The sequence below is a fragment of the Enterococcus pseudoavium NBRC 100491 genome (assembly GCF_001544295.1).
GTDB classification, from domain to species: Bacteria; Bacillota; Bacilli; order Lactobacillales; family Enterococcaceae; genus Enterococcus_A; species Enterococcus_A pseudoavium.
Map to the genome: position 1 here is coordinate 57672 of NZ_BCQF01000004.1, position 57671 is coordinate 115342.

At 39.7% G+C, this 57671-nt stretch carries 54 protein-coding genes, 1 tRNA gene and 1 other annotated feature (2 of these 56 cut by a window edge); of the genes, 14 read left to right on the forward strand and 41 right to left on the reverse strand.

Going from position 1 to position 57671, the window contains the following annotated elements; all coding sequences use genetic code 11:
- Together feoB and EP1_RS03185 are read right to left on the reverse strand one after the other, a co-directional pair.
- Positions 1-738: the start of a ferrous iron transport protein B gene (gene feoB, locus EP1_RS03180; RefSeq protein ID WP_067623322.1), read on the reverse strand. 1425 nt of this gene lie to the left of the window's left edge; 738 of the gene's 2163 nt are visible here — the first part of the coding sequence; it begins with the start codon at positions 736-738; its stop codon lies beyond the left edge, outside the window.
- Positions 739-1209: a FeoA family protein gene (locus EP1_RS03185; protein ID WP_067623325.1), complete on the reverse strand. Its 471-nt coding sequence runs from the start codon at positions 1207-1209 to the stop codon at positions 739-741.
- Between the two features lie 405 nt (positions 1210-1614).
- Between EP1_RS03185 and nrdH the strand changes: the two genes are divergently transcribed.
- The 3 genes from nrdH to nrdF all read left to right on the forward strand — a co-directional run bounded on the left by nrdH (position 1615) and on the right by nrdF (position 5203).
- Positions 1615-1833 (forward strand): glutaredoxin-like protein NrdH, encoded by a 219-nt coding sequence (gene nrdH, locus EP1_RS03190; RefSeq protein WP_067623328.1) that lies wholly within the window; start codon positions 1615-1617, stop codon positions 1831-1833.
- Positions 1834-1995: 162 nt separating this feature from the next.
- Complete coding sequence (nrdE, locus tag EP1_RS03195) at positions 1996-4155, forward strand: class 1b ribonucleoside-diphosphate reductase subunit alpha (protein WP_067623331.1); 2160 nt, start codon at positions 1996-1998, stop codon at positions 4153-4155.
- Positions 4156-4237: 82 nt separating this feature from the next.
- On the forward strand, positions 4238-5203 hold the full coding sequence (gene nrdF, locus EP1_RS03200; protein ID WP_067623333.1) for a class 1b ribonucleoside-diphosphate reductase subunit beta: 966 nt from the start codon (positions 4238-4240) through the stop codon (positions 5201-5203).
- Positions 5204-5246: 43 nt separating this feature from the next.
- Here the strand turns inward: nrdF and EP1_RS03205 are convergent, their stop codons facing one another.
- The 19 genes from EP1_RS03205 to rplU form a co-directional block, all read right to left on the reverse strand.
- Positions 5247-5951: an MgtC/SapB family protein gene (locus EP1_RS03205; protein ID WP_067623336.1), complete on the reverse strand. Its 705-nt coding sequence runs from the start codon at positions 5949-5951 to the stop codon at positions 5247-5249.
- Between the two features lie 70 nt (positions 5952-6021).
- Positions 6022-6729, reverse strand: a complete 708-nt coding sequence (locus EP1_RS03210) for a pseudouridine synthase (protein WP_067623337.1) — start codon at positions 6727-6729, stop codon at positions 6022-6024.
- Between the two features lie 111 nt (positions 6730-6840).
- Complete coding sequence (nagB, locus tag EP1_RS03215) at positions 6841-7542, reverse strand: glucosamine-6-phosphate deaminase (RefSeq protein ID WP_067623338.1); 702 nt, start codon at positions 7540-7542, stop codon at positions 6841-6843.
- 303 nt (positions 7543-7845) lie between these two features.
- On the reverse strand, positions 7846-8985 hold the full coding sequence (locus EP1_RS03220) for a mannitol-1-phosphate 5-dehydrogenase (protein WP_067623339.1): 1140 nt from the start codon (positions 8983-8985) through the stop codon (positions 7846-7848).
- 1 nt (position 8986) lies between these two features.
- Positions 8987-9424: a PTS mannitol transporter subunit IIA gene (locus EP1_RS03225; RefSeq protein ID WP_067623342.1), complete on the reverse strand. Its 438-nt coding sequence runs from the start codon at positions 9422-9424 to the stop codon at positions 8987-8989.
- Positions 9425-9449: 25 nt separating this feature from the next.
- Positions 9450-11501 carry a BglG family transcription antiterminator gene (locus EP1_RS03230; RefSeq protein ID WP_067623344.1) on the reverse strand — a complete coding sequence of 684 codons (2052 nt, stop codon included), beginning with the start codon at positions 11499-11501 and terminating at the stop codon, positions 9450-9452.
- Between the two features lie 87 nt (positions 11502-11588).
- On the reverse strand, positions 11589-13346 hold the full coding sequence (locus EP1_RS03235) for a PTS mannitol transporter subunit IIBC (RefSeq protein ID WP_067623346.1): 1758 nt from the start codon (positions 13344-13346) through the stop codon (positions 11589-11591).
- A gap of 159 nt (positions 13347-13505) precedes the next feature.
- Positions 13506-13877, reverse strand: coding sequence for a DUF956 family protein (locus EP1_RS03240; RefSeq protein WP_067623349.1), 372 nt, complete (start codon positions 13875-13877; stop codon positions 13506-13508).
- 106 nt (positions 13878-13983) lie between these two features.
- On the reverse strand, positions 13984-14895 hold the full coding sequence (locus EP1_RS03245) for a PTS system mannose/fructose/sorbose family transporter subunit IID (RefSeq protein ID WP_067623351.1): 912 nt from the start codon (positions 14893-14895) through the stop codon (positions 13984-13986).
- 21 nt (positions 14896-14916) lie between these two features.
- Positions 14917-15720: a PTS mannose/fructose/sorbose transporter subunit IIC gene (locus EP1_RS03250; RefSeq protein ID WP_067623352.1), complete on the reverse strand. Its 804-nt coding sequence runs from the start codon at positions 15718-15720 to the stop codon at positions 14917-14919.
- Between the two features lie 33 nt (positions 15721-15753).
- A complete protein-coding gene (locus tag EP1_RS03255; protein ID WP_067623355.1) occupies positions 15754-16743 on the reverse strand; it encodes a mannose/fructose/sorbose PTS transporter subunit IIA in 990 nt (329 codons plus the stop codon).
- Between the two features lie 74 nt (positions 16744-16817).
- Positions 16818-17318, reverse strand: a complete 501-nt coding sequence (locus tag EP1_RS03260; RefSeq protein ID WP_067623358.1) for a PTS sugar transporter subunit IIB — start codon at positions 17316-17318, stop codon at positions 16818-16820.
- Positions 17319-17518: 200 nt separating this feature from the next.
- Complete coding sequence (locus EP1_RS03265) at positions 17519-20296, reverse strand: sigma-54-dependent transcriptional regulator (RefSeq protein ID WP_067623361.1); 2778 nt, start codon at positions 20294-20296, stop codon at positions 17519-17521.
- 301 nt (positions 20297-20597) lie between these two features.
- The gene (locus EP1_RS03270; RefSeq protein WP_067623364.1) at positions 20598-22037 is read right to left on the reverse strand and encodes a TrkH family potassium uptake protein; all 1440 of its coding nucleotides are present in this window, start codon (positions 22035-22037) and stop codon (positions 20598-20600) included.
- A 6-nt stretch (positions 22038-22043) separates the two neighbouring features.
- Positions 22044-23417 (reverse strand): Trk system potassium transporter TrkA, encoded by a 1374-nt coding sequence (gene trkA / locus EP1_RS03275; RefSeq protein ID WP_067623367.1) that lies wholly within the window; start codon positions 23415-23417, stop codon positions 22044-22046.
- A 138-nt stretch (positions 23418-23555) separates the two neighbouring features.
- Positions 23556-24749, reverse strand: a complete 1194-nt coding sequence (gene queG, locus EP1_RS03280; RefSeq protein ID WP_067623370.1) for a tRNA epoxyqueuosine(34) reductase QueG — start codon at positions 24747-24749, stop codon at positions 23556-23558.
- A gap of 189 nt (positions 24750-24938) precedes the next feature.
- Positions 24939-25232, reverse strand: a complete 294-nt coding sequence (gene rpmA / locus EP1_RS03285) for a 50S ribosomal protein L27 (protein WP_010779981.1) — start codon at positions 25230-25232, stop codon at positions 24939-24941.
- A 12-nt stretch (positions 25233-25244) separates the two neighbouring features.
- Positions 25245-25595, reverse strand: coding sequence for a ribosomal-processing cysteine protease Prp (locus tag EP1_RS03290; protein ID WP_067623373.1), 351 nt, complete (start codon positions 25593-25595; stop codon positions 25245-25247).
- A gap of 17 nt (positions 25596-25612) precedes the next feature.
- A complete protein-coding gene (gene rplU / locus EP1_RS03295) occupies positions 25613-25921 on the reverse strand; it encodes a 50S ribosomal protein L21 (protein WP_010740661.1) in 309 nt (102 codons plus the stop codon).
- A 20-nt stretch (positions 25922-25941) separates the two neighbouring features.
- Positions 25942-26012: a sequence feature (ribosomal protein L21 leader region), on the reverse strand.
- A 126-nt stretch (positions 26013-26138) separates the two neighbouring features.
- On the opposite strand from rplU, the gene EP1_RS03300 reads away from it, so the two are divergent.
- From EP1_RS03300 to EP1_RS03315, 4 genes are all read left to right on the forward strand, one after another.
- A complete protein-coding gene (locus EP1_RS03300) occupies positions 26139-26786 on the forward strand; it encodes a uracil-DNA glycosylase (RefSeq protein ID WP_067623376.1) in 648 nt (215 codons plus the stop codon).
- Positions 26786-27454, forward strand: a complete 669-nt coding sequence (locus EP1_RS03305; RefSeq protein WP_067623379.1) for an O-methyltransferase — start codon at positions 26786-26788, stop codon at positions 27452-27454. Before EP1_RS03300 ends, EP1_RS03305 begins: the two co-directional genes overlap by 1 nt.
- Before the next feature lie 106 nt (positions 27455-27560).
- Positions 27561-28400: an alpha/beta hydrolase gene (locus EP1_RS03310; protein ID WP_067623382.1), complete on the forward strand. Its 840-nt coding sequence runs from the start codon at positions 27561-27563 to the stop codon at positions 28398-28400.
- Positions 28401-28461: 61 nt separating this feature from the next.
- Positions 28462-28535 (forward strand) — tRNA-Arg (locus EP1_RS03315).
- Between the two features lie 187 nt (positions 28536-28722).
- Here EP1_RS03315 and EP1_RS03320 read toward each other — a convergent pair.
- Positions 28723-29676, reverse strand: a complete 954-nt coding sequence (locus EP1_RS03320; RefSeq protein ID WP_067623385.1) for a zinc-binding dehydrogenase — start codon at positions 29674-29676, stop codon at positions 28723-28725.
- Positions 29677-29806: 130 nt separating this feature from the next.
- Between EP1_RS03320 and EP1_RS03325 the strand changes: the two genes are divergently transcribed.
- Positions 29807-30172 carry an ACT domain-containing protein gene (locus tag EP1_RS03325; RefSeq protein WP_067623388.1) on the forward strand — a complete coding sequence of 122 codons (366 nt, stop codon included), beginning with the start codon at positions 29807-29809 and terminating at the stop codon, positions 30170-30172.
- A 334-nt stretch (positions 30173-30506) separates the two neighbouring features.
- On the opposite strand, the gene EP1_RS03330 is transcribed toward EP1_RS03325, so the two are convergent.
- Positions 30507-31010 (reverse strand): signal peptidase I, encoded by a 504-nt coding sequence (locus tag EP1_RS03330; RefSeq protein ID WP_174519735.1) that lies wholly within the window; start codon positions 31008-31010, stop codon positions 30507-30509.
- Between the two features lie 338 nt (positions 31011-31348).
- Here EP1_RS03330 and EP1_RS03335 point away from each other — a divergent pair, with 338 nt between their 5' ends.
- The gene (locus tag EP1_RS03335; protein ID WP_245630580.1) at positions 31349-32890 is read left to right on the forward strand and encodes an MFS transporter; all 1542 of its coding nucleotides are present in this window, start codon (positions 31349-31351) and stop codon (positions 32888-32890) included.
- A gap of 72 nt (positions 32891-32962) precedes the next feature.
- On the opposite strand, the gene lplA is transcribed toward EP1_RS03335, so the two are convergent.
- From lplA to EP1_RS03355, 4 genes are all read right to left on the reverse strand, one after another.
- Complete coding sequence (gene lplA, locus EP1_RS03340; RefSeq protein ID WP_067623393.1) at positions 32963-33970, reverse strand: lipoate--protein ligase; 1008 nt, start codon at positions 33968-33970, stop codon at positions 32963-32965.
- An 18-nt stretch (positions 33971-33988) separates the two neighbouring features.
- Positions 33989-34726, reverse strand: a complete 738-nt coding sequence (locus tag EP1_RS03345) for an MBL fold metallo-hydrolase (protein WP_067623396.1) — start codon at positions 34724-34726, stop codon at positions 33989-33991.
- Positions 34723-35496, reverse strand: coding sequence for a DUF975 family protein (locus EP1_RS03350; protein WP_067623400.1), 774 nt, complete (start codon positions 35494-35496; stop codon positions 34723-34725). The genes EP1_RS03345 and EP1_RS03350 overlap by 4 nt, the downstream gene beginning before the upstream one ends.
- Before the next feature lie 62 nt (positions 35497-35558).
- Positions 35559-36638 (reverse strand): M42 family metallopeptidase, encoded by a 1080-nt coding sequence (locus tag EP1_RS03355; protein WP_067623403.1) that lies wholly within the window; start codon positions 36636-36638, stop codon positions 35559-35561.
- 176 nt (positions 36639-36814) lie between these two features.
- Here EP1_RS03355 and EP1_RS03360 point away from each other — a divergent pair, with 176 nt between their 5' ends.
- On the forward strand, positions 36815-37225 hold the full coding sequence (locus EP1_RS03360; RefSeq protein WP_067623406.1) for an NUDIX domain-containing protein: 411 nt from the start codon (positions 36815-36817) through the stop codon (positions 37223-37225).
- A gap of 126 nt (positions 37226-37351) precedes the next feature.
- Here EP1_RS03360 and EP1_RS03365 read toward each other — a convergent pair whose 3' ends face one another.
- From EP1_RS03365 to EP1_RS03375, 3 genes are read right to left on the reverse strand one after another with little or no spacing between them, the layout of a single operon-like run.
- Positions 37352-38524, reverse strand: a complete 1173-nt coding sequence (locus EP1_RS03365; RefSeq protein ID WP_083507478.1) for an ABC transporter permease — start codon at positions 38522-38524, stop codon at positions 37352-37354.
- Positions 38511-39647: an ABC transporter permease gene (locus tag EP1_RS03370; protein WP_067623409.1), complete on the reverse strand. Its 1137-nt coding sequence runs from the start codon at positions 39645-39647 to the stop codon at positions 38511-38513. Before EP1_RS03370 ends, EP1_RS03365 begins: the two co-directional genes overlap by 14 nt.
- Before the next feature lie 10 nt (positions 39648-39657).
- Positions 39658-40590 (reverse strand): ABC transporter ATP-binding protein, encoded by a 933-nt coding sequence (locus EP1_RS03375; RefSeq protein WP_067623412.1) that lies wholly within the window; start codon positions 40588-40590, stop codon positions 39658-39660.
- Between the two features lie 206 nt (positions 40591-40796).
- Between EP1_RS03375 and EP1_RS03380 the strand changes: the two genes are divergently transcribed.
- A complete protein-coding gene (locus EP1_RS03380; protein ID WP_067623415.1) occupies positions 40797-41900 on the forward strand; it encodes a sensor histidine kinase in 1104 nt (367 codons plus the stop codon).
- 80 nt (positions 41901-41980) lie between these two features.
- On the forward strand, positions 41981-42607 hold the full coding sequence (locus EP1_RS03385; protein WP_067623418.1) for a response regulator transcription factor: 627 nt from the start codon (positions 41981-41983) through the stop codon (positions 42605-42607).
- Positions 42608-42639: 32 nt separating this feature from the next.
- Here the strand turns inward: EP1_RS03385 and dltD are convergent, their stop codons facing one another.
- The 7 genes from dltD to EP1_RS03420 form a co-directional block, all read right to left on the reverse strand.
- A complete protein-coding gene (gene dltD / locus EP1_RS03390) occupies positions 42640-43905 on the reverse strand; it encodes a D-alanyl-lipoteichoic acid biosynthesis protein DltD (protein ID WP_067623421.1) in 1266 nt (421 codons plus the stop codon).
- Positions 43902-44138: a D-alanine--poly(phosphoribitol) ligase subunit DltC gene (gene dltC, locus EP1_RS03395; protein WP_067623425.1), complete on the reverse strand. Its 237-nt coding sequence runs from the start codon at positions 44136-44138 to the stop codon at positions 43902-43904. The genes dltD and dltC overlap by 4 nt, the downstream gene beginning before the upstream one ends.
- 179 nt (positions 44139-44317) lie before the next feature.
- On the reverse strand, positions 44318-45532 hold the full coding sequence (dltB, locus tag EP1_RS03400; RefSeq protein ID WP_067623428.1) for a D-alanyl-lipoteichoic acid biosynthesis protein DltB: 1215 nt from the start codon (positions 45530-45532) through the stop codon (positions 44318-44320).
- Complete coding sequence (gene dltA / locus EP1_RS03405; RefSeq protein ID WP_067623431.1) at positions 45532-47043, reverse strand: D-alanine--poly(phosphoribitol) ligase subunit DltA; 1512 nt, start codon at positions 47041-47043, stop codon at positions 45532-45534. Before dltA ends, dltB begins: the two co-directional genes overlap by 1 nt.
- Positions 47044-47082: 39 nt before the next feature.
- Complete coding sequence (locus EP1_RS03410; protein WP_067623433.1) at positions 47083-47232, reverse strand: teichoic acid D-Ala incorporation-associated protein DltX; 150 nt, start codon at positions 47230-47232, stop codon at positions 47083-47085.
- Positions 47233-47519: 287 nt separating this feature from the next.
- The gene (locus tag EP1_RS03415) at positions 47520-49532 is read right to left on the reverse strand and encodes an FtsX-like permease family protein (RefSeq protein ID WP_067623438.1); all 2013 of its coding nucleotides are present in this window, start codon (positions 49530-49532) and stop codon (positions 47520-47522) included.
- On the reverse strand, positions 49522-50289 hold the full coding sequence (locus EP1_RS03420; RefSeq protein ID WP_067623440.1) for an ABC transporter ATP-binding protein: 768 nt from the start codon (positions 50287-50289) through the stop codon (positions 49522-49524). The genes EP1_RS03415 and EP1_RS03420 overlap by 11 nt, the downstream gene beginning before the upstream one ends.
- Before the next feature lie 365 nt (positions 50290-50654).
- Between EP1_RS03420 and nrdD the strand changes: the two genes are divergently transcribed.
- Together nrdD and nrdG are read left to right on the forward strand one after the other, a co-directional pair.
- Positions 50655-52847 (forward strand): anaerobic ribonucleoside-triphosphate reductase, encoded by a 2193-nt coding sequence (nrdD, locus tag EP1_RS03425; RefSeq protein ID WP_067623441.1) that lies wholly within the window; start codon positions 50655-50657, stop codon positions 52845-52847.
- A gap of 92 nt (positions 52848-52939) precedes the next feature.
- Positions 52940-53542, forward strand: a complete 603-nt coding sequence (nrdG, locus tag EP1_RS03430) for an anaerobic ribonucleoside-triphosphate reductase activating protein (protein ID WP_067623443.1) — start codon at positions 52940-52942, stop codon at positions 53540-53542.
- Here nrdG and dinB read toward each other — a convergent pair.
- The 4 genes from dinB to EP1_RS03450 all read right to left on the reverse strand — a co-directional run.
- Positions 53534-54655 (reverse strand): DNA polymerase IV, encoded by a 1122-nt coding sequence (dinB, locus tag EP1_RS03435; RefSeq protein WP_067623446.1) that lies wholly within the window; start codon positions 54653-54655, stop codon positions 53534-53536. The two genes, nrdG and dinB, sit on opposite strands and share 9 nt — an antisense overlap.
- 145 nt (positions 54656-54800) lie before the next feature.
- Entirely contained in the window at positions 54801-55331 is a 531-nt protein-coding gene (locus EP1_RS03440; RefSeq protein ID WP_067623449.1) for a prevent-host-death protein, read from the reverse strand.
- A 129-nt stretch (positions 55332-55460) separates the two neighbouring features.
- Positions 55461-56531: a DeoR family transcriptional regulator gene (locus EP1_RS03445; RefSeq protein WP_067623452.1), complete on the reverse strand. Its 1071-nt coding sequence runs from the start codon at positions 56529-56531 to the stop codon at positions 55461-55463.
- A 107-nt stretch (positions 56532-56638) separates the two neighbouring features.
- Positions 56639-57671, reverse strand: the 3' end of a protein-coding gene (locus EP1_RS03450) for a heavy metal translocating P-type ATPase (protein ID WP_067623455.1). 1103 nt of this gene lie beyond the right edge of the window; only the last 1033 of its 2136 coding nucleotides appear in the window; its start codon lies beyond the right edge, outside the window — the gene reads right to left on this strand; the stop codon is at positions 56639-56641.

The window sequence follows — 57671 nt, forward strand, 5'->3', positions numbered from 1 at the left end:
AATCACTAAACTTTCAGCATCTTCACCAAAGATTTTTTCAGTGATCTTAATGATCTCCTGTAGTTCTTTTTGCTGAATCTTGCTCAAATCTAAGTCATTTTGTGCCCGTTCATCACGTTCAAATAATTTTAAGCTATACCAACGGCTGTATTTAGCCACCGCTGTGCTGCCTAATACTTCTTCGATTTCACTCAATGCTGCTTCTAAACGTTTATCATAATGGGGAAAATTGATTTCCTCCACATCTTTTTTCACTAGATGCAAAGCTTCATTAACTGCTTTATCCAAACCCCAATTTTTCAAAGCACTTATTCCTACTACTGGAACGCCTAGTGCATAGGCAAGTTTTTCCAAGTTGATTTGCTTGCCACTTTTTTTAATGATATCCATCATATTCACTGCAACGACTACCGGAATCCCCGTTTCAATCAATTGTGTCGTCAAATAAAGATTCCGTTCAAGATTGGTACCGTCAACAATATTGACAATCGCATCTGGCGTACCAGAAAGCAAATAATCCCGTGCTACGACTTCTTCCGGCGAATATGGCGAAAGCGAATAGATTCCCGGTAGATCATCAATGATTACTTCAGAATCCTTTTTATAGATCCCTTCTTTGCGCTCAACTGTAACTCCCGGCCAATTTCCTACAAACTGATTGGTGCCGGTTAAAACATTGAAGGTACTCGTTTTTCCACTATTAGGATTTCCTGCCAAAGCAATATGTATCTTTTCCATCTATTTTGCCTCCTTTGATACGACCACCATCTCTGATTCGTTTTTTCGCAAGCTTAGCTCATATCCGCGAACCCGCAGTTCAATCGGATCACCTAGAGGTGCCAGTTTTACTACTTTGATTTCTGTCCCTTTCGTCAATCCCATATCCATCAAACGCCTTTTAATCGAGCCACTGCCATGAACATTTACGACGACCCCTTGCTCTCCGACTTTTAATTGATCCAATGAGACCCACGCTTCTTGGTCTTCCGTTAGCTCTTTCACAAGTATCTTTTTTAATAAAGATTGTGATAACGCTAAACGGGTATTATGTAACAAAATAATTCCGTTATCACCAGAATGATTTACAACAGCAACTTTCGAACCAACAATCATACCCAAATCTTGTAGCCGGTGTTTTAAATCATTTTCTAAAGCCATTTCTGATATTTGAACGACTCGGTTCAATGAAACATCTGCTAAAGTTGTCATGTACTTCTCCACCTTACTATCAACTTTTAAACACTTTTTCTCACTCTAATTAATAATGAGAATCTTTCTCACTAAGAATAGCTTCATTTATCAACAAAGTCAATAAATGGTCGACAATTTTTATCGATTCCTGAGCAAATTGTTTGACAATCATTGATTTATTTGCAAGATCATTCTATTTTTAGTTATTAAAAAAACTTTTTATGGGTTAAAAAACATCAAAGTCCTACTTTTATAATTTAGTAAAGGGATTCTTCTTTGAGGCTATCTGTTTTCAATGTTTTTCCAAAAAACACAAAACATAGTATACAAAAAAAACAGCACCACAATATATGGTATCAAACAATTGACTTTTCCCCCACATCTTTTATACTAGTAATTGTAGAAATCAAGGGAGGCAGTCTTATGGTAAAAGTCTATTCTAAAAATAATTGTATGCAATGCAAAATGACAAAACGTTATTTAACTGATAATCAAATTTCATTTGAAGAAGTCAATATTGATCATGAACCCGAAGCGCTAAGTTTTCTAAAAGATCAAGGTTTCCAAAGTGTCCCAGTTATTTTTGGTGGTCAACAAGCCATCATCGGTTTCCGACCAGATCAATTGAAAGCCTTAGCGTAATTTAAGCGGTCGTGACGAAAGCTATTTCTAGAGCACCGTTTTTCGAAACTTTGCGATCCATGATTGCAAAGTTTCTTCTTTATTTTATATAGATATTTATTACACGCGTTTCCCCGTTCGGAGCGCTTCATAGGCAGACAGAAAAAGGAAAGATGTGACGAGATGAGTTTAAAAGACTTAGGTGAAGTATCTTACTTCAGACTAAACAACGAAATTAACCGTCCAGTAGATGGACAGATCCCACTAAATAAAGATAAAGAAGCTTTAGCTGCTTTTTTTAAAGAAAACGTTGAACCTAATACCCGTGCTTTTGCTTCGGTCCAAGAAAAAATCGACTATTTAATAGAAGAAGATTTTTTAGAAGCGGATTTTATCGCTAAATATACTCCCGCTTTTATTGAAAAATTATATGCTTATTTAGCGGAACAAAACTTTACCTTCAAATCCTTTATGGCCGCTTATAAATTTTATTCACAATATGCCTTAAAGAATAATGATGGCACGGAATATTTAGAAAGTTATGAAGATCGGGTCGCTTTTAATGCCCTTTATTTTGCTGACGGCGATGAAGAGCTAGCTTTCTCTTTGGCCGACGAAATGATCCATCAACGGTACCAACCAGCCACCCCTTCCTTTTTGAACGCCGGTCGCAAACGCCGTGGGGAGTTAGTTTCGTGTTTCTTGATCCAAGTTACCGATGATATGAACAGCATCGGCCGGTCCATTAACTCCGCCTTGCAATTATCACGCATCGGCGGCGGCGTAGGGATCAATCTTTCAAATTTACGTGAAGCAGGTGCTCCGATCAAAGGCTACGATGGGGCCGCAAGCGGTGTCGTTCCCGTCATGAAATTGTTCGAAGACAGCTTCTCCTACTCTAACCAACTTGGTCAGCGGCAAGGAGCCGGTGTGGTTTACTTAGATGTTTTCCATCCCGATATTGAGATGTTTTTATCCGCCAAGAAAGAAAACGCCGATGAAAAAATCCGCGTTAAGACGCTTTCGCTTGGTATAACCGTCCCAGATAAATTTTATGAGCTGGCTCGTAAAAATGAAGAGATGTATTTGTTCAGTCCTTACGGCATTGAACGTGAATATGGCGTGCCTTACTCTTATGTCGATATCACGAAAGAATATGACAATTTAGTTGCAAATCCCAATATTCGCAAGAAAAAAATTCGGGCACGTGATCTTGAGAATGAAATTTCTAAATTGCAACAAGAATCTGGTTATCCTTATATCATCAATATTGACACTGCTAATCAAACTAATCCAATTGACGGAAAAATCGTGATGAGTAATCTATGTTCCGAAATTTTACAGGTGCAAACACCCTCGATCATCAATGGTCGGCAAGAATACGAGGTCCTAGGTACCGATATCTCATGTAATTTGGGGTCAACCAATATCGTTAACTTGATGGAAAGTCCTGATTTCGGACAATCCGTACGCACGATGGTGCGGGCTTTGACCTTTGTTACCGATGAGTCAGATATCGATGTGGTTCCTTCGATTCAAAACGGCAATAAATTGAACCATACGATTGGTTTAGGTGCGATGGGCCTCCACAGCTTCTTCGCCAAACATCTAATGGAATATGGCTCCGAAGAATCAATTGACTTTACCAATATCTATTTCACTTTATTGAACTATTGGACATTAATGGAAAGTAACGCCTTAGCCAAAGAACGGCAAACGACCTTCCATAATTTTGAAAAATCGGCTTATGCCGATGGTTCGTATTTTGATAAATACACAACCGGCGAATTCGTGCCAAAAACAGCGAAAGTCAAAGAAATCTTCAAAGATATTTTTGTACCGACCTCTGAAGATTGGCAAAACTTGAAAGACGCTGTTCAAAAGGATGGGCTTTATCACCAAAATCGTTTGGCGGTGGCCCCAAATGGTTCGATTTCTTATATCAATGATACAAGTGCCAGCTTGCATCCAATTACTCGTTTGATTGAAGAACGACAAGAAAAGAAAATTGGTAAAATTTATTATCCAGCACCTTATTTGAATAATGAAACTTTGCCTTATTACACTTCTGCCTATGATATGGATATGCGGAAAGTCATCGATGTTTACGCAACCGCTCAACAGCATATCGATCAAGGAATGAGCTTGACCTTGTTTATGCGTTCCGAAATTCCAGAAGGCTTGTACGAATGGAAAAACGAAACCAAACAAACGACACGCGATCTAAATATTTTACGCAACTACGCCTTCTACAAGGGCTGTAAATCAATTTATTATGTGCGGACTTTTACCGATGATGCTGAAGAAATTGGTTCAAATCAATGTGAAAGTTGTGTCATTTAATTACGTTATTCCTCTCAAGCGTTCCTTGAGAGGGATTCGTGTGCAGGAGAAACTATTTTACTAAGAAGCAGGAGGAAAATCCATGGCAGAAACTTATTATGAAGCCATTAACTGGAATGAAATCGAAGACGTCATCGATAAATCAACCTGGGAAAAATTAACAGAACAATTTTGGTTGGATACGCGGATTCCCTTGTCCAACGATTTAGATGATTGGCGCAAACTATCCCCTTTAGAAAAAAATGTGGTCGGACACGTTTTTGGCGGCTTGACTTTGCTAGATACCGTTCAATCTGAAAGTGGTATGGATCAGCTGCGTAATGATGTGCGGACTCCCCATGAAGAAGCTGTACTAAACAATATCCAATTCATGGAATCTGTCCATGCGAAAAGCTATTCATCGATTTTCAGTACGTTGAATACGAAGAGTGAAATCGATGAAATCTTTGAATGGACCAATACCAATCAATATTTACAAAAAAAAGCTGAACGGATCAATGAGATCTACAAAAATGGCACACCGTTAGAAAAGAAAATTGCCAGTGTTTTTTTGGAAACTTTTCTTTTTTATTCCGGTTTCTATACACCCCTTTATTATTTAGGGAATAATAAACTAGCCAATGTTGCCGAAATCATTAAATTGATCATCCGCGACGAATCTGTTCATGGAACTTATATCGGTTATAAATTCCAACGCGGCTTCAATGAACAAACAGTAGAAGAACAAGAACGCTTAAAGGATTGGATGTATGATTTATTATACGAATTGTACGAAAATGAAGAACGCTACACAGAAGAATTGTACGATGAAATCGGCTGGACAGAAGAAGTGAAGACTTTCTTACGTTACAACGCCAATAAGGCTTTAATGAATCTTGGCATGGACCCGCTGTTCCCTGATACCGCAGATGATGTGAATCCGATCGTCATGAACGGCATCTCGACTGGGACCAGCAACCATGACTTCTTCTCACAAGTCGGCAATGGCTACTTGTTAGGCCACGTCGAAGCGATGAAAGATGACGATTATTTAATTGGATTAGACTAAAAGAAAGAGGTGTGACAACTATCTTGTCACACCTCTTTCTTTTTTAAACATTGATCAGTCGAAGCTTGGTAATGTTCTTATACATTGACAGGTCTTCAATCACATCAGTGTAATTCATTCCCCGCGGTAAATCGATCGTATAAACATTGGTGTAAATCCGATAATCATCCATGAAATCCACGTCAAAATCGACATCTTCTACTTCAATTTTTTTACTATCAAAATAATTCATAATAAATTCTTTGGTTGCCTCACGATGAATGTAGCGAATTTCCAGCTTTTTAATCGCATTTATCTTAATAATTCGTTTTACTACAGTTAAAGCCAACATAATCCCCACAAAACTACAAATTGCAATTGTGTAATACCCCATGCCGATTGCGATCCCCAAGCCAGCACCCGCCCAGATCGAAGCCGCCGTGGTCAAGCCTTTGACTGAACGATTACTGACCATGATTGTTCCAGCACCTAGAAAACCGATTCCGCTAACAACTTGCGCGATCAAACGGGCTTCGTCTGCCCGGACGACACCTACAAATTCTGGTTTAGCAGCTGCATAGCGTAGCGCTTGATCTGCGATCTCCACTTGGATCAATGCAATGATCGTGGCCCCCATACAGACCAAGATATGGGTTCGAATCCCCGCCGGTCGATTTTTATATTCTCGTTCAATCCCAATAGCGCCACCCATGATCATGGCTAAAAATAAGCGTAACATAATTTCATAAACAGATAATTTCAAATCCATTTTGTGTACCCACTCCCCATTCTATTTTCACTATGAAATTTCTGTTCTTGCAGTATAAAAAAAGCGTTGTTTAACCTTTTAAGCGATACAGTTCGTCCACTGTTAGCGGCCGATACTTTCCCTTAGTTAAGTCTTCCGGCAAGGTCAATCCACCCATTCGGATTCTTTTTAAATAGGTCACTTCTTTCCCACAAGCTTTGACCATCCGTTTAACTTGGTGGAATTTCCCTTCCTGCAAGATAATCCGAACCTTAGACGTTTCTTCGCTCACTTCATCGATCATCAATTTCGCTGGCAAGGTTAATTCACCCTCCATCATAATTCCTGCGAGGAAGCGTTGTTGATCTTCTTTTGTCATCGTGCCGCTGACTTTCGCAAAGTATTCTTTTTCCACATGTTTCTTCGGTGACAATAATTCGTGTGCCAGTTTACCATCATTGGTAATCAACAATAACCCTTCCGTGTCCTTATCCAATCGTCCGACCGGAAAAAGATCTTTCCGGAAGTCTTTAACTGAAAATAGATCCATCACCGTTTGATCTCGTGGATCTTCCGTTGCACTCACTACGCCGGCTGGTTTATGTAAGAGATAGTAATAGAACTCTTGATAATTCAACCGCTCCCCTTGAAATTCAATCACATCTTTTTCTGGCTCAATCTGCTTTTTATCTGATTTTTCGACTTGTTGATTGACCGTGATCTGGCCCTTTTTAATCAGTTGTTTAACCTCTTTGCGACTGCCTAAACCAACTTCTGCTAAAAATTTATCTAAACGCATGGTTTCCCCTATCCTTTGTTCCGTTTTGCTTCCACTATAGCTAAAGGTTGAAAAAGAAGCAAGCAGACAAAAAAACGCCGAGGAAAATCCCCGACGTTTAAAATCTAATTCTTATAATTTGCTTGCAGCGTCTTCATCGATGATCACAGTTACGTCAGCATGGTTTTGTAAAACACTTGCAGGAACGTCAGTAGTTACTGAACCTTCAATCATACCTTTAATTGCGTCAGCTTTATCTGTACCGAATGCCATCAATAAGATTTTTTTGCTCTTCATGATTGAGCCAATCCCCATTGATAAAGCGCGTGTTGGGACATCTTCAACTTTATCAAAGTTACGTTTGTTCGCTTCGATTGTTGATTCTGTCAATTCAACCACGTGAGTTGTCACATCAAACGGTGTGCCTGGTTCGTTGAAACCGATATGGGCATTGCGACCAATTCCTAACACTTGCAAATCGATTGGATGATCCGCAATTACGCCGTCGTAACGTTTGCATTCAGCTTCCAAATCTTCTGCTTTACCATTTGGTACAAAAGTTTCTTTAAATGGTTTTTCGTTGAATAATTGATCATTCATAAAGTAACGGTAACTTTGAACATCGTCGCCTGCTAGACCAACATATTCATCTAAGTTAACAGAAGTCATCTCTGAAAAATCTAAATCACTAGAAGTCATTTCTTTATATAAAGTTTCAGGGGTGCTACCAGTTGCTAGACCTAATACTTTTGCGCCATTTTCCATTCCATCTTTGATGATTTCAAATGCTTTTTTTCCGCCTTCATTGGCATCTTTCACACGAATTACTTTCATGGGTAAACGCTCCTTTGTTGTTTTGGTATACACCAATTCTAACACCATCTCCAAAATTTTACAATAAAAAAGTCTAGACCAAAAAAATAAAATTCTCATTCCTAATACTTCTTTAATTATCCGCCTTTTTATGACAAGCGTAAAGCCATAAGTCTATCCGCCACTCAAAAATATTCGTACCTGACCTGTAGTCGAATCGGGGATAGATTTAACTCTGTTTCTTGCGGCTAATACTTTTTTAAAGCTACCCATCGCAAAAAGAGGCTATGACAAAAAACTTGTCACAGCCTCAGATCGTAAAGATTATTTTTGATATCTTGCCGCAATTTCTGCGATCAATTCGTCATCTTTTAAGCCAGTCACTTGCTGAATAACCTCTAATACTGCTTTTTCTTTTAGCAAGTCTTGTAACTCAACACTTTGTTCATCGTTTTGGTCATCATAGTTCAAGACCATCGCTACCACATCCACTAAATTCGTATAAGCCAAACCGCGTTCTTTCAGTTCCCGAATTGGCCGAATAAAACGTTCGTCATAACCTAATTTACGGATTGGGGTCCGAGCAACTCGGCTGATGCTGTCTGAAATATATTTATTTTCAAAACGGCTAACTATTTTATCGATATAAGCGAAGTGTTTTTCCTCGTCGAAATTCCATTTATTTATTAATAAGCTACCAGTTTCACCAAGTACCGCGCGTAATTTATCCAACACACGTTGATCAGCGATAGCTTCATCGATCGTCGTATAACCTTCATATGCGCCAGTATAAGCAACCGTCGCATGCCCCGTATTAACTGAGAATAATTTACGTTCAATGTACGGTTCTAAATCTTCGACATATTCGACGCCTTCTAAGCGAAGCTCTTTATTTTTACTTTGGGTCGCATCGATTACCCACTCACTGAAGGGTTCAACCGATACGAATAAAGGATCTTCATGATGTTGGATTGGCACAATCCGGTCAACCGCCGCATTCGGAAAACCAATGTATTGTTCCACGTAGTCCATATCTTCAGCAGATAAAAAAGTTTGAACTTTTTCAAATAAGAACTGACTGCCGCCGATCATATTCTCACAAGCAATTACATCTAGTGGCGTGGTGTTGCCCTCACTACGACGTTTTTGAATCCCTTTTGCGATTAATTCCGCGATGAACGGCAAGATGTTTGGACCAATCGCCGTTGTTACGATATCCGCGTGGCTGACTGAAGCAATCACTGCGTCTGGATTGGTTTGATTATTTAAGCCATCTACGTTTGACACATGAATTTCTTTTTGACTTTCATCCGCTAATTGAATCGTGTATGCATTCCGTTCATTTAACGCGTTGATGATTGTTTCATTGATATCGACAAAATCGATCGCAAAACCATTTTCCGCTAAAATTTCTCCAATAAATCCTCGTCCAATATTTCCTGCACCAAAATGTGTTGCTTGCATCTTATTCTACCTCCTGAAGATAACCAATAATTTCTTCTTTTGTTTTTGCATCTGCTAATTTTACGACATTTTCAACATCTGAACAAAAAATCGCGATTTTTTGTAGGATATCTAAATGCTCGTCACCGATCCCCGCAATTCCAAATAAAACCATCGCAACGTCTTCGGTATCATCTTTACCAAAGTGGACGCCAGTTGGAACTTGGATCACTGAAATCCCACTCTTTTTAACATAGCGTTTTGCTTCATCCGTACCGTGAGGAATCGCGATAAAGTTTCCCATGTAGACAGAGACTAATTTGTTTCGTTCGATCATTGCATCGACATACTCTGGTTCGACACAACCGGCTTCAACTAATAATTGTCCGCTGGCACGAATGGCTTCTTCTTTAGTGGCGTATTCTTGATCTAATAAAATCATTTCTGGTTGTAATTCCATGATCATTTCCTCCTATAAACTTTGACTAGTTTTCCCGAATCTCTTTAACAAACAACGAACTCAACAACTGATAAATAATTTCTTTGTTGCCGAATTTGTAAATTTCCGTGTTCAAATCACTTTCAATCACAGAGCTGCTGATCTTACCTAATAAACTTTGCTGACTTTCTGGCATGGGATCAGGGGCAAGTAGTAACAGTACCCGAGTTAATTCAATGCTTTTTTTATCCATTCCTTGAATCAGAAATTTCTGATCCAAATCATAAATCGTAAACAGCGGTTCTTTGACATGTTTATCCGCGCAATGGAACAAAGCAAAATTAGTTTTCGGAACCCCGATTGGTGCCACCAAATAGCGCTTGATGACTTTTTCCGTCACCAACTGTGCATCTGAAACGATCGTTCCTTGCAAGGGTTCAATAATTTCTGCAAGTGTTTGCTCAATCGTTTCTTGTGCTTGGATCGCTTTAACGTCAAAGTTTTGCAATAAGTTATTCGCAACGCGCATCGTTTCGTAAATTTCACCAAAAGCTTCGCTAGGTTCTTGCAGCGGTTCAACAGTTGTTTCAATCGTTTTATCCGGATGTAACGTTTTGATATATTCTTTGATCTCCGTAATTTCATCCTCTAATAGTAACGGGGAAATCACTTTATATGGCAACTGAAATCCCGGTAAAAAGACTGTCGCTAAAATCAAATCATAACTTTTATAATCCAGTTGATTCATTTCCGATATTTTGGCGACTTGGACTTGTTCAATCTCCGTCAAGTATTTATGAATGCGACTCTCTAAGATCCTGGCCGTTCCGATTCCACTGGAACACAAGACGAGCGCTGATAAGGCTCGCCCACCGGGATGACGCTCTAGTGAAGTGGCAAAGTGGATCACAACATACCCTAACTCATCCGCAGTAAAGTGATGATCAGGAAACACTACTGCCAAATTTTTGACGATTGCTGCAGCTAACGTTTGATACTTCTCACGAATTTTTTGCAATAAAGGATTATTGGCACTTTGCAGCACTGTCAGGTTCCGTTCCAAAGCTGCCGAGATATGAGCCGATAAGTCAGTAAAGAGCTGTTCATCCTTACGAAAATCAAGCTCCGTCGCTTCTGAGACTAGCCGGATTAACTCTTTGATCTTGTAAGAAAGCTCTACATCAAAACTATCAATAAAAATATTTTGCGGTTTCTTGTAGTTGACCCCTTCTAATTGAAAGGCAAAGAACCGAACTTCTTGCGGCGGGATTGCTTTTTTTAAAGTAGTCGCAACTTTGATCATAATTTGGCTAGCGATCTGCATACTTTCAGGCTTTGCTTTATTTTCTTGCTCTACTTCGACAAAGCGATCTTGTTTCATACGATCAATCGATAGCGCCAATAAAATCAAAACTCGCTGCAATTGATTGTCCGTTACTTGTTCAAAAGCCTGTTGAGAGATTTGTTCAAAAATCCTACGTGCCAATAATAAACTTGATTGACTTAATAACTTCAAAAAAAAGTTATCCGTCGTCATTTCCGGCTCATCTAACGAATCAATAAACTGAAAAAAATCAAATTCACTCACACCGTTATAAATCAAATTACCCAATAGCTGACGCCGCTGTTTTTCACGGCCGACAATTTGAATTCCGCGACCTTTCAAGCGTTGCAATTCTAAACGATAATCAATCAGACTTTTTTCAATCACAGCTAAATCAGAAGTAATTGTGGCCGGACTGACTTTAAAATCAATCGCCAAGCCCTCCACCGTCTCCACTTCATCCAGCAAAAGCAATGAACAAACGATCGCACTTTGCCGTTGAACATTGTCGGTAAATTGTTCCGCCTGTTTTTCCTCTAATTGTTGCCGTAAATTTTCTAGGTTGACCGTTTCACCAACAATCCGGTAGCCTGCCCCGCGTGGTTTGATGATCTGAATATCTTGCGACTTGATGGTTTTTTCAATACTTGATATTTCGCGATAAACGGTCCGTTTGCTGACTTGTAAAATATCTTGTAATTCCTCCGACGTGATGCCGTTAGGATAATCTAATAAAAGGGAAAGGATCTTTTTTTCACGAATCGAAAAATACACAATATCTCCTCCAATAATTCAAAAGGGTAAAAGCAGTGAGAATCCTCACTGCTTTAAGAGTAATACGATTCTGTAAAAAAGACTACTTTATTTCCTTAAGTTTTGTACGACTTTATCATATTTTTCTGATGCGACTAAATCGGTCAGCGGCACATGCTTAGCACTTGGTGCTTGCTGCTCCGCCTTGATTGTTTCGTCATCTTTAGTAATGATCAAAGCAGTGGTTTCATCTTTCAAATCGTTGATTGCTACGACACTCACTGGGTAATTTAGACCATTCTCTTTCAATAATTTTTTTAAGATAGTCGCGCCCATATTGGCCGAGCCTTTCGTTTGATCATAACCGAAGACGATGTGAGCAACCGTTGAATAATCAGCGATGCCTTGAACCACATCATCAGTCAGTAGCTTTTTTGCGCTTTCACCAGTTGGTTCAGCCGATAAATTCTCAACAATTTCATCGTAACGTGGTGAATTCATAAAGTTTTCGACTTGGACAAAAGTTGCATTTGGTGCTTTTTGTGCAGCCCGTTCATGCAATTCTTCTTGGGTGACAATCAAAGCATTCGGATCATCCGTCAAGTTGTTAATCGCTGAATTTGAAACTGGTAAAGATAAACCAGCTTTTTTAACTTTGTCCCGTAAGACAGAGGCACCCATCGCGCTTGAACCCATCCCTGCATCACAGGCAAAGATGATTTTATTGATATTACCAAACATTTCTTGATTGTCAGCTTTTACTGCGCTTTGACCTTTACTTTGAGCTTTCGCATCTGCTACTGCAGCTTGTGTAGCTGCTAAGTCTTCTTCTTCGCTATTATCTGCTTTAATAATAATCATAGCCACTAAGAATGAAACTAGACAGCCTACAATAATTCCGGCTAAGTTAGCAAGCAAGCTATCCGGTGGTGTCATCGCTAAAATGGCGATGATTGAACCAGGTGAAGCAGCAGCTCGTAAACCAGCACCTAATAATTGGAAAGTAAATGTTCCAGCAACCCCACCAGCCATAACAGCTAGGAATAAAAGAGGTTTCATCATTACGTATGGGAAGTAAATTTCATGAATCCCACCTAAGAATTGGATAATGATTGCACCTGGTGCAGAAGATTTTGCTGCCCCTTTGCCAAAGAAGGTAAAGGCTAATAAGACACCCAAACCAGGTCCAGGGTTTGCTTCTAGTAAGAATAGAACAGATTTTCCTGCTTCAGCTGCTTGTTCAATTCCAAGTGGTGTTAAAATTCCGTGGTTAATTGCATTGTTTAAGAACAGGATCTTAGCTGGTTCAATAAAGATATTAGCTAATGGTAATAAATGCATGTTGATAATTGATTCAACACCTGCGGCCATTAAATTCGTTAGTGACTCAACAACTGGTCCAATCGCATAGAAACCTAAAACTGCCAGTGCAAAACCAATCAAACCAGATGAGAAGTTATTGACTAACATTTCAAAGCCCGCTTTGATCTTGTCTTGGAAAGCCTCATCAAATTTCTTGATACACCAACCACCTAGAGGACCCATCATCATAGCGCCAATAAACATTGGGACTTCTGATCCGACGATAACACCCATTGCTGCGATTGCCCCAACGACTGCTCCACGTTGTCCGTGCACCATGCTACCACCTGTATAAGCGATCAATAATGGCAATAAGTAAGAAAGCATTGGTCCGACTAATGTAGCAAGTGCTTCATTTGGGATATAACCATCTGGGATAAACAAGGCCGTGATAACACCCCAAGCGATAAAGCCTCCGATATTCGGCATAACCATCCCTGACAAATGACTTCCGAGACGCTGGACTCTTGCTTTAAGTCCACCTTTTTGTCCAGTAGCTTCCATTTCCTTTTCCTCCTTAGAAATAATATAAATGATTTCGTTTACATTCTTATCATATAGCTACGAGTATCCGCTTTCAAGAAATAGAAGATAGAGCTTTGGCACAGAAGTTTGTGCCAAAATTAAAAAGCCATTCAGCAATATGCCAAACGACTTTTCCAATTACTTTTTAAATTTATTTTGCAGGCCACGTTTGAGAACATCAAAAAAGCCTAATGATTGAACCATATGATCTGGATCAACATATTCTCGAATAGCTCGTAAAACTTTTTTAGGTTCTTTAGAAGCAAAAGAATACGTTCCACTTTTTTTTGTTTGAATTGCGTAACGGGGAATCCATTTTCCTTTAAATACGACCGAAGCCACTACATAATCAACCTCTTCCCAAGGAATTTGAACGAATTTGCGAGCATCACGATTGTTGAAAAATTCAAATCCCTTGTCACCAATCATGATTTTTCCATAATCAGCAATTCCTAAGTATGAGGTAGCATCGATTGTCAAATCGACCTTTGTATTGATTGATTGAACCATTAGACCTACTCCATTTCTCTATATGTATCTGTTCATTATATCCATTATAGCTTGATTAAGCAAAAAATGCTCGGGCAAGCCCGAGCATTTTTAAAGATTGACTTTCTTACATAATACCTAATACGTGTAAGCCAACACCGACTACGAACAAACCAAGGATGATAACGATTGGAGAAACTTTTTTCTTCAATAACCACATGCAAAGTAATGTTAATAGTAATGCAGCAAGACCAGGAATCAATTGATCTAAGTTATCTTGTAAAGTCGTAACTTTTGAGCTATCTAATGAAAGACCTGAAGCTTGTTGAGCCAAGGCTTCTTTAACTCCTTGCGCACCATCTGGTAATTTATCCCATTCGATATAAGCACCTTTATCCAATTTAACAGTCGAAACAACTGGTGTAAATTTCACATTTACCCAACGTTGGACTAAGGCACCTAGTACGAACATACCTAGGATAGACGCACCTTTAGTAACTTTTTGTAATAATCCACCTGAAAGGTCATCAGTGATTTTAGAACCAGCACGGTAGCCGAATTCTTGTGTATACCACATGAATGCCCAACGAATAATATTCCAAGCAAGGAAGAAAATGATTGGTCCCATGATGTTTCCAGCCATAGCTAGAGAAGCTCCTAAGGCACCTAACATCGGACGTACAGTAAACCAGAAGACTGGGTCACCAACACCGGCTAAAGGTCCCATCATACCAACCTTAACCCCTTGAATAGCTACATCATCAACAGGAGCGCCATTTGCGCGTTCTTCTTCAAGCGCTAAAGTTACCCCTATGATTGGTGAAGCGATATATGGGTGAGTGTTAAAGAATTCCAAGTGACGTTGCATTGCTGCTATCCGGTCTTCTTTAGTTGAATATAATTTTTTGATTGCTGGCAACATTGCGTAACACCAACCACCATTTTGCATACGTTCATAGTTCCATGATCCTTGAATGAAGGTAGAACGCCATGCAACGGCTAAACGATCTTTTTTACTTAATTCGATTTTTTCTGCCATTTTATTTCTCCTCCTTCAAGATTAATAGTCATTCAAAATGTCGCCTAGCGGATCACCAGTATTGCTTCCGCCGCCATTAGATGAACCGCCAGAACTTTCTTGTAGGTTCAAGTAAATCAAAGCGAATGCAACTGCGATAACACCAAGTGCGATCAATGTTAATTGAGAAATAGCTGCAATTGCAAAACCAATTGCAAAGAATGGCCAAACTTCTTTAGTAGCCATCATGTTGATAACCATTGCGTAACCAACGGCAACAACCATACCACCACCGATAGCCATACCATCAGTTAACCATGCAGGCATTGATTCTAAGAATCCACGTACTGTATCAGCAGGGATAACTAATAATGCAGCAGCAGGAACAGCGATCCGCACACCTTGCATAGCTACAGCGATCAGGTGCCACATTTCAACTTTGCGCATTTCACCTTTTTCAGCAGCAGCATCCATGAAGTGAACGATTGGCACAGCCAATGTACGAACGATCATAGTTAAGAATAAACCAGCAACAGCTAGAGGAACAGCGATTGCGATAGCTGAAGATACACCTTTAACCCCTTGACCACCTAAAACTAAAATAATTGCAGATGCAACAGATGCTAACGCAGCATCCGGTGCTACGGCAGCCCCGATGTTTGCCCAACCTAAGGCGATCATTTGAAGTGAGCCGCCAAGAACGATCCCAGCTTCTAAGTTACCGGTAACTAAACCGATTAATGTACATGCTACTAGCGGTTGGTGGAATTGGAATTCATCCAAGATCCCTTCCATACCTGCTAGAAAGGCAACGATTACTACTAATACCATTGAAATACCAGACATTATAAGCCCTCCTATTTAAGTTAATTATGTTGCTTACGCGTTTTTCAATTCATTTTTTGCTTTGTTTAGGATTTCATCCATGTTGTCTTTAGAATCATTTGGTACTTTACGTACATCAAATTTGATTCCTTTTGCTTTTAATTTTTCAAAAGTATCAACATCTTCTTGTCCCATTGACAATACTTTACTTACTACGACTTTCCCAACTGAGTGAGCCATTGATCCAACGTTGACTTCCTTGATATCAACGCCGCCTTCAACTGCACGTAACACATCTTCAGGATTTTCAAATAACAACAACGCTTTAGTGTCACCGAAACGAGGGTCTTTTGAAATTTCGATCATTTTTTCGATTGGGATAACGTTAGCTTTTACACCTGGAGGCGCAGCTTGTTCGATCAAACGTTTCCGAAGATCATCTTTAGCTACTGCATCTGAAACAACGATAATCCGGTTAGGACCAGTTGTTTTCGTCCAAGCAGTGGCAACTTGTCCATGTAATAAACGAGAATCCACACGAGCCAATACAAATTTGATATGGCCATCGCCAAGGACCGTTCCTTCTGGAATTGCCCCAGTTGGTTGGCCGCCTTCTGCCGCTACTGGAGCTGCTTCTGCTGGTTCCAACTCTTCTGGACGAATTCTCACGCCTTCTTTTGCTGTTCCTGCGATATGAGCAGCAATTTCATGCGCAGTTTCCATTGAAAAACGTGAAGCATAAGCTTCAATCAACATTGGTAAGTTCATACCGGCAACGATTGCCCACTTGTCTTTGTGTTCTTCAAACAAACTGTTAGCTTGGTTGAAAGGAGTTCCACCCCAAAGATCGACTAAGAACAATACTTCGTCTTGGTTTTCGAAAGAGGCAATTGCTTCTTTCATTTTTGCTTTAACGTCATCTGGACCTTCACTCGGCATCAAAGTAACAGCTTTGACATTTTCTTGTTCTCCAAAGATCATCGCTCCGGATTGCAAGATACCATTAGCGAATTCGCCATGACTAGCAATGATAATTCCTACCATCTTCATACCTCCTACTATTATTGTTACAGCTCAAAAATATAAATAAGTTCTAAAAACCTGTAACCAAAATTAATTTACTGCAGCATCTTCTCTTTTTTGATCAATTGCATCAGATCGGTCTTTCTGTCAGTTGGAACTTGGCGAATTTCCAATTCGATGCCAGCCTCTGCTAATTTAACGAAAGCTTTTACATCTGCTTCATCCATGGAGATGAAATTAGTGACCATTTTCTTTCCTTCACTAAAACGCATTCCACCAATATTGACCACTTTTAGATCAACACCAGCTTCAACAACTTCGACCGCGTCTTGTGGTGAAGCAAACAACAACATGATCTTCATTCCGTCAAACAGTTGATCTTGATACACTTCAATCAATTTTCTTTTTGTGACGACATTGGACTTGATGCCAGGTGGTGCGGCTTGTTTTAGAAGGAATTTACGCAACTCGTCATTCGCAACCTCATCACTAACAACTAAGATACGTTCGATCCCTGTTGCCTTAGACCAAACTGTCGCTACCTGACCATGAATCAAACGATCATCGATTCGAGTGAGTCGAATATCCATTACCATCCCAACACCTCCTGTTACTACAAGGCTTAGATGCCAAAAGACTTGTGCTACATTTTTTGAGTACAATAACACACAGGTACTCATCTATAATAAAGCAAGTGCCGTGCCAAAATACACTAGCTAAAAATTCTTTCAGTATCACCATTTACAGCGATACACAAAAAAGGATACAGTATACTGTATCCTTTTTTGTGTATTATTTATGCGATAATCTCTTCATTATTTTTAAGCAATTGATAAATATAGTAGCGCTCCGATGGTGGAATCGTGATCTGCAGCTGATTTTCCAATTCATTCAAGCCGCGATTCATCACGATATTGTCAGTTACGCTCTGATAAGTGCGTTCTGATTCCTCATCGATTTTTAGTGGCTGTTGCAAAACTCCTCGCTCAATCACTCCTGCCATATGCATCACAAAATTCACCATCAACGCATAATCGGAAGAATCGCCCTTGTCCTTGATTACCGTTTTAGCTAAGCGCCATAATGGTTCGATCAATTTGTTGGGGTTGATGAAGGTAAAACTCTCTTCCATAAATTTAATACACAACTCTTGGGCTTTATCCGCATCCAACACGACTTCTTCTTGCTCGGATAAATCATTTTCCAATAGCAGTTCATCTAAAATTTGATCCGCCTTTTGATTAATGAATTTTTCCATCGGAATATAAGGTGCTCCAATTTTAGGATCCATGATCCCTGTCGTCGCTAAAATTTTATATTCTTCTTTAAAAACCGGAACCTTTATTTTGACGTCAGCAACCGCCAACGTCAATACTTCAATATGTTTCAAATTTCTTTGCTGCAAAGGCCGTTCGATAATTTCTTTTAAACGTTGAGCCGTCCCTTCACCGGAAGCGCAAATAGCTAGAATCGCTTGTTTCTCTATTGGTTCCGCCTTTTCTTGAAGGACATGTCCATAGCCACGAAAGCCTTGCAATGATTCATACAATTCATCCACACCGGAACCTAGCACACTCGATTTGCGTGCCGCTTCGATCAATAAAGGTGTCGTCACCATGTCTAAGGTGCAGACTTCGATACCGGTATCTTTTTGGATTTCTTCATTAAAAGTGGCAAGCGAACCCATATCTACCATAATCAAGACACCGCTACCTTCGTCGATCTGAGTGACCGCCTCCCGCATTTTTTCATAAGCCACTCGTGGGTGCATATCCAGCGGCATATCTACCGCGATAATATTATTCACGTCTAATAATTCCCGCACGACTTGCGCCATCGAAGTCGCTGTACTGTTTCCATGAGCTGCGACTACAACGCCAATCTTTCCAGCGGATTGATCTTCCCGTAATGAAACTAGCAAGACCGTTAAATAGTAGTCTTCACTCTCTGGAATGACCACCTGAAACTCTTTCTCCACCAAACGACGAATTTCTTGTGCTACCATAAACTCGGTTGGATAATCCTTCGCCATTGCGCGGATATTAGCATTGGTCTCGCGGGTCTCACCAACATGGATCTTCTTCAAGAAAGAAGAAATATGCAGACTCATCGCATAAATAAAATTTTGCTGAAATTGTGTATCCAACCGCTCACTTACCAATACAGCAATTTGATTGCTGAGCTCAATCACATGCTTATCGACAAATTCTGTCAGCCGTGTCTCGGTATCAAAACTAAATCCATGATCTTTATAAAATGATTTCAAATGAACATTGATATCGGTCGAAATAAAGTGATTGATCGTCTCTTGATCCAATCCTTCGGTCTTTAGTAAAGCCGCTTTATCCCCGATGATATCGTATAAATTATAAGGCAACTCGTATGTATCTGTTTTGATCAACTCATCAATCTCATTGGGAGTAACGACCATTTCCGGCTCAAGATAAGGAGAAACATCCGTTGATTTGATTCGATCGGCAGAAAGTTGGACTAAGCCGGCTTTGATCCCTTCGGTCAAATCATTTAAAGTGATATGAATCTCTTCTTGCATCATATGATTCATAAATCCTCGAGCACAAACCAACTGAATATTCGATTTCAACTGGCCAACGTTTCCATACGAAACACTCCCTAACAACGCTTTTACCACATCTTCTGTCAGCGTGATCTTCCGTTGGATCCGATTAGCTTCCATCGCAACCATTACCCGTACCAAATCGACTTGTTCCGCGGCCGGTCGACTGCTGAATGCCGGCATTTGAATATTGATTGGAATTCGTCGGACAAACGTATCGAGTAGTGCTGAATGGGGATCTTCTGTCGTCGCTCCAACGATCCGAACGTCAGCAAAACGATTTTTACCCGTCTCGCCTAAACGGCTGTATGTTCCGTGATCCATAAAGTAGAAAATCATTTCTTGACCTTCTGGTGGCAAGCGGTGAATCTCATCTAAAAACAGCATTCCACCATCAGCTTGTTGAATCAAGCCATCTTTATCGGTATCCGCTCCCGTAAATGCGCCTTTTTCATAACCAAATAAATGACTCATCAATAATTCAGGATTGTTAGCATAGTCAGCGCAGTTAAACACAATCAACTCATGTTCAGGATTTACTACACCTTCTGCTTGAGCAAATTGGAACATGGCGTGGGCAAAAAAAGTTTTACCAGATCCGGTTGGTCCGGTAATCAAACAGTTCAATCCCCGCGGTGGATATAAAATCGCCGCTTTGGCTTGTTCTACCGCATTGCGCATACTACCGGCCGAACCAATGATCTGAGTAAAGACATTTCTGGTCGTTTTGTTTAAAATCTTTTTCTCCGGAGGCTCCACCACCGGTGATTCTGCTTCAGGGGTTCCTGTGTCAAACGACGATACTACTACTGATTGAGACGAAACAAAATAGCGTACCGGTCGACCTTCACTTTTGCTTAGTTGACCATTCTTAACAAGTAGATTCAAATCTTTACTGGCATTCGTCCGTTGGATGTCTAATGAATCTGCTACATCTTTGGTCGTTACATTCGCATTTTCCGCGACAAAACGATAAATACGATCAATTCGTCGTTCCATTCAGTCACCTTCTCTATTAGTGTATTCCTAATATCAATCATCTATAGTTTTTATTAAAAAGTCAAATATTCCGCTATAAAACAATACACTATATTTTAAAAAAATAAAAGTTTTGCCGGAAGTTAATCTTTCGGCTATAAACATATTTAATATTTTTTACCATTTCTTAGTATTTTAGCTATCCATTTTAGAAACAAACTGGAATTAGCGAATATATTTTTTTTAATCATTCAAATAAATCATCTCTCCACGTTGCCTACGAAAAAATCTTATCCTAAAACAGGATAAGATTTAAAATAGTTTAACTCTTCCAAAAAGATTTTGAAAATAGCAATAAGATGGGAAACATCTCTAAGCGACCCGCTAACATTGCAAAAGAGAGCGTCCATTTAGAAAGATCTGATAAAAAACCAAAATTCCCGGTAGGACCTACCGCCTTGAAACCTGGTCCGACATTATTGATACAAGTGGCGACTGCGGAAAAAATCGTCTGGAAATTGATGTCTTCCAGCGAGAGAATCAATAATGAAATGACGAAAACCAATAAATATAGAACCAAATAGGCATGGATATTTCCAATTGTCTTAGGTGTAATCGTCTCTCCTTCGTATTCCAATGAAGTAACACTGCGGGAGTGAGTGATCTTCTTCAATTCTTGTAAGGCGTTTTTCAGTAAGATTTGAATTCGCGAAACTTTGATACCACCCCCGGTCGAACCAGCACAAGCCCCCACAAACATTAACAGCAATAGGATCACCTGTGAAAACATGGGCCACAAATCGTAATTTGTCGTGGTAAATCCTGTCGTGGTAATGATTGACGCAACTTGAAAGACTGCATAGCGAAAAGCCTGTAAATAAGACGAGAACTGTGACGAAATATTGATTGTAATCAGCAGCGTCGAGACCGTGATAACCCCTAAATAACCGCGCAGCTCCTCACTTTTTAAAACCGGAAGAATCTTGCCAATCAAAAAGAAATAAATCAAATTAAAATTGATCCCAAACAAAATCATAAACACAGTAATCACACCCTCGATGTAGGCACTGCCATAGCCCGTAATTCCAGCATCACTCATAGCAAAACCCCCGGTGCCCGCTGTCGCAAAGGAATTTAAGACACTGTCAAAAAGTGGCATACCGCCTAAAGCCAGTAAAATAATTTGGATCACGGTCAACACCGTATAAATGACATATAAAATCCGAGCCGTCACACTTACTTTAGAAACCAATTTACCAATAATTGGTCCCGGCATCTCTGCTTTTAAAATGTGCATCGTTCGACCAGAAGCGAGGGGGATGAAGGCCACTGTGAAGACCAAAATCCCCATACCACCGACCCAGTGAGTAAAACTACGCCAAAATAAACTCGCATGGCTGATTTCCTTCAATGTCGTTAGAATAGACGAGCCGGTCGTCGTAAACCCCGAGACAGTTTCAAAAAAAGCATCTGCCAACGAAGGAATTTCACCCGATACCATAAAAGGCAGACAACCAAATAGCGACAACAAGGTCCAACTGACGCCTACGATAAGGAAGCCTTCTTTAGCATAAATCGTCCGATTTTTCGGTTGCTTCCAACTCAGTAAAGTTCCCGCAAAAAAAGTCAATCCGGCAACCATACCGTAAGCAATTGCCGCCTGTTCGTGATAAAACAAACCCACTAGGCACGGGAGTAGCAACAACAGCCCCTCGACCTTCAACAATTTACCGATCGTAAAGATAACCATTTTTCTATTCATCGTGTTTCACCGCTGTCTCCTCACTAGATCATTCAAACTATAAATTTTCCGATCAGTCGTGATGACCACAATATGATCCTTTAAACGAATCTCCGTGTCGCCTTTTGGAATAACAAAACCGCGCTCACGGGAAATCGCCGCAAGTAACACATTATTTTTCAACGTCAATTCCGATACTTTTTTGTTTAAAAAGCAAGTTTGCGGTGTCACTACAAATTCCATCGCATCCACATCATCATTAAATAAATGATGTAAGGTCTTCACACTGCTGTCATCGTCTTGATTACTTTTTGCCCGCACAAAGCGCAAGATCTGGGTTGCGATGATACTTTTCGGTGAAATCACGCTGTCAATATCCAACTGATCCAAAACATTCATAAAATTCGTTCGCGTAACTTTTGCGATCGTCTTTTTCGCCTTCATTTGTTTGGCGTACAATGAAATCACAATGTTTTCCTCATCTAATCCCGTTAAGGCTACAAAAGCATCGACTCCTTCGATTCCTTCTTCAATCAATATTTCTTCATCGCTACCATCCGATTCAATAATCGTGGCCTCTGGTAATTTGATTGAGAGATCAACACAACGTTGATGGTCACACTCGATAATCTTGACTTGGATCCCTTGTTCCACCAATTGCTTGGTTAAATAATAGGCGATCCGTCCACCACCCACGATGATTACCCGTTTCGTTTTTTGTTCAAACAAATTGATATCCTGACAAAAACGGACTAGATCACGATGTTGCCCCATTACATGAATCCGATCGCCTTGTTCCAACACGTCGTCACCATTAGGAATGATCAGTTGATCTTTTCGTCGAACGGCACAAATCAAGACATTCGTTTTGGAAACTTTATTTAGACGACTCAAAGGAACGCCAATTAGACGGGTATTTTCTCGTAAACGAAATTCAGCTAACTCGATCTTCCCACTCACAAAAGTATCTACTTTAAAAGCTGAAGGAAACAGTAACATTCGGCGTATCTCATTAGCTGCTTCCAACTCTGGATTGATGATCATAGAAAGACCCAACTGATCCCGCATGAAGGAGCGTTGCTTCAAATATTCTGGATTCCGCACGCGTGCAATCGAATTTAGCGCACCCATTTTCTCAGCCATCAAACAGGCTAGGATGTTCAGTTCATCTGATTGAGTCACCGCAATAATAATATCTGTCTCTTCAACCCCAGCTTCTAGCAAAATATCATAGGTCGCACCATCACCTACTACCCCTAATACATCAAATTGATTAACGATTGCTTCGATTTTTTCCGGATGTAGATCCACAACCACTACATCGTAATCATATTCCTCATCTGACAGTTGCTGGGTCAGTGTCTTACCAACTTTGCCAGCACCTAAAATGATAATTTTCATGCTTTCCTCCTAAATGATCTGCTTAGCCCCCATTCTAGTCCTTTCCTCTAAGGAAAACAATCTTCTTAGTCATTCAAAATACTTTGCTAGGTACTTCGTTGATTTTATTCAACAAGCACTGCTCTTCGACTCTCAAAATCACTTTTCTTCTGTAGACCGTTTTCGTTTTCTGACTTTAGCAACTCTTTGCTGCAGCTCTGTGATTGCCTGTTCAATTTCCGCCAGTGCCTCAGAATCTGTTTCTTTATTTTTCAATTCCGCCAAATGAGCCAACCACTGCTCTGGTTCACTTTTGCCTAGCCGTCCAATTGCCCAAGCCGCTGTGCCACGAATTACCGGCCGTACATCTTCTTGTGCGCAAACTAAAATGTCTGGCAACGCAGTCCGATCACCTACATTCGCTAAAGCGATCAAAGCATTGCGCTGCAAGGGCTTTTTCCCCCGCCACGAGCCAGCTAAATGGCTAAACTGTGCTTTGAATTGCTTGTTTGACAGACTCAGCATTGGTTTCAATTTTGGATAGACTTCATCAACTTGCGGTTCCATTTCGGCATGAAAATGAAAATCTTTTCCTTTATTATAGGGACAGACCAACTGACAAATATCACAACCATAGATTACGTTGCGCATCTTTTTACGATATTCCTCCGGCATCATGCCTTTCGTCTGAGTTTGATAAGAAAGACACCGCTGAGCATTCATCCGGCCATCACCTAATAAAGCTTTCGTGGGGCAAGCCGTCACACAGCGTGTACAATCCCCACAGCCAAAAGGCACCGCTTCATCCGTTTCAAATTGGATATTTGTGATGATCTCCCCTAAATAAACAAAAGAACCATATTCTTCTGTAATCAGTAAACCATTTCGTCCGATAAATCCAAGACCGGCGCGCTGGGCTACCGCTACATCGACCAATTCACCCGTGTCTACTTGTGGTGCAAAACGCCATTCATTTTCTTGCTGAAGGTTTGCCGCCTGTGCTTTGATAAAAGCAATCAATTTTTCCAAACGATCCCGTAAAATCTCATGATAATCGATTCCCCAAGACGCTCGTGCAAACATCCCCCGCTTTTCATCTTTAGGAACCTCTTCTCGCATTTTGGTTGGATAAGCCAACGCGATCGCAATAATCGTTTGCGGATTTTCAAACGTTTTTTCGGGATAGATACGTTCCTCCACAACTTGATGCTCAAATCCAGAATTGTAGCCCCGTGCGCGTTGTTCTTGCAAAGACGATTCTAATTCATAAAATGGCTCAGCCGAAGCAAAACCAATTTTATCGATCCCAATCCGTTTACTTTCGACAATGATTTTTTCTTTTAAAGACTGCACCTTCACTTTTCCTTTCTTTACTACTCTAGATATAGTAACCCCTCGCTTAATTCTCTAATTCCTTTTGATTCTATGTACTACAAAATATACCAAATTATCGTTTGATTCCCTAATGCCAACCAAATTTCTATAACTATTTTCACAAAAAAAGCCCTGACCCTATTTAACAGGATCAGGACTTCGAATGACTTAAGCTTCTTGAGCGACTGGGTAGACAGACACTTGTTTTTTGTCGCGACCTTTACGTTCGAAACGTACTACGCCGTCAACTTTAGCAAACAATGTGTCATCGCCACCGATACCTACGTTTACACCAGGGAAAATTTTAGTACCACGTTGGCGATAAAGAATTGATCCACCAGTAACAGTTTGACCATCAGCACGTTTAGCACCTAAACGTTTTGATTCTGAGTCACGTCCGTTAGAAGTTGAACCGCCACCTTTTTTGTGGGCGAATAATTGTAAGTTCATATTCATTAACATGAGCTGCACCTCCTATGATTTAGAATTTGTTTGGACTTCAATGAAATCCAAATAATCGATTTCGATTGATTGCAAGCCTAATAATAAATGCTCTAGCAAAATTTGCGAGATATTCATCTGCTCTTGGGTCATAGAATTGTCTTCTTTCAACGCCACCTGAAGATAACCACCTTCATCGTCGTTGGTTTCAACATTCGGAATGACACCTGCTAGTGCATCTAAGCTGTTTACTGTACTAATGGCTAAAGCAGAAACCGCGGCACAGACGATATCACTACCGTAAGGACCTGCTTCTGCGTGACCAGTCAGGGTAAACTCGCTGATTAGCCCTGCTTGATTTCGCGTGAATGTACCTTTGATCAACTTAGGCACCTTCTTTTTTATGCTTTGATTGAGTCAATGACAACTTTAGTGTAAGGTTGACGATGACCTTGTTTACGGTGTGAATGTTTTTTAGGTTTGTATTTGAAAGTAACGACTTTCTTTTGTTTGCCGTGTTTTTCAACAGTTCCTTCAACAGTTGCACCTTCAACGATAGGAGCTCCTACTTTGGTAGATTCTCCGCCTACTAAAACAACTTGGTCGAAGACAACTTTTTCGCCCGCTTCAACGTCTAATTTTTCAATGTAGACTGCTTGACCTTCTTCAACTTTGATTTGTTTACCGCCAGTTTTGATGATTGCGTACATGCTTGTGGCACCTCCTTATATTATATACTTAGACTCGCCATCCCAAGTGACCGAAGTACTTAATACTTGTTCTGTGCGGTTGTAGCTGTGGAGTCCACAATTACAACATTAACATCTTACTAAAAAAGATCCGTCAAGTCAATGATTAATTATTGACGGATGCGGTGCTTTTTTCTACTATTAAAAAGATGATAGTAAATCAATCGAGGTGATAGACATGGATTATCCTAAAAAGTTAGTTGATTTAGTAGCAGAGCGTTCAAAAAATTTTCAGCTGGAGGGATTTATTGCCGGCCAAGGACCGTTGCAGCCAAAGCTGATGCTTTTAGGTGAAGCCCCTGGTCGAAACGAAGTTGCCAACCACATCCCCTTTTCTGGCGCAGCCGGCAAAGAACTGCTCCAAGCAATGACCTCGATTGGTCTGACACGGGAGAATACTTATATCACTAGCGCGGTTAGAAGTCGTCCCTACAAAGTCGTTAAGCGATTGAATAAGCGAACACAGACCAGCGAAATTGTTTATCCTAATCGGACACCAAGTAAAAAAGAAGTCTTAGCTCACGCACCGATTTTAGATTATGAGTTACCGGTCATCCAACCGAAGATCATCGCGACTTTAGGTAATATTGGTTTGCAGCGTTTACTGGGCCCCAAATGGCAGATCAGCGCCCGCCACGGTGAAATCTATCATGGTCCGGTATTAGAATTGACCCTTGAACAAGACAGCTATCAATTATCAGAAAAACACTATACTGTCGTGCCCCTCTTCCACCCAGCAGCGATTTTTTACAATCGTTCGTTGAGTGAGGCGATTCAGGCAGACTGGCAGATTTTAGGAAAACTATTGGAGAAAGAGGCCGAATAATGCGTAACGAAATGATGTACCGTCCAATTATTAATGAAGATATTTTACACTACCTACGAACAGAGCAAAAACAATTGACTGGAAAACTAGGGGCACTAGAAGAACTCGCCCACGAAAATGGTGTACCGGTGATCCCTCATGAAACAGTGGTTTTTTTACAATTTTTATTAAAACAGAAACAACCAAAAAATGTCTTAGAAATTGGAACCGCGATTGGTTTTTCAGCTAGCTTAATGGCGGAATCCCTCGGCGCAGACGCGAAGATCACCACGATCGATCGCTTCCCCGTTATGATTGAAAAAGCCAAGAAGAATTTTGAGCAGCTGGGCTTAACAGAGCAAGTTACCTTATTAGAAGGTGATGCTGCTGAATTATTAGGTACTTTAGAAGGACCTTATGATTTTATTTTTATGGATAGTGCTAAATCAAAATATATTACCTTTTTACCAGAATGTTTGCGTCTATTAGCTGACGACGGTGTATTGATGGTGGATGACATTTTCCAAGCGGGGACTGTCTTGCAGCCGATTGAAGAAATTCCTCGCAAAAATCGTTCGATCCACCGTCACTTGAATGAATTCCTAGCAGAAGTCACAAAATCTCCTGAGCTTACTTCGACCTTACTGCCATTAGGCGATGGCGTCGCCTTGATCTCAAAAAGCAACTAGTTTAATTTTAATGGCGAAAATTCGAAATTTTTTTGAATTTTCGCCTTTTTACTTGTACCTGAAAAAAATCGGCGTACACTAGGGAACTGAAACGGGGGAGTTTCCTGTGAAAAACAAAAAAATAGGGGGCCTCATAGCACTCGGCTTACTATGTCTCCTCGGAATAATTTTATTTAAAACCAAAGATCATGTCCATGCGACCAAGAATTCCGTCGATCCCTTAGCCATTCCGGCACCAGTTATCATGGTTCCAGGCACAAATGGTGATGTTGATCGCTTTGACAGCCTAGTGGACTCATTGAAACAGACGGAAAAAAACGTCGATGAAGTAAAAATCACGGTGAATAAAGATGATTCCATAACTTCATCTGGACATTTTAATAAAGCTACTAAACGTCCTATCATTGCGATTGCTTTTGAAGACGGTTCTGATCCTTCATTACCTAAACAATCCCGCTGGTTCCAAAAGGCTTTGGAATACGCTGAGAAATATTACACCTTCAACACTTATGATTACGTAGGCTATTCAAATGGCGGCTTAATCATTACCGGTTACTTGGAAAATGAACATAAAAGCAATGATCCGTCGTTGTATCATTTGATTACACTAGGATCGCCTTATAATGATACTTCGTGGGAATACAACGACAATAGTTCTACCTTCACTAAACCAAAAACCAAGAGTGCTCTCTTAAATTATTATCTAAAAAACAAAAAGAACATTCCAAAAAATATTACCGTCTATAATATTGCCGGCAACGTGGATAATCAGAATACCGATACGACTGTCCCCTTGACAAGTGTCTTAGCGGGAAGACTTATTTATGGTGATAGCGAAAAATATAAAGAGATCGTTGTCGATGAACAATCCGATCATGGTTCACTGATTGAAAATCCTAAAACCCTGAAATTGATCAAAGAATATCTCTTTGAATCAGTAAAATAACGAATTATGATTGACAAGTAAAGGTAGTTTTTCTATAATAGCAATTGTTGCAAAACTACTTGTCACAGTAGCTCAGCTGGATAGAGCATCCGCCTTCTAAGCGGACGGTCGGGGGTTCGAATCCCTCCTGTGATGTTAAAAAACTGCTTGAGACCTACTCTCAAGCAGTTTTTACTATTTCTAAGTCCAAGTTTAATCTTAAAAAATAAAGAAATACACTCTTAGTTTTTTTATAGTTACTACGACTGTCCAAACTCTTGGGCATTTCCTGATTTCTCTTTCACGCTCCAATAATCCTCTTAGCTTCAACTGCGCTTAATTATTATGGCTTCAACAATACCTTCCCAATACTCTTCCCAGTTTCTAAATACTCATGAGCTTGTTTGCCTTCCGCCAATGGGAAAATCGTTGGTTCACTGATTTTGATTTGTCCTTTAACAAAATAGCTGAATAGACGTTGGCTGCGTATTTTTCTTTCTTCATAGCTGGTTAAATAATCCCACAGATCCCCTGTTAGAATACTTTTTGATTCAGACATCAATGCGACTGGATCGATTTTCACCGGATCGCCACCCGCCATACCAAAAAAGATGACTTTCCCACGGTGTTTGATCAAGTCTAAGCTTTGTTGGATAGTCGTGCCGACGCCATCATAAGCGGTCGCAAATTCTCCTTCCACCGTTTCGACCCAAGCTTTTTCACGACTAGGGAAAACTTGCTTCACTCCATGAGAAAGAGCCAGTGCTTGTTTTTCTGCTGAAGAGGCAGAGCCAGATACTTCTAGTCCATCTGCTACTAGCATCTGTGAAAGTAATTGCCCAACACCCCCGCTGATTCCCGTGATAAATACTTTTTCCCCGGAGACATTTTTTCCAAGATCATGGGCTAAAAAATCAGCAGTCATCCCTTGCAAACCGATACTTGCAGCCAACTTGCTATCAATACCCACGGGTAATTGGATCGCCTGTTCACTAGGTATCGCTACGTATTCGGCATTAGCCAAGGGCACGTCGACAAACAAAACAGTCTCACCGACTTTTTGTTTCGTTACCTTTGAACCGATTTCCACGACAATTCCCGCACCTTCATAACCATTGATGTAAGGATCGTGTTTTTCAATATGATACGCTCCGCGCCGGCGGTAAATATCAGCAAAGTTCATGCCAATATATTCCACTTCTACTAATACTTCATTATCACGGATTACTGGTTTAGAAAGTTCCCCATATTGCAGAACCTCACTGCCGCCAAAGTGTTCAAAATACAATGCTTTCATGCTAAACGCCCCTTTAATTATTTCCTCAAATATACTATGGAGCAAATTTTTCAGCAAAAAATCGAATTGCATTCCGTAATTTCCTTTGCTAAATTTAAAAGATCAACTGTAAATGAGAGGAGCCCTTTCAATGAAATTAGAAATTTTGCCGCAAGAATTATCTGTTTATCAGGTTGCTGATCTAAACTTGGTGGATCTAACACAACAGCCGCTTTTTATCGGGGTGACGGCTGAAGAAATATCGATTGTTTCTGCTACTGACAACGTTCCAACGGATACACTCGAACGAGAAGACGGCTGGAAAGGTTTCAAGATCGAAGGTGTACTAGAATTTAGTTTAGTCGGCATTCTGGCAAAAATCGCTTCACTGTTAGCGGATGCCAACATCAGTATTTTTGCTATTTCAACCTATAATACCGACTATGTCTTAATCAAAGCCAACAAATACGAGGCTGCTATTGTAGCGCTACGTGCAGGCGGATATACTGTTGTATAAAAAGCTCTGATCAAAAAAGGGGCTCTTATAACTCTTTTTCAGACTTTTACCGTTTAGTCCTTTTCCAGCTGTTTCCGAGAAAGTCGACTTAGTTGAACGTAGCGTTTTTTCCTTTCTCTGTATTTCTGCACCTGCAGTACTACCTTGAGCGATGCTGAAAATAGAAAGAAAAGAAATGAGAGAGTTTTGACCGAATTAGTTTTAGGAATTATTTGTATTGAGATGATAGAAGCAGACCTAGTAATGAAAGCTACAAAGGATGAAGTAAAAGAATCATTGAAATTGTTAAATTACAAAAGGGGATGTGATAAAAGTCTTATCACATCCCCTTTTTTTATTCGACTTGTTGTCGAACCTTCTGTTTCAATTCTGTTTGAAAAAATAAGGTTGAGAGAGTCATTAAGATGGCTCCGACAAATAACCCACTCTTTAAAAGATTCATTACTTTCGCGTTAACCAAAAAACCAATATAAGGCAGATAAAAATGAGGGCGACCAATTAAATTTCGCTCGTGCACCAGCCCCATCTCGGCTTTATCAGAATTGTCTCCTTTAACGAAGTACCCAGCGATTTTATTATCGACTGCCAATACACGTCGGGTCTTAATCGCCTTCCCTTGATTTTCATAATAAGTAATCGTATCGCCAACATGAATCGGCTCTATTGCATCTTTGATAAAAACGAGACCACCTTTTCGGTATTCCGGCGTCATTTGATTATCTGAAATAACATAAGGGGTCACTTGTAGCACTTTTGGAATAACAATAGTTACTATCGCCAACAAGAACAAAGAAAAAATCATAACAGCATAAACAATTGTTATTTTTTTGCTTTTCATCAACTGTTTTTACCTCCTTAAAAAAGAAAATTCTTCTTATTTCTATCATAACATATTATTCAAAAAAATCTATTTTTTAATTATCAATTGAATAATATAATGAATTTGTTTTGACTATAATCTGTGTTATGCTAATATATGCTATATATTATAAAGCTTCTCATTTTCTTTTTTTAAAGAAAGGGTGTTATTCTATTACAACAAATTCAGAAAAAAAGTGTTTTGCTCACTTCCATTCAAAAACAACTTGCTTTTTTATAATTTCAGTTATTTTAATATTAGTTTCTTTAGCTAGTTTTAAAATTTCAAACGGGATAAAAAAAACAAATGTAGAAGAATTGAATGATCAGTGGACATTTATCGTTAAAAACCATACAGATCAGTATATCTTTGGAAAAACGGAGCATCGCTTAAAAAATGTTCAGCCAAACAATTCCCTAATCATGCAGCAGCAATTGGAAAAAAAATTTGATGACCCTCAGCTAGTTGTCCGAACAAATCATCAATGGCTTAGGGTTTATGTTGGCCAGCAACTTATCTACAAATACATGGCTACTGAGAAGCAAGAAGAACCTGGTTTGTTACAAGCAACCATCCATTTACCGTCTAATTATCGTCAGCAGAAATTGCGTATTGTGACCAAGACACCTTATGAATATTATGCTGGAATCCCTGCTCAAGTATTTATTGGCGAAGCCAAAGATGTCAGCCGGTTCTTTTTCCTGCGCTCATTACCACAATCTTTACTTTTGATGATTTGTTTAATCTTATTTGTACTATTACTGACCGTACTGCTGATAAAACCAAAAGATTCGAAAAAACAGTTCATTTCGACGCTGCTTTTGATCGGCTTTACTTGTTTAGTCGGATTACAATCAATCGGGTTGAATGTTCTGGCCAGTACTTTGTTCGGTCCGACCACATTATCGATTCTTTATAATCTAACTTCTATTTTGATCCCGGTCTTTTTGACCAATTATTATTTGTTGCAAGCAAAAAAATACCAACATTATTATCTTTATGGCGTTGGCGCGCAAGTTTTTCTTTTGATTTTTGGCTTGCTCTGTATTGCAGCTGGGGAACTATCCTTGCCGATTGCCGTCCAGATTTTCAGTGGTTTTAATGTCTTTATGACTTTATTTACTTCGGCGATTGCACTAGCAGAATCGACTGACCATAATCGCTTCTATATGCTTTGTTCGCCTGGGATCATTATGGCAGCCTTTATCCATTGCTTCTTTTATATTCAGCTCTTTGCCGGAGCCGCTAACTTAACGACCGATTGGCCTTGGGTATTATTCAGCGGTCTGATGATCTTAATTTGTGGCTATCATTTTGTTGAGGAATTTCATTTCATTCAAAAATATCAAACAAAACAGCGAGAAGATGCGCAACAACTAATCAGAGTAAAAGAAAAACAAAGCAATCTGCTGACTACCTTCAAGTTATTGGCAGAAAAAGAAGCCCTAACAGCAAATCAAGCCCCGGCTCTAACTCATTTGCTACAGCAGATACGGGAGTATTATCAAAAAGAATTCAGAAAGCGAGCCAATTTCTTTTCTTGTCAACTGAGTATCCTTGAAGAGACCGATTATCTTAAGGATGAAAATATTTATCTACTGATTCAATTATTTGAGAAATTCTTGAATGATTCACACTATGGCTCGGTTGATATCTCGATTCGACAAGAACACGGACAATTGATCGTCGAAAGCAATACAAGCATTTTTAATCGCCATTCCTTTACTGAGATCATCGATAGTGATCAGCCGATTAATTTGTATCCCGAACTAGAACAAGCGGTTAAACATTCCAATGACGACTGGCAGTGGCAAAATAAAGAAAAACAACAATTTTTTAAAATCACTTTAGATTTATAACCCCAGTTTACTAAACACGTTAAGACGAGAAAGAAACCCTTTCGAGCGATTCGCTCGAAAGGGTTTCTGCTTTTAATAAATCAGTTCTAAAAATTCTTCCTTAGTAACATTACCAAAGTAATGGGTCAAATCAATTTGGTCGATGCTTTCTTCTAAAGCTTTTTTCTCATAGCGGGAGCCGATCAATTGATTTTCAACATCCTTGATCTCACCTAATCCAAAGAAATCACCGAAGACTTTGGCTTTTTCGATTTCACCATTGGCTACAGCTAAACGGACTTCAATCGAACCGATTGGGAAACGTTTTTGTCGTTCTAAGTTAAATTCGGGTGAACACCCATAATTCCAATCCCAGTTCTTGTAGTATTCATCTGAGATTTGATTGATGGCTTTCCAATCTTCCTCATTCAATTCATAGGTCTTCACTTGATCAACACTAGCGACTCCAAAAATTTGTAACAGAATCGCTTGGCGGAACTCTTCTGTCGTCATGCTTTGTTTGTCAGCTGGTAAGTACTCCTTGATATTGGTGACGCGTGAACGAATCGATTTGATGCCTTTTGATTCAATCTTATCTTTCTTTACTTTCAAGGCGTTGACAACTTCATCGATATTGCTATCAAACATCAAAGTCCCGTGAGCAAACATGCGACCATTAGTCGAATACATCGCATTACCGGAGAATTTTTTGTCGTTGATTACTAGATCGTTCCGACCTTTTAATTGCGCTCCTTCGATCCCTAATTTGTGCAGTGCTTCAACGATCGGTTCTGTCAATTTTTTAAAATCTCTAAAGGAGTTGCCATCATCAGGCATGATGAAGCTAAAGTTCAAATTACCTAAATCGTGATAAACGGCTCCGCCACCACTTAAACGGCGAACGACATGAATCCCTTTTTCATCAACATACTCTTTATTGATTTCTTCGATCGTATTTTGATTACGACCGATGATGATCGATGGTTCATTTATATAAAAAAGTAAAATCGGCTCATCTAAAGGCATATTTTGTAAAAGGTAAGTTTCAATTGCCAAGTTTACTCGTGGATCACGCTCTTTGTCATTTGGTACGTATAGCATAGTACAACTCCTTCTTTCTTATAGCTCGAAAATTTTATGTGGCTGTGCTAATTCTACCGGAATCCCGTTACTCTTTGCTACGGCTTGTTGACGTAATTCTGCTAGATCTCCTTGTTGTGGCAAATGGGTCAAAACGAGCTTTTTGACACCCGCGTTTTTAGCAAACGTCCCCGCTTCACCGGCAGTAAAATGAGCTTTGTGATGTTCATTTCCATCAAATAAATAGGTATCGGCCAAGAACAAATCAGCTTCTTTAGCAAATTCATTAAAGGATTCCAAATAACCGGAATCGCCGGTAAAAACAAAAACTGCCCCAGTCTTTTCTTCAACGAAACGCATTGCATAACAAGGAACCGGATGAATCGTCTTCATAAACGTAACAAGAAAAGGGCCAATTTTCAATTCTTCTGCTTCAAAGTAAGGTCGACCTTCCGTCACACCTTCCATCGTAAGCTCGTTGAAATGAAATTCATCCTCAGTATGTCCGTAAATTGGTAAGATTGGTTTGGGTGTTTGGGTTGGAAACAACTGCCAATAATACTGCAGTACACCAAGATCAGCAATATGATCGTGATGATAATGAGTCAAAATGACCGCATCTAAAGCTAGCGGGTCCAATTCTTTCTCTAATTCCACCAATGTTGAACTGCCAGCGTCTAATAATAAATTGAACCCGGCTGCTTGCAGTAAATAGCTCGTCGTTCCTTGCCCTTGGTAAGGGTATGCTCCTAAACAACCTAGTACGGTTATTTTCATGCTAATTCCCCCTGATCGATTTTTTCCTTCAAGGCTTGATCGTAGAAAGCTGCACTAGCCGTATTAACGTAGACAGCTACAAATAATAGACCCACAATCAACGCCACAAAACCTAAAATATACCAACCAATAAATGATAATTGTAATAGAATGTACTGGCCCCAGCGATCTTTTAACAGTAACCATGCTCGCTTGATCGATTCTCCAACACTTAGATCAGGATAGTCGAATTTTACCCAGACAGCGAATTTGAAAATGATACTAATAATAGTCGACACTAATAAGAAAATAATCAACAAAATAAAATATAAGGTAAACAAACCAACGTTAAACATTGTTCCCATGTTTTCAACATTAGTAACACCACCTGATGAAATCAGTGAGAAATACACGCTGCCACCTGCTTGCAGTAGCAGTGGGATGAAAAAGAGTGCGGCTAAAGCGTATTGAACAATTTGAGCAACAATATTAATTAACAGCAACGGAACATAATAACCTTGTTGAAAGACCACAAAAATTTGTCCCAATTCTGCTCTGCCACCTCGAACGACATACAGGCTGATGTAATACAAGGCGTAACTGAAAGCAAATAAAACAAATATTCCTAATAAAAACGAGATTCCTAATTGAATGTTTTCATTGTTAGCGATTGTTGAGACGCTGCTAATCGCGCCGCTCAACAGACCTACGATCACAACCAATCCAACATTGATTCCCCATTGACCGTTTAAACGGTCTTTGGCGAGTTGACGATATTCACTAAGACGCATAGACAGACTCTCCATTCCTACTTATATTATGAGTGACTCACAATTTTTCATTTATTGATCGGCTAGTAATTCTTAAGCTCGCCAACAGTAGCGTAATCTAGACGTGCAACAACTTCGGTCACTAACTTGATGGTATTAAAATAATCATCTTCATGAATGATCGATGTATGAGAATGTAGGTAACGAACCGGAACTGTGATAGCTACTGATGGTACACCGTCACGCGTCAGGTGCATTTGTCCAGCATCCGTTCCGCCGCCGGCAATCACTGTGTATTGGAACGGAATCTCCAATTCTTCGGCCACATCAATCACGAAATCCAATAATTTTTTATGGGGAACCATCGAAGCATCATAGATCAAAATTTGCGGGCCTTTTCCAAGAACAGAATCCGCTTCTTTCGGTGTCATTCCTGGAGTATCACCCGCCGTACCAGTATCTAAGGCAAAGGCGATATCGGGATTAACAATATGAGAACTTGTGCGAGCACCTCGCAAGCCAACTTCTTCTTGCACATCACTACCGGCAAACAAAACATTATGATGTTCACGTTTTGACAGATTTTCCAAAACGCGTAAAGCCACTGCCGTACCGATGCGATTATCCCACGCTTTAGCTAATAAGAATTTTGAGTCATTCATTCGTTGATACTGAATATATGGCGTTACCATATCACCGGGACGAATGCCCCATTCTTTCGCTTCATCAAGACTCGATGCGCCAATATCAATGAACATATCTTTGATTTCAAATGGTTTCTTGCGTGCTTCTGGGGTCAATACATGGGGTGGTTTTGAACCAATCACACCATGGATGATTTTCCCTTGACGCGTTTTAATTTCCACTTGCTGAGCCAGCATTACTTGATTCCACCAGCCACCGATCGTTTGGAATTCTAAAAAACCTTTTTCGGTAATCTTAGTGACCATAAAGCCGACTTCATCTAAGTGACCTGAAATGAACACTTTTGGTCCGCCACCGCCACCGTGTTTAGCAATCACACTGCCTAATCCGTCAAAGAAAATATCATCGGCAAATTCTTTGGCATACGTCTTAAAAACTTCTCTGACCTCATCTTCATTTCCCGCAATACCACGTGCGGAAGTTAAATCAATCAGTAGTTGCTCTTCTTGTTTTTCCACGTTTACTCCCCCTGCTTTATAAAAAATAATTACACTGCTCCACGAATATCCAAATAAAAATAATTGCTGATTTTACGATTGGAAAATCGTAAGGATACTCACTTTTCCTTAGCAACAGTATACCATTGTCAAAAAAATCTGCGTAGTATGTTGTATAATCACAACGAGGTGATCAAATGACACGTTTTTTAACCATTGAATTAACCATGATGGTAATGATTGAAAATGAACTGGGTGAAATCTTGATTCAAGATCGTAAGAAAAAAGATTGGCCTGGCTGGACCTTTCCTGGTGGGCATGTCGAAAGAAATGAAGGCAGTTATCATGCAACTCTGCGTGAAATCGAGGAAGAAACGGGGCTCACGGTTCAACCGCTACTACGAGGAACAGCTGAGTGGAACAACTTAACTACGGGAGCTCGCGAACTAGCTTTCCTTTATACTGCCAAAGTCAAAAAACAAGCCCTTCCGGAAAAGCTCTTCTGGGTCAAAAAAGCCGAGCTAACCAACCAAAAGCTAGCTGGAACCTTGAATGATTTACTACCAATCTTTTTCGGTGAAAAGCAGCAGATTTATTTCGAAGTCTGAAACCCTCCCTTTTTATCTAGGCGACTTGTTCGGCAACAAAAGAAATCCTAGAGCAAGGTTTTGCATAGTTGTCACAAAAAAAGTTCCAAAAACAGCGCATAGATAGCTGTTTCTGGAACTTTTATTTTATGTTTGAACTTTTTTAAAAGCCAGGCTGCCTTTTTCCCGCATTGTAATCAGGTGAATCACTAAGAATGCGGCCGCAAAGGCGAACAGTACTCCTGAATTGAAAATAAATTTATCCAAAAAGCTTTGATCGAAGTTCACTGTTTTTCCGACTAATGCATTGTTTTCGGCAAACCAATAAGTCGGGGTAAAGGCCGCAATTTTATTAACAATCTCTGGTAAAAACTGACTTGGCACAAAGACCCCGCCGACAAAACAACTTCCCATAATAAAGATATTATTGATTCCACTGATAGCTTCTTCATTTTGGATAACACTGGTGACCATGATTGAAAAGCTGACAATCGCTGTAAAAAAGGCGAGGGTATTCAACACAAAATAACCCATCACTTGATCAAAACGACCCTTTGTAATGAACAGCACAAAAACTAAAAAGATCAGCCAGCACAAAATCGCATAAACCAGATTACCAACGGAAATTTTGCGAGATAATTTTTGGCGTGAAACAGGTGAACAACTATTTCGGCGCCGAATTTCCTTACGATTAAAGGCTAAGTTCACCGCAGCATATCCGCTAAAAATCGATAAAAACATACCGTAGGCTAATAAATTATAGATTTGGCCAGTCACATTTTGTTTTTTCTTCTTATGGTACGTTGCATCAAAATGGACGCGGCCAGTTTTGCCAAGGGTATTTTGCGTTTTTTCTATCAGTTCTTGTGGACTTTGTGCCGGCAGTTTTTTCCGATAGGTCAGATAGGTCGTCAAATAATTGTTGATCGTCGTATCAACCAATGATTGAGAAAACGTGTCTGGGCGCGTCTTACTAGTTAGTTTCACTGCTTCCCCTCGACTGAGCTGCTCTGAAAAATTTTTCGGAATCGTCAGAATATAGTCGACTTCATTAAAATACAATGCATCATCTAAACTTTTTTGTGAAGTGTCTTTTAATTCTACTATAGTATGCTGCTGGCCTAAATAAGCAACAAAGTCTTTTTCCAAGGCAGACTGTTCGTCTGACAGGATCGTCAATTTAGCACCTTGTAGTTCCTCCGCATCTTGCGACAGCTGCCCTGCGTAAAAGATCGTAATGACGACCATAATGATGACACCTAACAGTAGACTGCCCTTATTCTTTTTAAGAATCTGGAGGATGGCTCTATAAGTGGTCATATTGCACCTTCCTTTCAAAAGAATAGTTTACTAACACGAACAAAAGTCCGAAGCCGCCTAACCAAACTAAGTTCGTATAAAATGGCTGTAATGATTGATAATAAAACAATTGATATAAGCTTTCACTGATTAAATTCACAATATTGATTCTACCTAGCAGTGGCAGGTTGACATCAATCCAATATTTGATGCCTTGCGAGCCCATCATTCCAGCCAAAAAGCTCATAATCATTGAAATAGAGATCCCGATTGAAATTTTTTGTTGAAAATCCAGCTTTGCAAAAAGATTGCCGATCAACGTCCCAAAAGAAATTGAAGTAAAAGCCCCTAACCCGCTGACTAGTAAAATATAGTTCCAATGATTGCCAAATTCGACACGGTAAACAAAATGATAAAATAATAAAATCAAACAGATTTGAATCAAGAAAAGTACAAAGCTTGCAAGCATATTGGCAAAAGAAACCAGTAATTTATTACGGGGAATCAAACACAACCGCATACCTTCAGATGATTGATTGGCCTGTTGATCGTTAGCATTGCGTAAGCCCCACATAAAGCCGTACATAATGGTCATTCCGACAAGAGTAAAGAAATAGAATGATTTCAAATTAAAGTTTCCGCTGACATCTTCAGCCGCAACAAAGTTCTTTTGGCTTAATACTTGATTAATTTCTTGGGGTTGAAGCGCCCCTGCGGCCATTAAGGTTTCGATCTTGTCCCTGTTTTGCAGATACTGATTTAAGAGCTCTTTTAAAATCGTTTGTTGAACCGTACTTTTACTCACAAATAATTCAATGGTAGTACCGGTGAATTCAAAATAACCAGCGATTTTATCCTCTGACAATTGTTGTTGTGCAGCTTTTTTTGATAATTCTCTGCCTTTAAAAAGTACCTTATCGCCATTTTTGACTTCTTTTAAGACCGCTTCGAAGGATTCCTTTTGCGTATCATCTGTGGCAACGATGCCGACTGTTGAACTTTCCAAAGCCGTGATCTGATCTAAATTGCCAAAAGCTAAATTAAAGAGCAAGCCCAAAACGATCGGAAAGGCCAAAGTCCAAAAGAGCAGGCTGCGGTTTCTTAATAGAATCCGAATGCGATAACTAAATAATCGTAGAAACATTTTCTCACCCCTAATCCCTTAATTCTTTGCCGGTGATTTCCAAAAAGACATCATTCAGCGTCGCTTCTTGCGTGTGAATATTGGCATACATAATCTTTTCCGCTTCAAAATAATTTAAGATCGGCAATAGTGCTTGTGTTAACTCTTTTGTCGTTACTTGTAATAAACTATCCGCATATGTTACTTCTAAGATAGCTGGAAAAGCTTGCAGGTCAGCAAGCTGCTCCGTTGTTAAACTAGGAACTTCAATGATTACTTTTTCATTTTCACGAACCATGCTTTTCAGTTGTTCTTTGCTTCCTTCAGCAATCACTTGTCCTTGATCAATAATCACGATATGATTGCATAAAATTTCAACTTCTTCCATGTAATGGGTCGTGTAAACGATTGTCGCTCCTTGCCGATTTAATTCTTTGATACTATCTAAAATTTTATTCCGACTTTGTGGATCAACTGCAACGGTCGGTTCATCTAGGAAGATTAATTCCGGTTTATGCACGATACCACACGCAATATTCAATCGCCGCTTCAGGCCGCCGCTTAATTGTTTAGGATAAAATTTGCGAAATTCTTCCAACCCGACCAACTGGATAACTTCTTCCACATACTGTTTTCGCTTAGCTTTTTGCGGGATATATAAGCCGCAAAAATAGTTGATATTATCTACAACTGTTAATTCTTCAAATAGTGCGATTTCTTGTGGAACGACACCGATTTTTTGTTTGATTCCATATTTTTCCGGTCCCATCTCTTCGCCGAACAATTTAATCGAACCACGATCATAGGTTAGCAGTGAGAGCATACAATTAATCGCGGTCGATTTTCCACTACCATTGGGACCTAACAATCCAAAAATATCTCCTTTTTTCACAGTTAAATCCAGATGATTCAATGCGATAAAGTCGCCATAACGTTTCACTAAGTTTTCTATTTCAATCAACATCTGCAAAACCCCTTTTCCTTTTCTTCATACATTTACTATAATAAAATTAGCAACTGCATCGTAGTGAGTTTGTGCCAATCATAGAATGACAAATGTCATTTTGTTGGTTTTACTTTTTATTTTAGGAAAAATGATATCTGTTATTGGCGTTGCCGATGAAACCTTTTTGATTTTTACAAGCAATTACTTTAATCTGAGGAGCCGTAATGAAAAGCTTAAATAATTATTGGATCGATTTTTTATTTTTAGAACTGCTGGGCAGTTTATTGTTGTTCCACCAAGGATTTCAACCACAGATGGTCCTCTATCTGTTAGCCAGTGTTCTCTTGGTGGGACCAGCGTTATTGTTGTCAAAAATATTTAGTCAGCTAAGTATTGGGGGCTTAATCATTCTGAGTTTTCGCTGGCCTCAACTCCTCGTTTTTCTGCCCGCAAACTTGCGGATCGCTTGGCGAGAGGACATCCTTTGGGGCTGGTCATTGATTGTTCTAACAGTGCCGCTCATTCAATCCGCTCATTTTTCTTTGGCGGAATGCTTATTGCTGGTTTGCTTAAATTGTTTTGCACTACTGCTGACATGGAGAGGGAAAAAACAGCAAACAATCCATGACGCACTACTGCAATTGAAAGATGACAGTTGGGAAAAACAAGAACTGCTAAAACAAAAAAATCATGAATTGATTCAATCTCAAGAAACCTTTATCGACTTAGAAATTTCCCAAGAGCGGAATCGGATCGCTCGCGATATCCACGACAATGTCGGCCACTTATTATCTAGCGCGATCATTCAATTAGGAGCTATTGAGGCGCTCAATCAAAATGACGTTCTAAAAATGCCCTTAAATCAGTTAAAGGCAACCATTCATACTGGGATGGATAATATTCGTGAGAGTGTCCATGATTTACATGAAACTTCTTTACCTTTTGAAAAGGGACTTGATTTGCTGATTGCTGAATTTCAATTTTGTGAAGCTGAGGTAGTCGGAAAAATCCCTGCAAATTTGTCACAAGAACAAGAACGCACTTTATTGATGATTTTAAAAGAAGCTTTAGCCAATGTGATGAAACACAGTAATGCCACTAAAGTTACATTAACGTTTAGTGAACTGCCGGCCTTTTATCGGCTACAAATCTTAGATAATGGCACGCTCACTAAAAAAACTGGAACTGGGATTGGCTTGAAAAGTATGAGACAACGAGTAGAACAAATCGGTGGGCAATTGCATCTTGCGCCAACTCCCGAGAATTATTTGATTCAAGTCGTTTTACCCAAGAAAGCACATTCGTCCCTTCATATCGCGCGTGATTGAAGAAGTCGCTCAAAACAGAAAGATACACCCAAACTACTGATGCATATCAACTGTAATCAGTCCAAATTAGGAGGAAAGCCATGATTCGTGTTGTTGTGATTGACGATGATCCCTTAGTAACAGAATCCTTAAAAACCATTTTAGAGGTCTCTGAAGAAATCAAAGTTTTAGGAACGGGCCACTCTGCCACTGAGGCAGTAACACTGTACTTGCAAGAACGACCAGATGTATTATTGACTGATATTCGCATGGGACAGAGTACTGGAATTGCTGCAGCCAAGGAAATCTTCAAACAAGTTCCTGAAGCCATCATTTTACTGCTGACAACTTTTTCTGATGATGAATACATTTGTGAGGCCTTGCAAATTGGCGTAAAAGGTTATCTGATCAAGCAAGACTTGGCTAGCATTGTCCCGGCGATCAAAGCCGTTTATAACGGACAGACGGTCTTCGGGACTGAGATTGCTGGTAAGCTTGCTTCAATCTTAACCGATCATTCTCCCCGCAAGTCAGCCCCCGTTCAGTTAACTGAACGGCAAGAAAGTATTTTAATCGCAGTTGCCTCTGGAAAAAATAATAAAGAAATCGCTCAAGAACTATTTTTAAGCGAAGGAACGGTTCGTAATAATATCAGTCAGTTATTGGAAAAATTAGCCGTGCGCGACCGGACACAGCTCGCGATTTTCTATTACCAAGAATATAAATAAAACTACGCATGTCTGAAATGACATGCGTAGTTTTATTTAATCGTAGTTGGGTTCATTTCTTGCCAAGCTTTACTCAAGAAATAGTCATTATTGATTTTATAATTTTCAGCTTGTGACTTTTCTCCTTTCAAAAAAGGAGCAATTTTTCTATCAGCTAATAACCAACCTTTCCAGCCTAAATGAATCGTATCTTGCATGAAGTAAGGCGTGTTTTGCTGATTCGTATAATCTGCAATATTAGTAAAACCTTGCGCAGTTAATTGATACTTGATTTTACTTGAAAACTGCTGCAGCATTTCGTCTGAAAGTCCGGTGAATTTTGCCCAGCGACCATTAACAGGGGGAATAATGAAGAGTGCGTCTGTATGCTTCTTCGCTAATTGATCTAGAGCTAATTGGAAATCAGAGAATTCTGGCGAATAGCGATAATCCCAGTCTTTTTGAGAATCAGCCAGCATATTCAGATGAGGCTTGATCCGTCGATGATAAAAACGTTGCTGAATCCCAAATTGATTTCCTCGCGTCGCCGCTTTTCCTAAATGATTGGCTAATCTATTTAATTCATGCTGATCATATTGGTCAGGCAATTCTTTCGCCGCATGATCAATCGCAGCTTGCTTGCTGATCATGCCAATCGTACTAAATAATTCGTCTTCACGCGCCAGCATATTTAATTTTAATTTGCTAAACGTCAGATCGGTTTGATCTGGTAATTTTCCATCCATTACTGCATTCAGCATGCGCTCTAACCGTTCATCTTTTCTTACCACTCCATAATGGGCCAAACGTTGAGCGAAATATTGATCGCTAGCTTGGATTTTTTTTAAATGCAACAGCCAATTCAAGGTTTGTTCAGGGGAGTAATAGGCATCAAAATAATCACGTTTGATCCCTTCTTTTACAAACCATTGCGGTGAAATGATAAAAACAACCTTTCGATTCTTTAATTCATTTCCTAACGATTGCATCATCATAAATTGTGTCAACGATTGCGTTCCCGGTGCTCCCATTAAAAAGGGGGTATAGTCACGCTTGTATTTTTCAGCTAAAACGGATGGGTGAAAAGGACTGATTCGACTCAATTCTGAAGAACCAAAAAACGGTACATAGTTATCGGTACTTAGGGCGTCTTTTGTAATACTGTTTCCTCGTAAAACATTTCCCGCCATCGAACTAGAAGCTGCTTTGATCAGCTTTGGATCATTGCTGTTAATTTTGAATGGTGAGAAAAACAGAAGAACCAATAAAACTGCCGCCAAAAGAATCGGCCCAAAGATACCGAGAAGTTTCTTTTTCATTGGGCTTGCAGGGCCTTCACTTGTTCAATGATTTTGTTCGGTGTATTCCATTGAGCGCGGTCAAACTCTGATACTGGAACTTGTACATCTAATTGTCCTTCGATTTCAACTAATAGTTGAACAGTTGCTAATGAATCCATCAAGCCTTCTTCAAATAAATCAACATCCGGATTATCTCTAACTTCATCTGTTCCTGTAATATCTTCTAAAATGCTAAATAATGTATCTTCCATGTTACTCGCTCCATTTCGTTTTTATTTTTTGTCAATGCATAATTAGTCCGCTCATATTTAAAGAATCATTTTTTAAAAACTCAAAATAATTCTATTTTCGTACGCATACCATCCGGCTAAACAGTTCACACCTTATTCTGTATCCAAATCATTACATCAGTTTGAACTTTAACAAACGGCTAAAAGCCGGACTGGCAAAACCATAATTTATCCAAGAAGCCTGAAAAAATCAAAAAGCTCAAGCAGACTGCGTTAAAGGTTAAGAAAACTGCCAATGCATGAGTAAACTTATTCGATGGAATTTCTTGCTTATGTTTTTTCTTAAAGCGCAACCAGGCATCGGTCAAACAAATCAAGGCTGCATGGTAAAAACCATATAAAATGTAATACCACGTCAACCCGTGCCAGAGACCCATGATTAAGAATAGGGCGAAATAGCCCACATTAGAGGCTACGATCCGGCTTTTGAAGGTTTTCTTTTTGATCAAAGCAAACATCAAACGCATATAGATGTAATCGCGGAACCAGAAAGACAAGGTCATATGCCAACGATTCCAGAACTCTTTGATATTCCATGATAGAAATGGTTTATTAAAGTTTTTGGGAGTGTTATACCCCATTAGTTTACTAGTACCGACGGCAAACAAGCTGTAACCGGCAAAATCAAAGAATAGATACATACTATACACATACATATAACCTACTAAGCCCCAAGAAATCCCACCATGATGCATCGCCAGCCGATCCATAATTGGCAGCAAAACTTGACCAAAATAATAACCAATGATGAACTTATATAAAAAACCAACAAAGAGATCGTGAACACCCGCCCCTAATAAATCAACGTATTCTTCTGGTGTAGGCGGATTTTTCAAGTCTTTTTCAAAGCGGCGATAACGATCGATCGGTCCTGATGAGATCGTTGGGAAAAACAATAAGAACTTGATGTAGTTCAACGGACGGTATTCCTTAATCATGCCATCGCGCATTTCCATAATGATTTGTACCGATTTAAAGGTCAGATATGAAATTCCCAGAAAACCTAAAACAGAGTTCTGACCACTCAGAAATGGCGTAACCTTCACAAAAATCAAGGGAACAATACTTAAGAACACCGCAAAGTAAAAGACATTGGCTTGATTCTTATTTTTACGGTACTGATGATAGCTCCAAACTAAAAGGCTTTGAAAGATTACGTAACCAATCAGCGCTAACCCTTGATGATAATCTTTTCCTCCAAAGGAGATATAGAGAAAAAATAGCGTGATTAGTGATTGATACCAATCGATTCGTTTGCCACGAATCAGCAAACTTAAAACCAACGGCAACAAGGTCACGAATAAAATAATGAAATAAATTGGAGAGGCATAAGGCACCATGTGAGGGATCAGCATTAGCGATTCACCTCAGCAATCAGTCTTTTACGATCAATCTTTCCATTTACGGTTCGTGGTAATTGATCGACGTAAACAAATTTTTGCGGGATCATGTATTCCATGACTCCTCCAGCTAATTCTGCTTTAATGGCTTTCGTCAATTGGTACGCTTTTTCAAAATCATTGTCATTCGCAACGACATAGGCCACTAATTGTTGGACTTTGTGATTTTGATATTTCGGTACAACCGTCGCTTGCTTCACATAGGCGACCTTTTCTAAATGATGATCAATATCTTCTAACTCGATTCGAAAACCATGCAATTTAATTTGAAAATCGATCCGTCCTTCGTAAAGTAACAACCCCCCCGTCGTCAAACGACCGGCATCACCAGTCCGGTAAGCAGGCCTCCCCTCAATTTCGAAAAAGGCTGCTGCCGTTTTTTGGGGATTGTGTAGATAACCTTTTGAAACACTGGGTCCTTTGATAATAATCTCCCCGGCTACACCGGCTGGAACTTCTTGCTTTTCATCGTAGATCAAGACTTCGGTATCATCTTTAACATAGCCGATTGGCACACGATCATACTCAGCTAAAACTTCTGAAGTTACTTCTATTTGCGTCATCGCAACCGTTGCTTCCGTTGGACCATACGTATTAAAAATTCTTGCATTTGGAAAACGGTGAATTAATTCTTCGGCCGTTTTACGGGTCAATTCTTCCCCACAAAATTGAAAGATTTTTAAAGATGGTACATGTTTCTCATCAAAAGTTTTCTCCATCAAACAAATGTCCATAAAAGACGGCGTCGATACCCAAACATCTAAGTCTAACTTAGGCAAATATTCGAATAATTTTCTAAAATCATTGATTACTGCTTTTTCCATTGGAATCAACGTCCCACCACTGCACAGTGCTGGATAGACACTCATAACAGATAAGTCAAAGGAGTACGGTGCTTGCGATAAGAAGCGCATCCCTGTCTGAATGCCAAAATCCTGCAGATCCCAATTTGTAAAGCTCAAGAGATTTTCATGACTGATCTGAACGCCTTTTGGTACACCCGTCGTGCCAGAAGTGAAAATAATATAGAATGTATCGTCAGCAATAACCGGTTGTAAATCGGCCTTTCCCTGCTCATTTGTAAAGATCTCAGCCAACTCAGCCGGTGTTACCACTGGAAGTTCAACCTTAATTTCCTCTGGCCAAGGCAAAACACTCACGATCATGGCCGGTTGCGCAACTTCTAAAATCAATTGAATGCGATCTAGTGGTGTATTTGACTCGATTGGAATATAGGCATGTCCACTTTTGGCAGCTCCCAAAAAACTTGCAATCATTTCAAACTCCAGTTCACCAAATACAATAATCGGAGTTTTAGCAGTAATTGTTTTAGTCAGATATTGAGCTAAGTTGTCTGACCATTGACGTAACGTGTGATAACTGAAACGGTCTGTTTCTGATTGATAGGCAATTGCTTCGGGTCGGTCACTTGCCCATTGATCAATTGCTTTAATGATATTTTTCATGACTACCCCCTCATTCTTGGTAAAATAAATCCTTCTCGTCTAAAATTCATTGTAAATAAAGTTGCCACCTTGAATACTTTTATAATGGTATAAATAAATCAGTATCAAGAGAATGACAAAGTAAAAAATCGTCTTCCCAATGAAGCTTAACCAATCGCGAGTCGTCGGACCCTTTAAAAAATCTTTCATCCAAGTGCCCTCTCTTTTTCTTTTATTGATTAGTATTATAGAACGACTCAAAAAATCTACCACCGATTGCTCTTACATAGACCGCTTTCAAACGAACAGTTTTGTCACACGCTTGATAAACATTGTCTTTCCCGCATTTTCTTTGGGCGTTTTGCTGGCACCTAGCAAATCAGTTTATAATTCAGTTAAGGAGAATTTTCTACTTTGCTCCTGTTAATCAGCTTTCAGCGGCTTAGTTCTGAGCAAAAAAAGACTATACCAAATTTTCTGGTATAGTCTTTCGCTCTTTATAAGAGTTTCTTCTGATAAATATTCGTTATCCAATAGAATAAAGCATAGACAATTAACATCAATCCACAAAATAAGTAAACAAAACCATAGTTAGCATTTTTAGCAATATGTGAAAAAACTGATATTGCTAAGATACTATGAATCAACGCTAATATTGCCGGATTAAAGAACACCACGCGATTTTCATGACTAATTTCGCGGGAAATGACTTTATCTGGGATTCCCATGTGTTGCAACAAACGATATTGTTTACGTTTCTGCTTGAATTCTGACACCTGTCGCAAAGTCACCATACTGGCGGTTGTAATAATAAACGTCGTGGTCACAAAAGTTACTACGAACAATACCAAACCCAAGCTACTGCGGGTTGAACGATAAATTTCTTGAAAAGAAGTATATTCTGAGCGATAAATCGTTGCCTGTTCATCCTTCCCGTCTTCTCCTTCGACTATTTCTCCAACGATCTGGTGATTTTTCCAAGCTAGATTATAATGGATCGGATAAGCCCAATCCCCTTTTAAATTTTCATGAACCAACTGATTCAATTGATTCTCAAAACGTTTTTCAACGTCAATCGCTTCAATCGTATAGGAAATACCAGGGATCGCTTTAAATGTGTCATCGGAAACGACAATCAGACTCGTACCGTAACGTAAATTCATGTCCCCAAAAAAATTGGGATGAATTTTTTGGACCTTTAGTTCGCCTTGTTTTAAGTTAATAATTTTACTGTAGCGTGTGTAATCATTTAAATAGCGCTGATAAGAACTTAGAACCACCGTTGAATCAGCTGAATTTAAGTGAATATCCGGTAAGGTCGAATTCATTTTTTGAAAAGCGCGATAATCTGAAAGAGCAACTAAGTCCATGATTTCCGGTTCAGAGTTGGTTCCTTCTCCGGAAATTTCCACGCTTTGTTTCGCCGGGATTGCTTTAAAATGCAAGGATTGCCGTTGATACGGTAACGTCTTTTGTAGCTTTGTGGCAAACTTCTGATAACTTTCTTGTGTAATCAACAATGAAGTCGGAGCGATTTCATTGACTGAACGCATCTCCAACGAAACTACTGTTGCCATTCCGCCTAAAATTGCCAAAGCTAAACCCAATGCAACGGTGATCGAGCCAAAAAAACGCCATTCGCTAAACAGGCGCAATTGCCATTCACTTCTTGACAGGACACCAAGATTTCTAATTAATCGCTTAGGCCGATAGGAATTGTACCAGCGGAGTGTAAAAGCAAAAAAAAGATAGCTTCCTATCACACATAATAAAAAAATACTGCCCATCAACAGAGCATTTCCTTTTACTAAACCGAAATAGTCACTCACTCTTCTGGCAAACATAATATAGGCGGCGGCGATTCCCCAGCCGCTTAAAAGAAACAGCGCTCCAACAACTCCCATTACCTTTTGCCAGAGGGGCAATTCCATCGCTTGAACCTTCCGTAACGACTGCTTTTTTAAATGCGAGAATTTATAACCTGAGACTAGCCACAAAATCTGACAGGAAACAACGACTAGAATGAAAAGAACCACCAGTCCTGTGACTATCACTGCATCGGTCGAAAAGAAAAAGTGGACTTGCAATGGAAGATCCATCGCCTTGACTAAGATCATACTAAATAGTTTCGACAATAAGACCCCTAGTCCGATTCCCACTCCAAAAGAAAAAATGCCGATAAAGAAAATCTCCATAATAAACCATAAACAGATCTGATAATAATTCAAGCCATATAAATGAAAGATACTGATATCTTTGCGGCGATTCTCAATAAAAAAACGATTCGTATTTGCCATAAAGAACAACAGGATTAATACAACAGCAAAACTTCCAAAGCCTAACATTCCGACCAGCTGAGTATTTTTCCCAGCACTGCGGATCAAAGGCTGTTCATAAGTCATTGCCGTAAAGGAATAATAGACCATTACTGCAAAAATCAAGCTGAAGAAAAAAACCAAATAATTTGATAACTGCTTCTTAAAGCCGCGCCAAATGATCTTAATCAGCATTGGCTTTCCCACCTCCACCGATGGTCGCCTGCATATCAATCACCTTTTCAAAAAAAGCTTTACGGGAAGAGCGACGGACGATTTCTGAGAAAAAACGGCCATCCTTGATAAACAGTACGCGATTGCAATAACTAGCAGTATAAGCATCGTGGGTCACCATTAAGATCGTTGTCTCTTCATGCAGATTAACTTCATCTAAATAGTTTAAAAATTCGGTAGCAGCTTTAGAGTCCAACGATCCCGTAGGCTCATCGGCAAATAAAACCATCGGACGGCTGATTAATGCCCGTGCGGCCGCAGTACGTTGCTGCTGACCAACAGAGATTTCTTCGGGATAACGGGCTAAAATATGGTCGATCTTTAAAATTTTGGTCAGCCGGAGCAAGCGTTCTTCAATTTCAGCATAAGAAAGTTTGCTGACCGTTAATGGTAAAATAATGTTGTCCTTCACGGTCAAGCTATCAATCAAATTGAATTCTTGAAAGATAAAACCCAACTTCTCGCGGCGAAAATCGGTTAACCGTTTTTCTCGCATTTGGGTAATATCCGAACCTGCTATTTTAACCGATCCCATTGTCGGTAATAAAATAGTTGAAAGGATATTCATTAAGGTCGTCTTTCCCGCGCCACTGGGGCCCATAATTCCGACAAATTCCCCCTGCTCGACTTTAAAATTTAAATCGTTCAAGACTGTGACTTTGTTGCTACGCGTGCCAAAACTTTTACTAAGATGCTGTACCTCGATCATTTTCTTCACTAGTTTCCACCTACCTCAAATTGAACTACTTGGCTTTTTAAAAAGAAGTTTAATTAATTTACTTGAAATCATTTTTTTACATCTAATTTTTTTCTTTTATGGTATCATAGAAAGGTCGAATTCTTATGTGAAACGACCTTCAATCAACTTACAAATTTTTCACATTCAGGAAAAATATTTTTTAGTTATTTTATTTTGACAAGAAGCTTGATCTAATCAGCCTCCTTATCTTTCCCAGTAAACAAACACACTATATATGGTGTGTTTTTATTTTTTTACAAAAAAACAACACTATATATCGTTGCAAGAAGATCATAAATGCTATATGATTGATAGTGAACTTAAATGAAACGGAGTTGTTTGTCATGATGGAGATTCATACAAAAGATTCATTAATCAGTAAATACCAGCCATCGTTAAAAAATATCAAAGTCGTTAAACGAGATGGCCGCCATGCAGCCTTTGACGATCAAAAAATTTACGATGCTTTAATTAAAGCAGAGACCAAAATCAAAGGAACAGTCGATCCCTTAACTCATGAACGTATCCAATCAATCGTTGAGCGCGTAGACGCAGAAATTTCTGAACGTTTTACTAGTGATATTAAAATCTATGAAATTCAAAACATTGTGGAGCATACGCTATTAGAACACAATGAATATGAATTGGCGGAAGAATACATCAATTATCGGACGCGCCGTGATTTCCAACGCAGCAAAGCAACGGATATTAACTTTACGATTGGTAAATTAATCAATAAAGATCAAACCGTCGTGAATGAAAATGCCAATAAAGACAGTGACGTCTTTAACACCCAACGTGATTTGACTGCAGGGATCGTCGGCAAATCGATCGGTTTAAAAATGTTGCCACCCCACGTGGCCAACGCGCATCAAAAAGGCGATATCCATTACCATGATTTGGATTATCATCCTTACACACCAATGACAAACTGCTGTTTGATTGATTTCAAAGGCATGTTGAACAACGGCTTTAAGATTGGTAATGCCGAAGTTGAAAGTCCTAAATCAATCCAAACGGCAACGGCACAAATCTCGCAAATTATCGCCAATGTGGCATCAAGTCAATACGGCGGCTGTTCGGCCGATCGGACGGATGAGTTGCTAGCTCCGTTTGCTCGTCTAAACTACGCAAAACACTTAAAAGATGCGGAAGAATGGATCGACACTCCTGAAAAGCAGAAAGCCTTCGCTAAACAAAAAACTCGCAAAGATATTTACGATGCGATGCAAAGTTTAGAATATGAAATCAATACACTCTTCACTTCAAATGGCCAAACTCCTTTCACTTCCCTAGGCTTTGGTCTTGGAACGGATTGGTTTGAACGTGAGATCCAAAAAGCAATCTTGCAAATTCGAATTGAAGGGCTAGGTAGTGAAAAACGGACAGCGATCTTCCCTAAACTGATTTTCACCTTACGTCGCGGTACGAATCTAGAACCAACGGATCCAAACTATGACATTAAACAATTAGCTTTGGAATGTGCTACTAAACGGATGTACCCAGACATCTTAAATTACGACAAACTGATTGAATTAACAGGCAGTTTCAAAGTACCAATGGGCTGCCGCTCCTTCTTACAAGGTTGGAAAAATGAACAAGGTGAAGAAATCAATGCTGGCCGAATGAACCTTGGGGTTGTGACCTTAAACTTACCGCGAATCGCACTGGAATCCAGTGGAAATAAAGATAAATTCTGGTCGCTATTAGAAGAACGTCTACAAATCGCCAAAGATGCCCTAGTTTTCCGTATCGATCGTTGTAAAGAAGCAACACCAGCCAATGCACCCATCCTTTATCAATATGGAGCTTTCGGCAAACGCTTGAAACGAACCGATTCAGTTAACGAATTATTCAAAAATAAACGAGCAACTATTTCATTAGGCTATATCGGTCTGTATGAAGTTGCCAGTGCTTTTTACGGCGGCGAATGGGAAAATAATCCCGAAGCCAAAGAATTCACACTCGACATCATGAAAGATTTGAAAGAACATGCAGATGCTTGGGGCAATGAATATGGTTATCACTTTAGTGTCTACTCTACACCAAGCGAAAGTTTGACTGACCGCTTCTGTCGCTTAGATGCCGAGCGCTTTGGGGTCGTTGAAAACATTACCGACAAAGACTACTATACAAATAGCTTCCATTATGATGTACGTAAAAATCCAACACCTTTTGAAAAACTGGATTTTGAAAAAGATTATCCACAATATTGTTCAGGTGGTTTCATTCATTATTGCGAATACCCCGTTTTACAACAAAATCCTAAATCATTGGAAGCTGTTTGGGATTATGCCTATGACCGAATCGGTTATCTAGGGACCAACACACCGATTGATCACTGCTACGAATGTGGTTTCGAAGGCGACTTCAAACCAACCAAACGCGGTTTTGAATGTCCGCAATGCGGCAATCATGATCCTAAAACCTGTGATGTTGTCAAACGGACTTGCGGCTACTTAGGCAATCCGCAAGCACGTCCGATGGTTCATGGTCGCCACGAAGAGATTGCGTCACGTGTCAAACATATGAAATAACTTGTCTGGTTTTAGCGAGACAGAATAATTAATCGAAATAGACAGGGACGGCGCTCTTTGCCGCTCCCTGTTTTACTTGAAAGGTGAAAAAGATGCGTAATCCTCAACCGAAAGAATGGCTAGCTAGCGAGCTTAGCCAACAATATATTGCCGACTATAAACCCTTTAATTTCGTCGATGGCGAAGGTGTTCGCAATAGTTTATATGTCAGTGGCTGCCCCTTTGCCTGCGAAGGATGCTTCAATGCAGCTGCTCAAAATTTCCATTATGGCAAACCTTTTACTCAAGAATTAGAAGATCAGTTGATTGCTGATACAGCCCATGATTACGTCCAAGGCGTAACCTTTTTAGGCGGCGAACCTTTTTTAAACACTCAAGTTTGTTTGAAAGTAATTGATCGGATTCGGACCGAATTTGGTGACCGGAAAGATATTTGGTCTTGGAGCGGCTATACTTTTGAGGAATTGCTGCAAGATAGTGAAGATAAGTTGGAAATGTTAAGCAAGATTGATATTTTAGTCGATGGTCGTTTTGAGCTTAGCCAAAAAAACTTGATGTTGCAATTTCGCGGCAGCGCCAACCAACGAATCATTGATGTAAAAAAATCATTAGCCCAAGGCAAAGTTGTAATCTGGGAAAAATTGCATGACTCCGAAAAGGCATTTGAACAAATCAAAAAGAGCGACCTAATTTGATCGCTCCTCCCACAACGGCAAGACAATATTTTCATACGCAACGGGATCTAGATTGGTCAAGGTGATACCGACCAAACGGATCCCTTTTTCGATTCCACCGATCTCTTCCCAAATCAAACTAGCTTGCGAAAATAATTCTTCCTTTTTTTCTATGTAATAGGGTAATGTCGCCCGGCGAGTTACCGTTGTATAATCGGTATAACGAATCTTTACAACGACCGTCTTTCCATGACGTTGAACCCGCTTCAATGCGCCCTCGACTTTTTCTGCTAACTGCCGCAGTTGGCTCAAGACTTCCTCTTCCGTTGCTAACGGTCGCCCATAAGTGTGTTCTTTACCAACTGATTTTCGCTCACGAGTCACACTGACAGGTGAATCGTGAATCCCCCGCACCTTTCGGTATAAGGAATAACCCATTTTACCAAATTCTTGAATCAAAAACATTTCGCTTTTTTGGTATAAATCAGCTCCCGTAAAAATTCCCAGTTCGTTCATTTTGGGAACGGTCTTCTTCCCGACACCGTGAAATTTTTCAATTGGTAGCTGCTTTAAAAAAATGATTGCTTCATCAGGGGAAAGCACCGTCATTCCCTTTGGCTTTTGATAGTCGGAAGCTAATTTGGCCAAAAATTTATTATAGCTGACTCCGGCTGAGCACGTCAGTTGCAGTTCCTGCCAAATGTCCTGCTGAATCGAACGGGCAATTTTGATTGCCGAACGAGCATTAATTTTATTCTCCGTTACATCTAGATAGGCCTCATCGATTGAAACAGGTTCAATCACATCCGTATAGCGGCGAAAGATTTCCCGAACTTGTTGAGAAACCGCTCGATATTTTTCATGATCCCCTGGTTTGAAAATCGCTTGTGGACACAGCTCAAAGGCTTTTTGAGCGCTCATCGCTGAATGAATCCCGAAGATTCGTGCCTTATAATTGGCAGTCGTCACAACACCCTTACCGCCTGTATCTGAAGGATGGCGGGCGATCACTAGTGGATGCTTAGCTAATTCTGGATCATCTCGTTCTTCGACCGACGCAAAAAAAGCATCCATATCAATATGAATAATCTTGCGGGACGTATCATTTTTTAAAGGAAAAACCAACTCCGCCATTCGATTCACCCTCCTTTCAACTGACTGCTGTTATTCTTATTGTACTCGAACGTTTGTTCAGAGACAATTAATTTTGCTGAAAGTAAGCGGAAAATAAATAGTTGCTTAAAAAATGGAAGAATAAAAAATAGACAGTCTAGACTGTCTATCGTTCGATCAAATTCACTTTGCGGATCATTAATTTATCAGCCGAACCCCGTTGAAACTCTTGTGGTTCACCAAAGATTTCGGCGTAGATAACTTTGTTGTGTTCCCGCCGACGTAATTGATAGATAATCTTGCCGCTATCTTCCAATTCCTTCATCATTTCAGTCACGCCACCAAAACCGGTTTTTTTCGTGATAAAGCCGGTAGCTACCATCCGCTCATCTAAATAACGAGCAGAAATGACAGAGCCCTTCGCTAAAGTTGTTCTTAAAGCCGTCGCCAATTCTTCCAATTCTTCTGGAACTGGTAGTTCACGCTCGACTGGCTGATATAGCGTATCTCTTAAAGTATTTAATTCCTCGACTAATGCTTCATATTGCTCTTTTGTCAGCATGACACCAGCAATTTTTTCACGGTTGAAGATATAGACTCCGGTCTCTGCTTTACGAGCTTGAGCAAAAACGTCCATTGGTGATTTTTTTACCTCTGTAATCGAAGATGTCGGAACATCTAATTTTCGCAACCCCACTCTGCTCTCCTCCTACGATATAAATAGTGATAGTCTTTCAGAATCGACTATTATCTTTCAGCTAAATACCCTTTTACAAAGCTATTAAAAACGGTCGTAAAAATGGTACCATCCACATGGTCTTCACCATTATAGCATAACCTTTCTGGAAGAAAAATCTTCATTACACTTTCCGATATCACAAGGAAAAAAAGGGTGGAACCTTTCTTGAATGACTAAAGCCGATTTTAAATTAGGATGTAGTGACAACGTGATATGATGACTAGCAGAAAAAATCATTTCCAGTGCAAAGGCCAATTCATCCACTCGGCAATTACTCAAAAGGGGCAACGCTCGCTTCAATTTCCGGCTAAGCCTGAGGAAAAATTCTCCGACTTCTACTTGCTCGCCGTGCTCGCTGAGTACGGCCAACGGCAGACAACACCGAATCCCCAAAAATAATTCAAATAGCTTAATTGTAAAAACTTGTTTGGCCACCTCTGTCTCCCAACTCACAGCCTGCTCTATCAAGGCGATAGCCCGCTTGCTTTCTTGATACAATCCCGTTCGATGCTTTTGATGGCTATCATAAAATTCAGAGCAACCTTGATAATGATAGCCTATATACTCTAGAAAAAAGGCTCCTGCCAGTTGACCTTGTAAGCCAAATTCTTGTGTAAATCTTGCCAACAAACGTTCATCCGGAATCAATTCTTTTTTTACTATACAAGAATGGTTCATTGGATACTTTTGATCCAATTGGTAATAAAGTTCCGCTTCTTCAAGCTGATAAAAATCACGTAAATACCGTAATTGCAGATAAAAAATCAATGCCGACGCTCCTAACAAACTGCCCGTTTGACAATTCACTGACAGATTAAAACGCAACAGTTGGTGATTGAGCTCCTTTATTTTAGAATGATTGACTCGGGGACCACGATTCCAAAGATATTGCTGGAAAAGTTGAAAATGCTGATTCTCCAGCAAAATTTTACGCTGCACCGCGTAATAATTCGCTTCATAGCATTCTCTTAATTGCCAGTATCTTCGTTTTATCACATAGTCTTTTTTCTGCAGTTCGTAAAGGTCCCGCAGGATTGTTTTAGTACTTACCTTGGTCTTTTTCGCCAATTCCGCTACCGAGTAACATTTTTGCTGCAGTAATTCGACTAGTTGTAGTTGCCGTCGACATTTCTTTTTTGCTATAAATTGCCAGATCATCTTGTTCCCCTTCTTTCGTCTTCTAAATCTCTCCTTCCAAAATAGCACAAATTGCCCATAAGTTTTTTCTCAACTTTTTTTCAAAAAAAAAAACGTCTGAATATTTATCAGACGTTTAGAGTCATGGCATTGATTGCCACAATAATTGTACTCAATGACATTAAGATTGCTCCGACAGCCGGACTTAATAATATTCCAATTGGGGCTAAAATTCCCGCTGCTAGTGGAATGGCGATAATATTGTATCCCGCTCCCCACCAGAGATTTTGGATCATCTTGCTATGTGTCCTTTTAGCTAAACGGATAAATTTTAAAATGTCCTGTAAATTACTATTAGTCAAGACGACATCTGCCGAATCAATCGCAATATCGGTCCCAGCACCAATCGCCATCCCTATTGAGGCTCTAGCTAGAGCTGGCGCATCGTTGATTCCATCGCCCACCATCATCACCTTTTTGCCTTGATCGGTATATTCCTTGATGATCTTTTCCTTATCATTCGGTAGCAATTGACTATAGAATTCTTTGATTTCTAGGTAATCGGCTACGGCTTTAGCTGCTTCTTGATTATCACCAGTCAGCATGACCGGTTCAATTCCAACCGCCCGAAGTTCTTTGATAAAATCTTGCACTGATTCTTTTAGCGTATCCCCCATCGCAAAAAATGCCGTCAGTTGATCATCGATCAATAAGAAGGAGATCGTATTGCCTTGAGCTTGATAATCTTTTAATCGGGCTTGGTCAAAAGATAAATTCCGTCTTTCGAGCTCTTTTTGATTGGCTAAAATGACTTGATGCCCTTCCACTATTCCCTTGACCCCAATCCCTTTCAAGGTTGAAACGTCTTGGGCTTGATAAGCTTCAATTTTTTCGGTTTTCAAATAATTCATCACTCCTACCGCCAAGGGGTGATTGGTTTGGGCTTCAAGCGCACCAATATATTTCAGAATTTCATTTTTGTCCAGATTAGCCAAACTTTCCACACCTGTAACGGTGAACTTGCCTTCAGTCAACGTTCCCGTCTTGTCTAGAAAGACATACTCTAATTGATTGCCTTGTTCCAAAGCTTGACGATTCTTTAGCAGTAATCCATTTTGTGCAGCTAACGACGTCGAACGGGCAATGACCAAAGGAATCGCT

Coding starts and splice junctions, on each gene's coding strand:
- EP1_RS03185 (WP_067623325.1), bottom strand. CDS start 1,209: ATGACAACTTTAGCAGATGTTTCATTGAACCGAGTCGTTCAAATATCA.
- nrdH (WP_067623328.1), top strand. CDS start 1,615: ATGGTAAAAGTCTATTCTAAAAATAATTGTATGCAATGCAAAATGACA.
- nrdE (WP_067623331.1), top strand. CDS start 1,996: ATGAGTTTAAAAGACTTAGGTGAAGTATCTTACTTCAGACTAAACAAC.
- nrdF (WP_067623333.1), top strand. CDS start 4,238: ATGGCAGAAACTTATTATGAAGCCATTAACTGGAATGAAATCGAAGAC.
- EP1_RS03205 (WP_067623336.1), bottom strand. CDS start 5,951: ATGGATTTGAAATTATCTGTTTATGAAATTATGTTACGCTTATTTTTA.
- EP1_RS03210 (WP_067623337.1), bottom strand. CDS start 6,729: ATGCGTTTAGATAAATTTTTAGCAGAAGTTGGTTTAGGCAGTCGCAAA.
- nagB (WP_067623338.1), bottom strand. CDS start 7,542: ATGAAAGTAATTCGTGTGAAAGATGCCAATGAAGGCGGAAAAAAAGCA.
- EP1_RS03220 (WP_067623339.1), bottom strand. CDS start 8,985: ATGCAAGCAACACATTTTGGTGCAGGAAATATTGGACGAGGATTTATT.
- EP1_RS03225 (WP_067623342.1), bottom strand. CDS start 9,424: ATGGAATTACAACCAGAAATGATTTTATTAGATCAAGAATACGCCACT.
- EP1_RS03235 (WP_067623346.1), bottom strand. CDS start 13,346: ATGGAAGCTACTGGACAAAAAGGTGGACTTAAAGCAAGAGTCCAGCGT.
- EP1_RS03240 (WP_067623349.1), bottom strand. CDS start 13,877: ATGGTTCAATCAATCAATACAAAGGTCGATTTGACAATCGATGCTACC.
- EP1_RS03245 (WP_067623351.1), bottom strand. CDS start 14,895: ATGGCAGAAAAAATCGAATTAAGTAAAAAAGATCGTTTAGCCGTTGCA.
- EP1_RS03250 (WP_067623352.1), bottom strand. CDS start 15,720: ATGTCTGGTATTTCAATGGTATTAGTAGTAATCGTTGCCTTTCTAGCA.
- EP1_RS03255 (WP_067623355.1), bottom strand. CDS start 16,743: ATGGTAGGAATTATCATTGCTAGTCATGGCGAATTCGCTAATGGTATC.
- EP1_RS03260 (WP_067623358.1), bottom strand. CDS start 17,318: ATGGTAATGGATATTCGACTCACTCGAATCGATGATCGTTTGATTCAT.
- EP1_RS03265 (WP_067623361.1), bottom strand. CDS start 20,296: ATGGAACGACGAATTGATCGTATTTATCGTTTTGTCGCGGAAAATGCG.
- EP1_RS03270 (WP_067623364.1), bottom strand. CDS start 22,037: ATGAATAGAAAAATGGTTATCTTTACGATCGGTAAATTGTTGAAGGTC.
- trkA (WP_067623367.1), bottom strand. CDS start 23,417: ATGAAAATTATCATTTTAGGTGCTGGCAAAGTTGGTAAGACACTGACC.
- rpmA (WP_010779981.1), bottom strand. CDS start 25,232: ATGTTAATGAATATGAACTTACAATTATTCGCCCACAAAAAAGGTGGC.
- rplU (WP_010740661.1), bottom strand. CDS start 25,921: ATGTACGCAATCATCAAAACTGGCGGTAAACAAATCAAAGTTGAAGAA.
- EP1_RS03300 (WP_067623376.1), top strand. CDS start 26,139: ATGGATTATCCTAAAAAGTTAGTTGATTTAGTAGCAGAGCGTTCAAAA.
- EP1_RS03305 (WP_067623379.1), top strand. CDS start 26,786: ATGCGTAACGAAATGATGTACCGTCCAATTATTAATGAAGATATTTTA.
- EP1_RS03320 (WP_067623385.1), bottom strand. CDS start 29,676: ATGAAAGCATTGTATTTTGAACACTTTGGCGGCAGTGAGGTTCTGCAA.
- EP1_RS03325 (WP_067623388.1), top strand. CDS start 29,807: ATGAAATTAGAAATTTTGCCGCAAGAATTATCTGTTTATCAGGTTGCT.
- EP1_RS03330 (WP_174519735.1), bottom strand. CDS start 31,010: ATGAAAAGCAAAAAAATAACAATTGTTTATGCTGTTATGATTTTTTCT.
- lplA (WP_067623393.1), bottom strand. CDS start 33,970: ATGCTATACGTACCAAATGACAAAGAGCGTGATCCACGAGTAAACTTG.
- EP1_RS03345 (WP_067623396.1), bottom strand. CDS start 34,726: ATGAAAATAACCGTACTAGGTTGTTTAGGAGCATACCCTTACCAAGGG.
- EP1_RS03350 (WP_067623400.1), bottom strand. CDS start 35,496: ATGCGTCTTAGTGAATATCGTCAACTCGCCAAAGACCGTTTAAACGGT.
- EP1_RS03360 (WP_067623406.1), top strand. CDS start 36,815: ATGACACGTTTTTTAACCATTGAATTAACCATGATGGTAATGATTGAA.
- EP1_RS03365 (WP_083507478.1), bottom strand. CDS start 38,524: ATGACCACTTATAGAGCCATCCTCCAGATTCTTAAAAAGAATAAGGGC.
- EP1_RS03370 (WP_067623409.1), bottom strand. CDS start 39,647: ATGTTTCTACGATTATTTAGTTATCGCATTCGGATTCTATTAAGAAAC.
- EP1_RS03375 (WP_067623412.1), bottom strand. CDS start 40,590: ATGTTGATTGAAATAGAAAACTTAGTGAAACGTTATGGCGACTTTATC.
- EP1_RS03380 (WP_067623415.1), top strand. CDS start 40,797: ATGAAAAGCTTAAATAATTATTGGATCGATTTTTTATTTTTAGAACTG.
- EP1_RS03385 (WP_067623418.1), top strand. CDS start 41,981: ATGATTCGTGTTGTTGTGATTGACGATGATCCCTTAGTAACAGAATCC.
- dltD (WP_067623421.1), bottom strand. CDS start 43,905: ATGAAAAAGAAACTTCTCGGTATCTTTGGGCCGATTCTTTTGGCGGCA.
- dltC (WP_067623425.1), bottom strand. CDS start 44,138: ATGGAAGATACATTATTTAGCATTTTAGAAGATATTACAGGAACAGAT.
- dltB (WP_067623428.1), bottom strand. CDS start 45,532: ATGCTGATCCCTCACATGGTGCCTTATGCCTCTCCAATTTATTTCATT.
- dltA (WP_067623431.1), bottom strand. CDS start 47,043: ATGAAAAATATCATTAAAGCAATTGATCAATGGGCAAGTGACCGACCC.
- EP1_RS03410 (WP_067623433.1), bottom strand. CDS start 47,232: ATGAAAGATTTTTTAAAGGGTCCGACGACTCGCGATTGGTTAAGCTTC.
- EP1_RS03415 (WP_067623438.1), bottom strand. CDS start 49,532: ATGCTGATTAAGATCATTTGGCGCGGCTTTAAGAAGCAGTTATCAAAT.
- nrdD (WP_067623441.1), top strand. CDS start 50,655: ATGATGGAGATTCATACAAAAGATTCATTAATCAGTAAATACCAGCCA.
- nrdG (WP_067623443.1), top strand. CDS start 52,940: ATGCGTAATCCTCAACCGAAAGAATGGCTAGCTAGCGAGCTTAGCCAA.
- dinB (WP_067623446.1), bottom strand. CDS start 54,655: ATGGCGGAGTTGGTTTTTCCTTTAAAAAATGATACGTCCCGCAAGATT.
- EP1_RS03445 (WP_067623452.1), bottom strand. CDS start 56,531: ATGATCTGGCAATTTATAGCAAAAAAGAAATGTCGACGGCAACTACAA.